Origin of the sequence: Clostridium neonatale (genome assembly GCF_900465025.1) — a bacterium.
Taxonomy (GTDB): domain Bacteria; phylum Bacillota; class Clostridia; order Clostridiales; family Clostridiaceae; genus Clostridium; species Clostridium neonatale.
The window spans coordinates 288,358-346,028 of record NZ_UICR01000003.1 but is presented as its reverse complement, the minus strand read 5'-3'; the positions used below and the strand labels follow the sequence as shown (position 1 = coordinate 346,028).

The window sequence follows — 57,671 nt, the reverse complement described above, 5'->3', positions numbered from 1 at the left end:
GAATAGTTCCATTTCTTATATATGGGAAGTATTCACCCAAAGAAGTTTTCGGTTTAGAAATACAAGAAGATATGGTTGAAATGGCTGAAAGAAGTGTTCATATGAATAACTTGGAGGAAAAGTTACATTTCATAAATCATGATTTAAAAGATATAAAGTATCTAAAAAGTTTGGAAAGATTTGATGTAGTTACAGTAAATCCTCCTTATAAGCTAAACAATTCAGGAATTTTGAATCCATTAGATAAGCTTGCTATTGCAAGGCATGAAATATTATGTAATCTAGAGGATGTTATAGTTGCATCGAGAACTTTACTAAAAGACAATGGAAGGCTTTTTATTGTTCATAGACCAGAAAGGTTAGCTGATATATTTGGTCTTATGAGGAAATATAAAATTGAGCCTAAAAGAGTTAAAATGGTACATCCGAAAGTAGGCAAAGCACCTAATATAGTTTTAGTAGAAGGCCAACGTGATGGTGGTGCGTATTTAAAATGGGATGAACCATTATATGTATATGATGAAAATGGGAAATATACTAGTGAGATAGATAAAATATATGGGAGGATTTAAGAATGGATAAAGGTATATTATATATAGTTCCAACTCCAATTGGAAATCTCAAAGATATTACATTGAGGGCTTTGGAAGTATTAAATGATGTAGACTTGATTGCAGCAGAAGATACAAGGCAAACATTAAAATTATTAAATCATTTTGAAATAAAAAAGACATTAATTAGTTATCATAAATATAATGAGAAAAATAAAAGTGAAGATATTATTAATTTGATTAATGAAGGCAAAAAAATTGCATTGGTATCTGATGCTGGTATGCCAGGTATATCAGATCCGGGGAGTGTTATTGTTAAATGTTGTATAGAGCAAGGGGTTAAGTTTGAAGTACTACCTGGAGCAACAGCATTCACTACCGCTTTGGTATATTCTGGATTGGACACGACAAAATTCTTGTTTAGAGGATTTTTACCAAGAGAAAATAAAGAACGTAAACCAATAATACAAGATATAATAAACTGTCAAGAAACAATTATATTATATGAAGCTCCACATAGATTATTAGATACATTAAGCTTTTTGCTGAGTAATTTAGGCGATAGAAAAATAGCCGTTTGCCGGGAATTAACAAAATTATATGAGGAGATTTATAGAGGATCTATTAGTGAATCAGTAAATTATTTTCAAGTTAATAAACCAAGAGGGGAATTTGTTCTTGTAATAGAAGGGAAAAGAATTGAAGACATAGAAGAAGAGAAAAAATCTATTTGGATTGATTTAAGTATAGAAGAACATATATTGTCCTATATAAATAATGGAATCAGTAAGAAAGAAGCAATTAAAATGGTGGCTAAGGATAGAAATTTACCTAAAAATGAGATATATAAATTCTCAACTGATTTATAAAATATAATTATAATACAGAAATCAAAAAAGCAGTAAAATCTTACTGCTTTTTTTATATTAAACTATATGTATTATCTACCTTGTTTGATTTCTTCTAAGCATTTAACACAGATATTTTTGCCTTTATAGTTTATAACATCTCTTGCATCTCCACAGAAGATACATGCTGGTTCATATTTCTTTAATATGATTTGTTCTCCGTCAACATAAATTTCTAATGCATCTTTCTCAGCAATATCTAAAGTTCTTCTTAATTCTATAGGAATAACTATTCTTCCTAATTCGTCTACTCTTCTAACTACACCTGTTGATTTCATAAAAAATTCCTCCTAATTACACAATTCGACATTCTACTCTGTTATATTACCAAGTATGTAATATAAAGTCAATAAATATTTCGATTTCTTTATAAAAAATTACAAATTTCAACTTTAATAACCACTATGTTTAAAATATACTACCATTTTTTAGAAAAGTCAAGATAGTTTGGTGATTTAGTTGCAAGAAATTATGTGAAATTTAAAATTTTTTATTAAAAATACCTTTTATATTAAATATATAGCATATTATAGTATATTATAGCAAAATAAAAAATTTAAATTAAAGAATTAAAAGAATTTACATAATTAAACAAAATAATGTTATAATGATATTAATCGTATATAAAATACGATTTTTCTAGTTAAATATATTTTTAATTTACAATTATTAGAGTATAATAGGAATAGTGCGTTATTATCAGATATACATATTCATGCAATTGTTATTGTGAATAGATAATAATAGAATATAAATAATATTAAGATGTTAGAATAAACTTGTAACAAGTTGATAAATACTATATAATATAGATAAAAGAATGAGAAAGGTATAGGTAACATAGTATGGATAAAAAATTTGATTCAGACTATATAAAAGAATTAGTAGAAGAAATGTCCAAAAGTAGCTCCATTTCATATGATGATCTACCAAAATATGATTTGTTTCTATCTCAAGTTATAGACTATTTAAATGATAAGTTTGTAAATGAGAAGTTTACTAACAATATAGTTCAAAATTACACCAAGAGTGAGGTAATAACTAAGCCAGAGGATGGCAAAAAAAGAGGATACACTAAGATGCACCTGGTACAATTAGTTTTACTTAGTTATATGAGACCTATATTAACAACAGAAGAAATAAAGAAAGTCTTTAGATTGGCATTTAACGAAATAAATGATAGAAGTGATGATATATTATCTTGGGAAGAAGCATATAAAGTATTTGTTTCAATCCAAAAAGATAGTATGAATGATTATTTAATTTCTTCACTAACTAATGAAGAAAAGCTTGAAACGATGGTAAAGGAATTCAATTTAAAAGATAAAGATGAAGAAAGAATAAGAATATTCTTATTAGTCTTAACATTAATAGCAGAAGCTAGTGTTATAAAAAAATTAGTCCAAAAAATAGTCAGCGAATATCATGAAGATTAAAAATATATATGTAACACTTGCTTGATTAGTACAGATATTGATACTGATTAAGCAAGTGTTTTTTGTTAATATTGATGATTATAATTTTTTAAAAATATTTAGGAGATAATATTAATACTTATATAGATAGTTATGTTTTTAAGCACTTAAGTGAGGTAAATGCATGGATAAAATTATCATAAAGGAATCAGTGCGAAATTTAGTGGAATTTTGTTTGAAAGATGGAGATATAGATAATCGATTTTCAGGAACAGCGCGAGCAGTAGAGGGGATAAAGGCACATCAAAAATTGCAAAGTGATAATGAAAAAATTTATGAAAACTTTCAAAAAGAAGTATATTTATCTCATGATTTTGAATCAAAGAATTTTTGTGTGACAATAGAAGGTAGAGCAGATGGAATTATTAAAGAAGATGATAAGATAATAATAGAAGAGATTAAATCTACATATAAAAAGTACTCATATATTGATGATTTAAATGAGCTACACTGGGCTCAGGCTAAAGTTTATGGCTTCATATATGGATGTGAAACTGATATTAACCATGTTTATATAAGATTATCTTATTTTCAACTCGAAAGTAATGAAGTAAAAAGCTTCGAGAGAAAATTTGATATGAATGAACTAAAAAAATTTACAGAAAATTTGGTTAAGGAATATGGGGAATTTATTTATTATATATATCTTCAAAAAAAAGAAAGAAATTTAACGGCTAAAAGTACTAAATTTCCATTTGAAGAATATAGAAATGGTCAAAGAAGACTAATTAACATAGTGTATAATACAATAAAAGAACAAGAGATAGTATTTGCACAAGCACCAACAGGAATAGGAAAAACAATATCTACTATTTTTCCAGCTATTAAAGCTTTAGGAGAAGGTTTAGGTGAAAGAATAGTCTATTTAACATCACGAACTATAAATAGAGAAGTTGCAAATGAAGCTATTGAGAGGCTGCGTGATAATGGATTGAATTTTAGAAGCATTACTATTACAGCTAAAGAAAAATCATGCTGTAATGAAAAGTTTGACTGTAATCCAGAAGTATGCAAGTATGCTAAAGGATACTATGGTAAGGTTAAAAAACCTATATATGAAATTTTGAGAAATGAGAGGAAAATATCAATTGAAATAATACAAGAATATGCGAAAGAATTTGAGGTATGTCCATTTGAACTATCATTAGATATTAGTATGTATTGCGATGCAATTATATGTGATTATAATTATATCTTTGATCCTAAAGTATCACTTGGGAGATTATTAGAGAGTGATGGAAATATAGTTTTAGTAGATGAAGCACATAATTTAATAGATAGATCTAGGAATATGTATTCTGCAACTATTGAAAAACAGATAATAATGGACTGTAAAAAGATTACTAAAGGGAAATTGAGCAAATTAAACTCTATATTAGGTAAAATAAATAGTTATTTTATAGGGTTAAGAAATGAATGTGAACATAGAAATATAGAATGGTTTTACGAAAAAGAATCTCCTAAAGAGCTTTCTAACCTACTAAGGATATATTTAAAGGAAAGTGAAGATATATTAATAAGAGGAAACAAGTTTGAAGGGTATGAACAAATACTACAACTATATTTTGAGATATATTCTTTCATTAATATTATGCAATTATATGATGATAACTATGTTACATTAATAAAAAAATATGGAAAAGAAATTAATATAAGCTTATTTTGTGTTAACCCTGCAAAAAATATAGAGAAATATATAGAGAAATGTTCTTCAGTTATCTTTTTTTCGGCAACATTATCACCAATTAATTATTATGTTAATATGCTTGGAGGAAATGATGAAAGTTATAGAGTAAAACTGCCTTCACCATTTAAAAAAGAAAATTTAAAAACGTATCTTTCAACTATAAATATTAGATATAAATATAGAAAACAAACATTGCCTAAAGTTTTTAATAAGATACATACTTTTATAAATGAAGAAATCGGAAATTATATTGTTTTTTGCCCATCATATGAATATATGAAGCAGCTTGCAGAGGAATGTTATAAATGTAATATGAATAATTTTGTGTTGCAGGTACAAAGTCCAAACATGACAGAAAATGAAAAGGTAGAATTTTTGGAGAAGTTTAAGGAAAACAGGAATCTTATAGTATTATGTGTCATGGGAGGTATGTTTTCAGAAGGAATAGATTTACCTGGTGAACAATTAATAGGAGCTATTATTATAGGTGTGGGTTACCCTAAAGTAGATGTTGAAAATGAAATAATAAAAGAGTTTTATGGAAAAGATGGATATGATTATGCATATATTTATCCGGGAATCAACAAAATTCAGCAAGGAGCTGGAAGAGTAATAAGAACTGAAAGTGACAAAGGTAGAGTTTTATTAATTGATGATAGATATGCTACAGATAAATATAGCTCATTAATACCTAGAGAATGGTATCCAATAAACAAATATTAATCTAAAAACAAAAGTTTATTTATCTAATTAAGTATGTTAAAATATTCATGTTAGATTTGAGTTTTGATATTTAGTTAAATATATTTAGAGAGTATTTTAGCATAGGTTATAAAAATACTATGGTTTGTAATTTGTTATATTATAGACTAATAAGTTATCCGAAGGAGCGATAAAAATGAATATTCCATTAATTGATTTAAGAGCTCAATATAATTCTATTTCTAAAGAATTAGATAAAGCTACTATAGATGTGTTGTCGTCAGCAGCATATATAATGGGGAAAAATGTAACGGAATTTGAAAAGGAATTCGCAAACTATATTGGAACTAAGCATGCTATATCAGTAGGGAATGGTACAGATGCATTAGTTATAGCGTTAAAAGCATTAGGTGTAGGAGAAGGTGATGAAGTAATAACTTCAACATTTACTTATTTTGCTTCAGCCGAATGTATTTCAGCAGTAGGCGCAACTCCTGTTTTTGTTGATGTAGAAAAAGATACGTTTAATATAGATCCTGATAAAATAGAAGAAAAAATTACAGAAAGAACAAAAGCTATTATTCCAGTACATATATTTGGTCAAAGTGCTGATATGGATAAGATCAACATAATAGCTAAAAAGCACAACTTGAAAGTTATAGAAGATGCGTGTCAAGCAGTTGGTGCCAAGTATAAAGGAAAAATGATAGGTACACTTAGTGATGTAGCTTGTTTTTCATTCTTCCCAACAAAAAATCTTTCATGCGCTGGAGATGGTGGAATGATAGTAACATCTGATGATAATGTAGCTACGATAGCAATAGCATTAAGAACGCATGGAAGTGGAGAAACAGGTCAAAAGGCATATAATTTATTGAATAATATTACTGAAGAAGTAGTTACATCTAAATCAGGTGATGATACTGTTTATAATCCATTAAAGTATTATAATTATTTAATAGGATATAATTCAAGATTAGATGCTATTCAGGCTGCGATATTAAGAGTTAAATTGCCTCATTTAGATAAATGGAATTCAAGAAGAAGAGAAATTGCTAAAATATATGATGAAGAATTGATTGATTCTAATGTTATTACACCAATAGTTAGAGAAGAAAATGATACTGTATATCACCAATATGTATTACAATCAGATAATAGGGAAGAAATGCTAGCTAAGTTAAAAGAAAAAGGTATTGCAACTGGTGTTTATTATCCAGTACCATTACATTTACAAAAAGTATATACAGACTTAGGATATAAAGAAGGTGACATGCCAGTAGCAGAGTATCTTTCTCATAGAACATTTGCCATACCAGTTTATCCAGAATTAAGTGAAGAACAGATACAATATATTGTAGATAGTATTAAGAATGTGTAGGTGATAATCTATGGAAAAAGAGTATTTTGTTCATGAGTCTAGTTATGTAGATGATAATGTTAAGATAGGCAAGGGTACTAAGATATGGCACTTTTCTCATGTGATGAGTAATTCTGAAATAGGTGAGAAGTGTAATATTGGTCAAAATGTTGTTATATCACCTGGTGTTAGAATCGGTAAAGGTGTAAAAATACAAAATAATGTATCTGTTTATACAGGGGTTATTTGTGAAGACGATGTTTTTTTAGGACCTTCATGTGTTTTTACTAACGTAGTTAATCCAAGAAGCTTTATAGAAAGAAAAACAGAATATAGAGAAACTATAATTGGAAAAGGTTCATCTATTGGAGCAAATGTTACAATAGTATGTGGTCACAATATTGGTAAATACGCATTAATTGGAGCAGGAGCTGTTGTTACTAAAGATGTTCAAGACTATGCTCTAGTGGTTGGAAATCCGGCAAGAGTATTAGGATATGTGTGTAAGTGTGGAGAAAGATTGATTTTTAACAATGAAAAAGCAACTTGCAGAGCATGTGGTGAAGAGTATATAAAGAATAATGATGAAGTGAAATCAATTAATGATTAATCAAAATGTATTAAAATTATATTATTATTAATTACCTATAAAGTAATAAAACCGTTATTAACTATGCAGTATGCATTGTTAAAGCATTAATAGCAGGAGGTTTAAAATGTCAATTTTAAAAGAACAATTGTTAGAAAAAATAAATAATAAGACTGCTAAGGTTGGGGTGGTAGGACTTGGATATGTAGGATTACCGCTAGCAGTAGAAAAAGCAAATGCAGGATATGAAACTATAGGTTTTGATGTACAAGAGAAGAAAGTTGAATCAGTAAATGCAGGCCAAAACTATATTGGGGATGTAGTTGATGAAGAACTAAAGAAATTAGTTAAAGATGGAACCCTAAGAGCAACGGCTGATTTTAGTTTTGTAAAAGATGTAGATACAATATGTATATGCGTACCTACTCCACTTGATTTATATAAGCAGCCAGATTTATCTTATGTTGTATCTTCAACTAAAAGTGTTGCACAATATTTACATAAGGGAATGCTTGTAATCCTTGAAAGTACAACATATCCAGGGACAACAGAAGAAGTACTTAAGCCTATTTTGGAAGAAAGTGGTTTAAAATGTGGTGAAGACTTTTTCTTAGCATTTTCACCAGAAAGAGTTGATCCAGGTAATAAAGAATATAATACTAAAAATACTCCAAAGGTTGTAGGTGGATGTACAGAAGAATGTACAGAAGTTGCTGCAGCATTATATAGAAATATATTAGAAGGAGATATACACACAGTATCATCACCAGCAGTAGCAGAAATGGAAAAAATATTGGAAAATACATTTAGAAATATAAACATAGGTTTAGCTAATGAAATGGCTATTTTATGTAACAGAATGGGAATAGATGTATGGGAAGTGATAGATGCAGCTAAAACAAAGCCATATGGGTTTATGCCTTTCTATCCAGGTCCAGGATTAGGTGGTCATTGTATTCCATTAGATCCTTTCTATTTAGAATGGAAAGCGAAAGAATATGACTATCATACAAGATTAATAGAAACGTCAGGAGAAATTAATGATTCTATGCCTGAATTTGTTTTAGATAATGTAATGAAGATATTAAATAAAAATAAAAAAGCATTAAATGGAGCTAAGGTTTTATTATTAGGTGTAGCATACAAGAATGATATAGATGACTATAGAGAATCTCCAGCGTTTAAAGTAATTGAATTACTTGAAAAAAATGGCGCAGATCTTATGGTAAATGATCCATATTGTCCTGTATCTAAGTATAAAAATAAAACTTATAATTCAGTTGATTGGAAAGAAGTTATTGATGAAAGTGATATAGTTATAATAACTACTAATCACAGTTGTTATGATTATGAAAGTATAGTTGCTAGGGCAAAGGCTGTATATGACACAAGAAATGCAACTAAGAATGTTGTTAACAATAGAGAAAAAATCTATAAATTATAGAGATTAACTAATTTTTATAAATACATTTAAAGATTAAGCTATACTATTAACATAGTATAGCTTAATCTTTAGAGTTGAATTATTTTAATTGCAACCATTTTATTATATAATTTTAATACATTAATCTAGATTAATATAAATATATAATTACTGTATGGATAGTATAAATATTAAGAGAGAATACATTAAGAAAATGGTGATTAAATGAGAAATTTGAAATCAGCTATAAGAAGTCAAATAAATTTTCTAATACATCTTATAGTTAAGGTTAAGAATGATGACATATTTGCATTAGCTTCTCAGTTAGCATATTATTTAGTCTTATCATTTTTTCCGTTTATGATATTTTTAGTAACCTTAGTTGGGTTTAGTAGTTTCGGTTCAGAGGATGTTTTAAATGCATTGCATGCAGTTCTTCCAGAAAGTATAGTTGAATTAACGAAGTCAATAGTATATGAAGTATTTGATAAACAATATACAGGATTATTAGGAGCATCTATTTTATTATCTGTATGGACTGCCTCATCAGGTTTTAGAGCAGTCATAAAGGGCGTAAATAAGGCTTATAATTTTAAAGAAACACGATCATTTATAAAGAGATCTATTATATCTATGTTAGGAATATTAGCATTAGCTATAATTATTTTATTAGCACTAGCTATATTAGTTTTTGGTGGAGTTATAGGAAGGTATTTGGAAACAATATTTCCGTTCTATAATATTATAGTATTTATATGGGTTGCTTTCAGATATGCACTTATGTTTTTAATTATGATATTTATTTTTGCAGCTATATATAGATTGGCACCGGCTAAAAGATTGGCATGGGGTGAAGTTATACCTGGTGCAATCTTTAGTACTATAGGATGGGGCGCATCCTCATTAGGATTTTCATACTATATCAATAACTTTAGAAATTTTTCAAGATTCTATGGAAGTTTGGGAGCAGTATTTATACTTATGACATGGTTATTTCTTGTTTCATTAATTTTTATTTTTGGAGTAGAGATCAATTGTGTTATAACACATGTTAAGAATAACAAAAAAGATTAGAATAAAATATAATTACTTCTGAATATTATATGTAAATTTGGATATAACTTTAGAAAATAAATATTCAGGAGGTTTAATATGAATAAAATAATACTTATGGGAAGACTTGTTAGAGACCCTGAACTAAGACACACAGAAAATGGAGATAAGCTTTATACGAAGTTTACTATTGCGGTTCAAAGAAATTTTAAGTTATCAGATGGGTCTAGAGAGGCGGATTTTATTCCAGTTAGAGTATGGGGGAAAAAAGCCGAGATAGTTTGCAAGTATGTTAAAAAAGGTAACTATATAACTATAAGCGGAAGATTAAGAACAGGAAGTTATGAAGATAATGAAGGAAATAAAAAATATATCACAGAAGTTGTAGCTGAAGATTTTAAATTTATTAGTGGCAAAAGAGAACAAACAGGAACAGAAGATAATTAAAGTTTTATACAATATATGTAAGTGTATGATAGTAAATGTATTTTTGGTTATTATATACTTATATATATTAAATTTGTATATAATAGAAAAAAATTCAGATTTAAATAATTTTTTGAAATACTGTTGAAGTTGAGAAAAAATGTGGTATAATAAAGATGTAAACGATATCTAAATTGTTTTTCAATTGTGGTATGGTAAAATAATATTATGGGATTATGAGATGGAAAAAGGAAGCATTTTGCTTCTTTTTTTCATATATAATGAAAATCTATAATTATATTTTATAATACAAGTTATTTATGTTTCGACAAAAATAAATACTAAATATAAATAATATTAAGTATTATATATGTTAAAAAAGAAGGTTTAAATAGTTTATTGTCAATAAAAATAAATCAAATTATTATGAGAGGGTACATGCTTTGACAACATATTATTTTTTATTATGTTAATATTTAGGTAAGAAAAAAATTAAGGGGTGTTTTGTTATGAGGATTTTAGAAGAGTATAGTGTTGTTAGACAAAATGAGGAAATTGAATTAAGATATTTTTATAGGATAACTAAGAGTCAATACTGTGGGTTTGATGCATATGGGGTAGAAGTAGAAAGAAAAGATTATAAAGGACTAACAAAGATAAAAGAAGAAAAGGATAACATAGAGCTTGTATCTACTCAAAGACATAAAGTAAAGCAGATTGTCATGAATTTATGTAAGTATGAAGTATCACCTATACACTTGGTAGATATATTAGGTGAATTTGTTGATGAACATGCATATGAATTTGATATGGAATTATCGAAAGAAGCACAATTAATATAATAATATTTATTCTCTGTGGTAATATATTACTAGAGAGGAGAAGAGTATAAATGATAATTGGTGTTGGAATAGATATTATAGAGATAGATAGAATTAAAAGGGCTGTTAGTAGAACAGATGGATTTTTAGAAAAGGCATTCACAGAAAAAGAAATAGAGTATTTTAGAACGAAAAAATTAAGTGCAAATACTATAGCAGGAAATTTTGCGGCAAAAGAAGCTGTAAGCAAAGCGTTAGGAAGTGGATTTAGGCAATTTGGTTTAAAGGATATTGAGATTTTGAGAGATAATTTGGGAAAGCCAATAGTTAATTTAAGTATAAAGATTTATGAGATTATAGGAAAAAGAAATTTTAAAATTCATGTTAGCATATCACATAGTAAAGACAACGCTATAGCATATTCAATTATGGAGGAAATGTAGATGCTTGAAATTTTATCTGTAAATAAATGTAAAGGGTTAGATGAAGAAGCTATAGAAAAAATTAATATTCCTAGTATCATACTCATGGAAAATGCGGCAATTTCAATTTTTAATGAAATAAAAAATTTAGGAAACAGTTTTCTAATAATATGTGGAAAAGGTAATAATGGAGGTGATGCATTAGCATTAGCCAGGCATTTGGTATTGGCTGGAAAGGATGTAAAAGTTTTTATAATAGCTAAAGATAAGAATTATAGTAATGATTTCATGATAAATTATGATATATTAAGAAAAATACTTGATGAACAAAAGATAACACTCATATGTAATGAATCTCAGATAGATGATGAAGTTAAGCTGAATATAAATAAGTATGATATTGTTATTGATGGATTATTTGGTGTAGGATTATCTAGGGATATAGAAGGAATCTTTCAAAAAATAATTTATACTATTAATAAAAATGCTAATAAAATAATTTCAATAGATGCTCCATCAGGATTGGATTGTGATACTGGATTAGAAAAAGGTATTGCTATAATGGCGGATTGTACATATACATTTGAAGTAATAAAAAGAGGATTTTTAAATTATAATGCCTTAAGATATATTGGTAAATTGAAAGTTTTAAACATAGGTATACCTGATATTATTAAGAAGCAAAATACTGAAGCCGTACATATTTTAGAGAAGAGCGAATACATTAAAATGCTTCCAAAGAGAAAGATATATGGACATAAAGGAAACTATGGGAGGGCACTGATATTTGCAGGAAGTGAAGGGTTTTCTGGTGCAGCGTATATAACAACAGAATGTACAGTAAGAGCAGGGGCAGGGTTAACAACGTTAATATGTGATAGAAATGTACAAGGACAAATAGCTACAAAACTAATTGAAGCTATGACTATTAATTATGAGGATGACAAATTATATGATTTAATAGGTAAAGCAGATTCCATAGCAATTGGACCAGGAATAGGAAATGGAATCAAGGTAAAAGAAATGGTTGATTATATTATTACTAATAGTAAGTGCCCGATAATAGTTGATGCGGATGGAATAGGAATAATTAAAGAAAATGAAAAACTTTTAAAGAGGTTAGAAGGAAGAGGGGTAATTACACCTCATCCAGGTGAAATGGCAAATTTTCTAGGAATGACAATTGAAGAGGTAGAAAAGGACAGAATTAGCATAGCTAAGAAAGTAGCTGAAAAATATAAAATAGTCGTTCTATTAAAGGGATATAACACTGTGATTTCGGATGGTGTAAGTACGTATATAAATACTACAGGAAACAGTAAAATGGCTTCAGGAGGAATGGGAGACTCTTTAACGGGAATAATTAATGCTTTTTTATCTCAAACATCTAAAATACTAGAATCGACTTTGATTGGAGCGTATATTCATGGATATATAGGAGATGAACTAAGTGAAAGTAATTACATAGTAAATGCGAGAGATATCATAAATAATCTACCGAGTTATATAGATAAATTGGTAAAATAATAAAAGTAGAATAAATTCCCAAGATTTTTCATAATATTACTAAGGTAATAATTAATCTTGGAGGGAATATGAAGTTAAATAAAAAAGTTATTATAAGTATTATGTTAGTAATGATTCCTATTATTATAATATGTGGAATAATATTAGGTAGAAAGATTATTACTCCATCAAATGAAGATATATTAAATGGATTGAAAAATATTAAAATGTATAGTTGTGATGTTAGTTATACATTTAAAAATATTAGAGACGAGTTTACAGAAGAAACAACACAGTATTATAGGTTTGATAAGGGATCTAGAATTGAATTTCAAGATTATTATAAAAGAATAAAAGTATATAATGGTAGTGAAATTAAAGTTGAAGAAAATGATGATGAGTATACATTAGATAAAAATCTAGATATAATTTATCCTTTAGCTTTTATAGAAAATATTATGTCAAATCAAATGAGTAGCCCTATTTCTGAATTAAAAGAAGAATGGGGAGATGGTGAATATTTAAAGGTCAACATTGAATATAATAGCAATAATAAGCATTTAAGCAAAGGAGAATTTTATATTGATAAGAAACAAAAAATTCCTGTTATGTTGAGAATATTAGATGAAAACGATGAAGAAAGAGTTGTGATAAAATATAAAAACTTTAAATATGAAAAAACTTTAGATGAAAATTTATTTTAGTACAAGTATATCTTGTTACATAGTAAATTAATACATTTTATGATATACGATAAATAATGAATTATATAAAGGGGGACATAAGTATACATTTTACTTATGTTCTCAAGATAAAATAGCCTTCATCAATATTTATATAGCCAAAATACATAAAATATAAGACAACAAAGGATAAATACTTTGACAAAATGACATAATTTGCAATATAATCGTAGTATACAGATTTTTACTACTATGGAGGCGAAAATATGTCAGCTAGCTGTTATGAAAAAATTAAAAAAAATAGTAGAGTTATGAATAATTCTTTAATATTATATAATGATGAAATCATATTAAATGATTTTGAAATAAAAATGAAAAAGGGTTATGAATATATGGCTAAATTGAACTTAGAGTATTCCGAATCAGGATGTGAATACATGTTAGATGATGTTGATGAGTATGAGGCTTGGATTTGCGGAGTGTGATTAATTATATGGCCAATATTGTAGTAAAAAGAGGAGAAATTTTTTATGCAGATTTAAGTCCTGTAATAGGATCAGAGCAGGGGGGTATACGTCCTGTGATTATAATACAAAATGATATTGGGAATAGATATAGCCCTACAGTTGTTGTAGCTGCTATAACATCTCAAATTAATAAAGCTAAATTACCTACTCATGTTGAAATTTCGTCAGAAGAATATGGTTTAAATAGAGATTCCGTTGTGCTATTGGAACAAATAAGAACTTTGGACAAGCGGAGACTAAAAGAAAAGATTGGACATATGACAGAGGGAGATATGAGAAAAGTTAATAAGGCTCTTATAATTAGTTTAGATCTTGATGATGTAAAAAAAAGCGATAAGAATAGTTAATATAAAAGACTGGTATATTATGGTTTGTAGTATGTGAAATTACTTAGAACTGAGAATATATCAGTCTTTTGATGTTTAGCTATATAATGAATATGTGATTAGTGTATATTCAATAGATGAATATGATATATTTAATGTCTGTAATGAAGAATTAGTATATCACATAAACGAATAGTGTATACAAAATTAATTTTATATGATAGAATAAAAATATTGAAAAGTAGCATAATAAAAATAATTACAATAATTATCAGGGGGTAAAGCAATGAATAATAAAATTCAGCTTGAAGAAATATCAAAGCTAATTAGAAAAGATATCGTATCAATGCTTACAGAATCAGCATCAGGACATCCGGGCGGATCATTATCTATAGCTGATATAATGTCAGTATTATTTTTTAGAGAAATGAATATAAGTTCTGAGAATCCTAAGGATCCAAATAGAGATAGATTTGTTTTATCAAAAGGCCATGCTGCACCGGCATTATATAGTGCACTAGCTAGAAAAGGATATTTTCCAGTTGAGGAATTAAAAACATTAAGGAAAACAGGAACTAGACTTCAAGGACATCCTAATATGAATGATTTACCTGGAATTGATATGTCTACAGGTTCATTAGGTCAAGGAATATCAGCAGCAGTAGGCATGGCGCTGGCAGGAAAATTAGATAAAAAAGATTATAGGGTATACACAATTTTAGGTGATGGAGAGCTTGAAGAAGGTCAAGTTTGGGAAGCTTCAATGTCAGCAGCACACTATAAGTTAGATAACTTAACGGCATTTATTGACTTTAATGGACTTCAAATAGACGGTAATACAGAAAATGTAATGAATCCATCTCCAATAGATAAAAAGTTTGAGGCATTTGGATGGAATGTAATAGTAATTGATGGACACAATTATGATGAAATAATAGATGCAATTGAAAAATCTAAGAATGCAAAGAATAAACCAACAGCTATAGTTTGTAAAACAATCAAAGGAAAAGGCGTATCATTCATGGAAAATGAAGCATCATGGCATGGTACTGCTCCTAGTAAGGAACAATGTGAAATTGCATTAAAGGAAATTGGAGGGGAAAACTAATGGAAAATAAAATAGCAACTAGAGAGGCTTATGGAAAAGCATTAGTAAAGCTTTCAAATATTAATGAAAATGTTGTTGTTTTAGATGCGGATTTATCAAAATCTACTAAAACAGCTGATTTTAAAGCTGTTGCACCGGAAAGATTTATTAATATGGGAATAGCGGAAGCAAATATGATGGGAGTTGCTGCTGGGCTTTCAACTTGTGGAAAAGTACCATATGTTAGTACATTTGCAATGTTTGCAGCTGGAAGAGCATTTGAACAAATAAGAAATTCAATATGTTACCCTAATTTAAATGTAAAAGTTTGTGCTACGCATGCAGGATTGACTGTAGGAGAAGACGGTGCTACACATCAATCTGTTGAAGATATTTCATTAATGAGAAGTATACCTAATATGACAGTTATAAATCCAGCTGATGCTGTTGAAACAGAAGCAGCAATTTTAGCAATAGCTGATTATAAAGGACCTTGCTATGTAAGATTAGGAAGATTAGCTGTTAATACAATAAACGATGAAAAAAACTATAAATTTGAAATCGGAAAAGGTGTAACGTTAGAAGATGGTAACGATGTTACAATAGTAGCTACTGGAATGATGGTAGATTTAGCTTTACAGGCTAAAAATGACTTGTCTAAAGAAGGAATAAGTGCTAGAGTAATAAATATACATACTATAAAACCTATAGATAAAGAATTGTTAGTTAAAGCAGCTAAGGAAACAGGTGCAATAGTTACAGCTGAAGAGCATAGCGTAATTGGAGGCTTAGGATCAGCAGTATCGGAAGTTATTACTGAAGAAGTTCCAGTACCAGTTTTAAAGGTAGGCATAAAAGATACTTTTGGTGAAAGTGGGAAACCAGGTGAACTATTAGAAAAGTATGGTTTGACAACTCAAGCAATAGTTGAGCATAGTAAAAAGGCTATTTCTTTAAAAAAATAGATTAGAATGAAAATCAAATAAATAAAAATACAAAACACGTAAGTAGAAATAGCTTGCGTGTTTTGTATTTTTATTTTATAGAAAAATTTATTTAAATGTATCTGTAATTAGCATAATAATAGATTAATTGAGAAAAAATAAATAATATCTTATAAACTAGGGGGTAGAAAAATGAAAAATTTAATATTAAAGGAGTATACGCTAATAACTATAGGAATAATATTGGTAGCTATTGGAGTAGAATATTTTTTCTCACCAAATAATTTAGCAGCAGGAGGAGTAACAGGAGCTGCTATAGTTATCAATGCAATTTTTCCAAAATTGTCTATAGGATTAATTACATTGGTAGTTAATTCAACTTTATTTTTAGTTGCTTTTGCATTTATTGGTGGAAATTTTGGAGGAAAAACCATATATGCCAGTTTAGGGTTATCGGTAATAATTTGGATTATAGAAAAATTTTTTAATCCTATTGCTATAACAAGTGATTTATTAATGGCAACAGTTTTTGGAACAATTATTTCAGCTATTGGAATGGCAATTGTATTTAATGAAAATGCATCAACTGGTGGAACCGATATTTTAGCTAAGATTCTAAATAAGTTTTTTCACTTAGACATTGGAAAGTCATTATTAGTTGTAGATTTTGTAATAACATTCGCTAGTATTTTAGTTTTTGGAATAGATGCTGGTTTATATGCAATGTTAAGTGTGATACTTCTAGGAATGTTGATTGACAGATTTATAGAAGGATTTAATGCTTGCAAAAGCATATTTATAATAAGTAAGAAAAATACAGAAATTAGTGAATATATAATGACTCAGTTAGATAGGGGCTGCACATTTTTGAAAAGTACAGGAGCCTATACAAAGGAAGATATGAGTGTTATTTATGCTGTATTAAATAGAAATGAGTTTATAAAATTAAAGAAGTTTATAATAGATACAGATCCAGGAGCTTTTATTACAGTTGGTGAAGTTCATGAAGTACTTGGTGAAGGATTTGGGAATATAGAACAAGAATAATTTTATATAAGAAATATAAATAATACCCATGATATATGTTAGATCATAAAGGGGTATTATTTTTTTTATCGTATTTAGTAAAAGTTCATATAATATTTAATAAATTTGTATAACATTAAAAATACTTATTATGATATAATGATTGTTGTAGATTTGCATTCAAAATGTAATATATACAAAAAACTTTGTGAATTATGTATTAAAAGGTAGAATACTTTAGTTTAGAAATTGTAGAAATCCTACATAAATAAAGGAGTGTCTAATCATGATTGAATTTAGAGGAATATCTAAAATTTATGATAATAATGTAAAAGCTTTATCTGATATTAATGTTGAAATAGAAGCAGGAGAATTCGTATTCTTAGTAGGACCAAGTGGATCAGGAAAATCAACATTTATAAAAATGATTTTAAAAGAAATTGAACCAACAAATGGAAAGGTTATTGTTAATGACAAGGACTTAACAAAGATAACAAGAAAGCAAGCACCTTACTATAGAAGAAAAATTGGTATGGTATTTCAAGACTTTAGGCTAATACCAACACTTAATGTATATGAAAATGTTGCATTTGCAATGAGAGTTGTAGAAGCATCACCAAAAGAAATAAGAAGAAGAGTTCCAATGGTGTTATCCTTAGTAGGGTTATCACATAAGTATAAAATGTTCCCAAATGAGCTGTCTGGTGGAGAACAACAAAGGGTTTCATTGGCTAGAGCATTGGTAAATAATCCGTCAGTTTTAATTGCCGATGAACCAACTGGTAATTTAGATCCAGATACAGCAATGGAAATAATGGAGCTTCTTGACGATATAAATAAATCTGGAACTACAATTTTAATGGCTACCCATGCGAAAGAAATTGTTGACTACATGAAGAAGAGAGTTATAGCTATTGAAAAAGGAGAAATCGTTAGAGACGAGAAGAGAGGTAAGTACGAAGATGAAAATTAATACTATTACATATTATATTAAAGATGCTTTTAAAAGTTTAAAGAGAAACAAAACTATCAGTATCGCTTCAGTAATTACTGTGCTTATAACATTTTTCGTTTTGGGTATATTTGTATTATTAGCTAATAATATAAATAAAGGTATAGACAGTGTACAAAATAAGATTGATCTTAAGATTGTTCTTAAAGAGGATATTAAACTTATTGATCAAAGAGAAATAGAAATTAGATTAAAAGAAATTGAAGGTGTAGATCAAGTAATATACAAATCAAAAGAAGATGAATTTAAAGAAATGAATGAAAGTATGGGAGAAAATGATGGATTAATGCAAGGATATTCATTAAAGCACAATCCTTTTACTGGTTCATTCACAGTTAAATTGAAGGGGCCTGAATATTCTGAAAATGTTACTAATGCAGTTAAAGATATGGAAGGTGTAGATCAAATTAACAATCAACAAGAGGTTGTTGATAAAATTATTAGTGTTGTTAAAGGAATAAGAGCAGTTGGATTAGGCTTATTTATTATATTAATAGGAGTTTCAGTGTTCTTAATTATGAATACAACTAAGTTAACAGTTTATTCAAGAAGAAGAGAAGTTGGAATAATGAAATTTGTAGGGGCTACTGATTGGTTTATTAGATGGCCGTTTATAATTGAAGGTATGGTAATAGGCCTTTCGGGAGCACTGTTATCATGTATTGCATTATTCTTTGCGTATAATGGAGTCTTCTCATTATTAGCAAAAGAATTAGCTTTTGTAAGTTTAGTGCCTGCATCATACGTACTTACAACAATAATATGGCAGTTCACAATTGGTGGATTATTAATTGGAGGAATTGCTAGTGGACTTTCATTAAGAAAATTCTTAGTGGTATAATATTAGTTGGTTTTGAAAATATTAATATTATATTAATTATTGATATTTAGATATTTAAGTTTAAATATCAATAATATAATAGGTATCAGCGTAGGTTATTGAAGAAAGGAAGTCTTTAAGTGTGAGTGAAGGTAATAACGATAAAATTAATAATAGTAAAAAATCAAAAAGTAAACTAATACTAATAATTGTAGCTATTTTGATTATTACTAATTGTTCATCATTATTACTGGGAAATTATTTAGCAAGTAGAGGTAGATATTTTACCAGTGTTTCAAATAAAGTTGAGAATTCTTCAGAGCTTATGAGTGATACGAAAAAATATGAATCACTATTTATGGTTAGGGATACTTTACTAAAAAAGTATGATGGAGAGATAAATGACGATGCATTGCTAGAAGGTGCAATAAAAGGAATGACGAATGCATTAGGAGATCCATATACAGTATTCTTAAATTCAGAAGAGTTTGATAAATTAATGAAAGAAAGCCAAGGTTCCCTTGATGGAATAGGTGTTCAAGTTGGAGCAATTGAAAATAAAATAGTTATAATAGCTCCAATCAAAGATTCTCCATCAGATAAGGCAGGATTGCTTTCTGGGGATATAATTGAGAAGATTGATGGTACTGTATATTCAGGAGAACAGCTAAATGAAGCTGTATCATATATAACTTCACCAGAAAGAGATCAAGTAAAATTGACTATCAAAAGAAAAGATGAAAATTCTTTTGATGTTAAAGTGAAAAAAGAAGAGATAAAAATTAAATCCTTAGAAGGTGAAATGGTTAATTCTAATATTGGGTATATAAAAATTGATACTTTTATGAATGAAAATACAGCTAGTGATTTTAAAGATAAAATTAAAGAATTAGAAGATAAAGGGATGAAAGGATTAATACTTGATTTAAGAAATAATCCAGGAGGACTTCTATCAGAAGCTATTGGAGTTGCATCCCAATTTATACCTAAAGATAATGTCATAACATATACAATAGACAAATATGAAAATAAAAACGAATCATTATCGGTAGGAGGAATTGCACAAGGAATGCCGTTAGTTGTTTTGGTTGACAATGGAAGTGCTAGTGCCTCAGAAGTGGTTACAGGAGCTTTAAGAGATTATAAGGCTGCAACTATAGTTGGAAAAACAACCTTTGGAAAAGGAATAGTTCAGCAGCCTTTCAAATTTAAAAATGGAATTGGTGGGCTAAAAGTTACAGTTTCTAAATATTATACTCCAAATGGTGAAAATATTCATAAAAAGGGCATAACCCCAGACTTTGAAGTCGAAATTACTGAAGATATTAATAAAGCAGACTATGACAAAAGCAAAGATGAGCAATTAAATTTTGCAATAGAAAAAATTAAAGAAAAAATATAAGTCGGAGGACAAATTAATGAATTTAATAATGCAAGTATTATTGAAATTATCAGAGACATTATTGACTCCTTCAACGTTATTATTATTATCAATAATTATTTTTTATTTCTATAATAAAAATAAAAAAATAATACTTATGCAAAAGATGATTTCAGGAGGTAGTGTGAATTCAGCAATTGAACTCACGCTATCTCAAATTGTATTAGGAATTATAGGTGGAGTTATAGCGAGTATATTACTTGGTTTGCTTGGAATAGTTTTTAATGCAAATTCAAGTATAATACTTATATTTTATATTTCTCTTATCCTTATGGTAATATCCCCTAGGTATATATGCTTTTCTTATTCAGGAGCAATTCTAGGAATGATATCAATAGTTATTAAATTACTTAACTATTTTGGAGTTGGTTTTAATGGACAAACTTTTTTGACGGTTAATGTGATGTATTTAATGATGTTTGTTGGAATTATGCATATAGTTGAAGGTTTTTTAGTTATGGTTGATGGTGATAGAGGGGCTATTCCTGTTTTCACAGAAAGAGATGGAAAAATATTAGGGGGGTATTCTTTTAAGAGATATTGGATTATGCCAATATCAATTTTTATTGTTCTCTCTAGTAATGGAGTAAGATTATTTAATGCAGATATAATAACAGATATGCCCATGTGGTGGCCTATTGTAAAAACACCTAGTAGTTTGATTTTTGCGGGAAGCTTAGGGATAAGTCTGCTAAGTTTATTTGGAGTAATAGGATATTCATCTGTTACTTTCACTAAAAGCAAAAGAGAAAAGGCGATTTCATCAGGAGTACATATATTGTCCTTTGGAATACTATTAACAGTAGTATGTCAGATAGCTAGATTTGGCTTGATTGGAGAAATAATAGTTGTTATTTTTGCTCCATTAGCACATGAATTTATGTTAAGAATTCAAGCAATGAAAGAAGAAAAAGGAACGCCAAAGTATGTGAGTAATAATCAAGGATTAATGATATTAGAGATTTCAGAAGAATCTAAATTTAATGACTTTGGAATAAGAACAGGAAGTACAATATTAGATGTAAATAATGAAAAATTCAATTCAGAAACAGAACTTTATAATATAATAAGAGAAAATTTATATAATGCTGATTTTAATGTAATGGACCCAAGCGGAGACTTAAAAAAAGTTAAATTTAGGCATAAAAAAGGTAACAGGCTTGGAGTAGTATTAGTACCAAAGTCTGTTAAAAAAGAAGAAATAGTAGAAATAAATGATGTTAATTTTAAAGAAGTGCTAGAAAACATAAATAAAGAAAAGAAAGAATAGTAGCTATTTTTAAAGTAGTTACTATTTTTATTTAGTATGAATTATACATAATACTTATGTGGATAACATTATCTATAATAAAAATATGTTTTATTATAAATATATAATTATAAAATTTATGACAATAATAAGAATATAATTTATTGACTTAACTAGATATGAAAAGTAAAATATATTTAGAATAGGCGAATATTTGTTCGAATGGAGGGAAACCCATGGGTGAATTTAAAATACACTCAAAATTTAAACCAACTGGAGATCAGCCACAAGCTATAGATAAGCTTGTTAATTCTATTAATGCTGACCATAGAGGGCAAACTTTGCTTGGTGTAACTGGATCGGGAAAAACATTTACCATGGCAAATATAATAGAGAGATTACAAAGACCAACTATTATTTTAGCTCATAATAAAACATTAGCAGCGCAACTATGCTCAGAATTCAAAGAGTTTTTTCCAGAAAATATAGTTGAATATTTTGTATCATATTATGATTATTATCAGCCAGAGGCATATGTACCTCAAACTGATACATTTATAGAAAAGGATGCATCTATAAATGATGAAATAGATAAACTAAGGCATTCGGCCACATCTGCTCTTTTTGAAAGAAGAGATGTAATAATTGTAGCATCAGTTTCATGTATATATGGACTTGGTAATCCGGATGAATATAAAAAGTTAACAATAAGTCTAAGAACCGGAATGGAAAAAGAAAGAGATGAAATAATTAAAAAGCTTATAGAAATACAATATGAAAGAAATGACATAGATTTTTCAAGAGGTACTTTTAGAGTAAGAGGTGATTCTTTAGATATAATTCCTGCATCGTACTCTAACAAAGGGATAAGAGTTGAATTCTTTGGAGATGAAATTGATAGAATACGAGAGTTTGATGTTTTAACTGGGACTATACTTGGGGAAAGAAATCATGTAGCAATAACACCAGCATCTCACTTTGCTACCTCAAAAGAAACTTTAGAAAGATCGATTGGAGCTATTGAAGGAGAGCTAGAGGATAGATTAAAAGAACTTAATTCACAAGATAAATTGCTGGAAGCGCAAAGGTTAAGGCAAAGAACCAACTTTGATATTGAAATGATTAGGGAGATGGGTTATTGTAGTGGAATTGAGAATTACTCTAGAATACTTGATGGAAGAGGTGCTGGAACTCCACCAAAAACACTATTAGATTACTTTCCAGAAGATTTCTTAATGTTTATAGATGAAAGTCATGTTACATTACCGCAAGTTAGAGCAATGTATGCAGGCGACAGATCTAGAAAGGATACATTGGTTGAATATGGATTTAGGCTTCCTTGTGCATATGATAATAGACCATTAAAGTTTCAAGAGTTTGAAAAGAAAATAAATCAGGTTGTATTTGTAAGTGCTACACCATCTCAATATGAAATAGATAATTCAGAAGAAATTGCTGAACAAATAATACGTCCAACAGGATTATTAGATCCACAAATTGTAATAAAACCTGTAAAAGGACAAATAGATGATTTATATGGTGAGATAAAGAATACAACTGAAAGAGGATTTAGAGTATTAATTACAACTTTAACAAAACGTATGGCTGAGGATTTAACAAAATATTTGACTGAACTTGGAGTAAAAACAACGTATATGCATTCAGATATTGAGACCATAGAAAGAATGAAGATAATAAGAGATCTAAGATTAGGAGAGTACGATGTTCTTGTAGGAATAAACCTTTTAAGAGAAGGTCTAGATATTCCAGAAGTAGCCTTAGTTGCTATACTTGATGCTGATAAAGAAGGATTTTTAAGATCAGAAACTTCTTTAATACAAACAATAGGAAGAGCAGCTAGAAATTCAGAGAGTAAAGTAATTATGTATGCAGATAATATAACTAAATCTATGGATAAGGCAATTAAAGAAACTGAAAGAAGAAGAAAAATACAGCGAGAATATAACGAACAGAATGGAATTGTTCCAAGAACAATTATAAAAGATGTAAGAGAAGTTATAGAAGCTACTAAGGTTGCAGAAGAGTCTGAAGAATATAATACTGGAGAATCAAAGAAAGAGCTTACAAAGAAGGAAAGAGATAAATTAATCAAAGAATATACAAATGAAATGATGACAGCAGCTAAAAACTTACAGTTTGAGAGAGCTGCTGAATTAAGGGATATTATAAGTTCACTAAAAGAAGGCAAATAAATATTGATTAATATACTTATAAATAACAATTGATGGTAATTATATTGAATTTAGAGAACGGTGTGTAAATCAGTTGTTTAAGAGAAATGGAGGTTTTTATGAACGATAAAATAATAATTAAAGGTGCAAAAGTTAATAATCTAAAGAATGTTAATTTAGAAATTCCAAGAGATAAGCTAGTTGTATTTACTGGACTTTCAGGCTCTGGAAAATCATCATTGGCTTTTGATACTTTATATGCGGAAGGACAAAGAAGATATGTGGAATCACTATCTTCATATGCAAGACAATTTCTTGGACAAATGGATAAACCAGATGTTGAATATATAGAGGGATTATCTCCAGCAATATCAATTGATCAAAAAACTACTAGCAAGAATCCAAGATCAACAGTAGGTACTATTACTGAAATTTATGATTATTTAAGATTGTTATATGCAAGAGTTGGAACTCCACATTGCCCTAAGTGTGGAAAAGAAATAAGCCAACAATCTGTTGATCAAATTGTGGATAAGGTTTTATCTTATGGGGAAAAAACTAAAATTCAAATACTAGCTCCTATGATAAGAGGCAGAAAAGGAATTCATGAAAAATTACTAGAAAATATAAAGAAAAATGGATATATAAGAGCTAGGATTGATGGAGAAATCTATGATCTAACCGAGGAAGAAATCAAGCTGGATAAAAACAAGAAACATAATATTGAAGCAGTGATAGATAGAATTGTTATTAAAGAAGGCATTGAAGGAAGACTAACTGAATCAATAGAGGCTTCATTAAAAATGGCAGAAGGTCTTGTAATAGTTAATGTAGTTGGAAAAGAGGATCACTTATTCAGTGAAAATTTTGCATGCCCTGATTGCGATATAAGCATAGGGGAAATAGCACCTAGAATGTTTTCTTTTAATGCTCCTTTTGGAAAATGTGATTATTGTGATGGATTAGGAACATTAATGGAAATTGATGAGGACTTGGTTATTCCTAATAAAGAATTAAGTATTATGGAAGGTGCAGTTGCTAGCTGGGGATCAGGAAGACTTAAAGAAGATTCATGGACATATGCAATTCTTCAAGCATTAAATAGAGAATATGGCTTGGATTTAAATGTGCCAATAAAGGATTTTACTACGGAACAAAAGAATCTACTTTTATATGGAACAAATGGTAAGAGGATAAAGGTTGATTATGTTAAAGATGGAGTTAAGTCAACATATAATTATGCTTACGAAGGTGAAATAAATGGACTACAACGTAGATATAGAGAGACAAATTCGGATCTTATAAAGGGTGAAATTGAACAATACATGAGTGATAATAAATGTCCGAAGTGTAAAGGTGCCAGACTAAAAAGTGAGGCCCTAGCTGTTACTGTTGGTGGAAAAAATATTTATGAATTTACTACTATGTCTATAAAAGAAGAGCTGGAGTTTATTGAAGGAATAGAATTTTCAGAAAAAAATAAAATAATAAGTGAACAAATAGTAAAGGAAATAAAAAATAGGCTGAGATTTTTACTAGATGTAGGATTAGATTATTTAAGCTTAGCAAGAAATTCAGGAACATTATCTGGTGGAGAATCTCAAAGGATAAGACTTGCAACTCAAATTGGATCTTCACTCATGGGAGTATTGTATATTTTGGATGAACCTAGTATAGGACTTCATCAAAGAGATAACGATAGATTGATAAAAACCTTAAAAAATTTAAGAGATGTAGGAAATACTGTAATTGTAGTTGAACATGATGAAGATACTATGAAAGCTGCTGATTATATAGTTGATATAGGACCAGGGGCAGGAGAACATGGTGGTGAGGTTGTAGTAGCTGGTACGCTTGATGAAATTAAGGCATGTGGTAAGTCAATCACTGGTCAATATTTAACAAATAAAAAATCAATAGAAACTCCAAAAGAAAGAAGAAAAGGTAATGGAGAAAAAATTAGGGTTATTGGAGCAAAAGAAAATAATCTTAAAAATGTAAATATATCAATTCCACTGGGAACACTAACTATGGTTACTGGAGTATCAGGATCAGGCAAGAGTACTCTTGTAAATGAGATTCTTTATAAGGGATTAAATAAGTTAGTCAACAAAAGTAAAAATCCAGTAGGAAACCATAAAGAAATAAAAGGATATGAAAATATAGATAAAATAATTGATATTAATCAAAGTCCTATTGGAAGAACACCACGTTCAAATCCAGCTACTTACACAGGAACATTTGATATAATTAGAGAACTGTTCTCTCAAACTCAGGAATCAAAAATGAGAGGATATAAACCAGGAAGATTTAGTTTTAATGTAAAAGGTGGAAGATGCGAAGCGTGTTCTGGAGATGGTATAATAAGAATTGAAATGCAATTCCTATCAGATGTTTATGTACCTTGTGAGGTATGTAAAGGAAAGAGATACAATCGTGAGACTTTAGAAGTAAAATATAAAGGAAAAAATATTGATGATGTTTTAAATATGACTGTTGAAGAAGCATTAAAATTCTTTGAGAATATTCCAAGGATAGAAAATAAGTTAAAGACTTTGAATGATGTAGGACTTGGATATATAAGATTAGGTCAGCCATCAACTCAATTATCAGGTGGAGAGGCTCAAAGAATAAAATTAGCATATGAACTTTCAAAGAGGAGTACAGGAAAGACATTATATATTTTAGATGAACCAACAACAGGGTTGCATATTGATGATGTAAGTAGATTGATATACATATTACAAAGATTAGTTGAAGCAGGTAATACTGTTGTTGTAATAGAACATAATTTAGATATGATAAAATGTGCTGATTACATAATAGATTTAGGACCAGAGGGTGGAGACAAAGGTGGCACAATAATAAAATGTGGTACTCCGGAAGAAATTTGTAAAGAAAAGAAATCTTATACAGGAAAATATTTATCAATGTATATGAAATAAATTATTTACTTATACAAGTACCAATTTTAGGCTACTTGTATAAGTGAGTTTTTAGTATATAATTATATATAAACTTCAATAGAATTTATTTATAATTGAATTATATGTTTATAATGATAAGTTATACTGTATGGAAAATAAGATATAAGTGAGAGTTATTGTAATCAAAAAGTAATATTTCAGTATGTCATATTTTTAAATTTATTGTATAATCATTATTATATATACGAAAAATATATAGAGGTGGAATATATGGATTTTACTAAAGCAATGGCTGGAATATTTGGCTTGTTTTTCATAGTAATATTGTACGTAATAATATACTATGCATTAAAAATAATGTATAAAGATGTTAAGAATGGTGGTAAGAAAAGAAGACCATCAAATTCAAATAAGTATTATGGATTAGAAGTAATAAGTGCTGGTGACAACTTAGATCTAAAAGGGGGATCAATTATTCCAATTAGATCAGATTTAACAATAGGGAGAAAAGATGGGAATTCTATTGTACTTTTAGATCAACATGTATCTGGAAATCATGCAGAAATAATTGTAAGAAATAATAAAGTATATTTAGAAGATTTACATAGTACAAATGGAACATTTCTGAATGGAAAAAGGATAAGTGGAAAAGTGCAATTATCAAATAAAGATGAAATAACAATAGGAAAATCAATATTTAAGATAGTACTATAAATTTAATAATGCACAATGCACAATATTATAGAGCAGATAAGGGGATTCTTATGTATAATCAAAAGATTATTTTCATTAATTATGTTTTGATTATTTTCTCTTAAGTGTTGTTGTGCATTGTGCATTGTAATTTTAAAAATAAAGAGGTGAGTATTTTGAAGGTTAAGATAAAGAAGGATGAAGTGATATTGCTGCTTTTGACTTATATTTTATGTCTGGCGTTATTTACTAATTTGGCCATATTAAAAGATCCAATTGATGCTGGCGCTATAAAAATGGGATTTATAGTGTGTGGACTTATAACAATTAGTCAAATATTGATTAGGAAGTTTTATCCTGAAGGAGATAAATTCTTAATAACATTTGCAGGAATATTATCTGTAATCGGAATAGCTATACTATATAGGCTAGATAACGGCGTAGCTATTAAGCAGTTAATATGGTATGGATTAGGAAGTATTATTTTTATTATATCAGTAGTAGCCATACCTGATTTTAGAGATTTTCAGAAATATAAAAAGATATTTCTTATTCTTACAATAATACTTATGCCTATGGCCTTAATATTAGGTACAGAACTTAATGGAGCAACGAACTGGGTTATGATTGGAGGTATAGGATTCCAACCATCAGAGTTTGGTAAGATAACATTTGTATTATATTTAGCAGCTGCATTAAAAGAATATGAAGATAAAAATAATATAAAAGAAGATTTTTATCAGTTATGGCAGCCAGCATTAGTTGTTATGTTTTCACTTGGATGTCTTGTTATGCAAAAAGATTTAGGCTCAGCTTTAATATTCTTTGGAATCGCAATAACAATGTTATATGTATCAACAGGAAAGAAAAAATATGTTGTTATATGTTTTATTTTATTTATAATAGGATCCTTCTTAGCATATAAATTGTTTCCTCATATAAGAAAAAGAATATTAATTTGGAGGCACCCATGGGATTATACTAAAAATGAGAGCTATCAGTTGGTGCAAGGGCTTTATGCTATTGCGTCAGGAGGGATGTTTGGATCTGGATTAGGTCAAGGATATCCTGGATTTGTTCCAATCAATACGACAGACTTTATTTTTGCAGCTATATGTGAAGAATTAGGAATGGTATTTGGTCTAGGTATTATGATAATATATTTCTTGTTTTTTTATAGAGGAATGAGAGCCGCTTTTAGAGTTAAGAATAGATTTTCACAATTGACTACAATTGGACTAAGTGCGATGATAGCGTGCCAGGTATTAGTTATTACAGGTGGGGTATTTGCAGTAATACCTTTAACAGGAATAACATTACCACTTATAAGCTATGGTGGTTCATCAATGATAACAATGTTTTTTGCATTAGCTATACTTCAAAAGATATCAGAGGAGGGCTAATAAATGAAGGATAATTCGAATAGCATAAAACAAGTAATGATAGTTTTTTTATTTTGCTTTGTAGCTCTTATCTCTTATATAGCGTATTTTCAAGTTTTTTCTGCACCAGAAATTGCAGAAAATCAGGAAAATAAACGTCTTTGGGCACAAAGAAATGAGGTGCTGAGAGGTACAATATATGATAGGGATGGCAATGCATTAACTACCAGTGAAAGAGTTGATGCGTTGACGCAAAAAAGAACATATATAAATGGAGATTTATATGTTCATGCATTAGGATATGTTAGTCCTATATATGGATTAACAGGTTTGGAATCAGCTTATGATAGTGAGCTTACAACATATAGTGCTCTTAAAACTAACATTAATAATTTATTAAAAGATTTTAATATGGAAAATCTAAAAAACATGTTTAAAAATAGGTCAGAATCTGAAAACAAGATTGGAAATAGTGTTGTTACAACTTTAGATCCTACTTTACAGAAAGTAGCATATGATGCATTAGGTAATAATAAGGGGGCCGTTGTTGCACTTAATCCTAAAACAGGAGAAGTACTTGCAATGGTTTCAAAACCAACATATAATCCAAATGATTTGGAAGCAGCTATAACAGCAGCTAATTCTGGTAGCGGAGAAGATAGTCCATTAATTAACAGAGCTACATATGGATTATATCCACCAGGTTCAACATTTAAAACTGTTACGCTAGCAAGTTCATTAGAAAATATATCTGGTGTTACAACTAGAATTTTTGAGGATAATGGAAAAATAGTATTTAATGATCAATATTCGTTAAGTAATGCTAACAATGCAGTTTATGGCAATCTTGATTTAAAAGATGCATTTAAAGTTTCAAGTAATGTAGTCTTTGGTACATTAGCAATGGAATTAGGAAATGATAAATTAAAATCAACAGCAGAAGATTTTGGTTTTAATAATACTATAAAAGCTAATGGGTTTACTATAGCTAAAAGTCAATTTCCTACATTAAAATCATATGAAGTTGGAAGTATAGCTCAAACTGGAATTGGCCAAAGTAGTATATTGGCTACACCTATGCAAATGGCACTTGTTTCAAGTACTATAGCTAATAATGGTAATATGGTTGAACCTACACTTGTTAACAAAGTTATAGATAAGGATGGAAATCTAGTTAAAAATATTACTACAAAAGTAAATAAAGAGGTAATAAGCTCATCAAATGCTTCAATTATTAAGGAATATATGAAAAACTTAGTTGACTCTAAGGTTGATAGCAGTTGGAGTTATTTTCAAGGTACAAATGCAGCTGGTAAGACAGGAACAGCAGATTATATTCTTCCAAATGGGCAAAATGCCGTTCCTCATTCATGGTTCATTGGATTTGCACCATATGATAATCCAGAAATTGCAGTTGCTGTAATTGTAGAAAATGGAGGATATGGATCTGTAGCAGCAGCAGGAGTTGCAGGGCAGGTTATTAGAAATCAAGTATTTAGATAATTCACAGTTCAAAATTCATAATTCACAATTTAGGTTGAAATCCCCTGGAGGGGATTTCTTTGATTGTAGTATTGCATATATTTTTTAATAGAACAATAATTTGCTCTTTTTTTATAGTTGTGTGCATCGCGAATTATTTATTAATATAATTTTGATTAGTTAACCCAAATTGTGAATTGTGCATTGTGAATTATGAATTGAAAGAGGGGTGTGTTATGTTTGATTTTAAAGCACAATTAAAGATTCTTCCGGATAAACCTGGTGTGTATTTGATGAAGAATTCTCTTGGCGAAATTATTTATGTAGGTAAAGCTAAGATATTAAAAAATAGAGTAAGGCAATATTTCCAAAATTCTAAAAATCATTCTGAAAAAGTTAAAGCTATGGTTAAGAATATTGCTGAATTTGAATATATAGTTACTGATTCTGAAATGGAAGCTTTAATATTGGAGTGTAATTTAATAAAAAAATATAGTCCTAAATATAACATTTCTTTAAAAGATGATAAATTTTATCCTTTTATTAAAATAACACTTAATGAAGATTTTCCTAGAGTTTTTATAACAAGAAATTATAGTAAAGATGGTAACAAGTATTTTGGACCATATCCTAATGCAGGAGCAGTTCATGAAACTATAAATTTGATACGAAAGATTTTTCCATTAAGAACATGTAAATTATTGATTCAAGAAGGCGGAAAGCATACAAGACCATGTCTTAATTATCACATAAAAAAATGTACAGCACCATGTGAAGGCCATATATCTAAAGCTGAATATAGAATAATGATAGATGAAATAATGGATGTATTAAGTGGTAAAGATAAGACTCTTATACATAAGCTTAAAGAACAAATGCAGGTAGCATCAGCTAATTTAGAGTTTGAAAAAGCTGCTTCATATAGGGATAAGATATTAGCAATAGAAGTTATTGCAGAGAAACAGAAGGTATTTAAATCTCAAGAAGGTGATGAAGATTTCATAAATCTATATAAAGATGAGACAGATTGCTGCATTCAAGTATTCTTCCTAAGAGATGGGAAAATTACAGGAAGAGAACATTTTATGATAAAAAATAGTGCTTATGAAGAAGATGAAATAATAATATCACAATTTATAACTTCATTCTATGGAGGAACCCCAAAAGTTCCGAAGACAGTTTATATTCCAATTGGGGAAGAAAATGATGTACTAGAGCAGTTTTTAACTGTTAAAAGAGGATCGAAAGTATATGTTAAAGTTCCAATAAAGGGTGAAAAGAAAGAAATGATGGAACTTGTAAAAAATAATGCTAAGGCTACATTAGAGCAATTTAAAGATAAAATAATGAAGGAATCAGAAATAAATAGAATTTGCTTAAATGAAATACAAGAATTACTTGGATTAGAAAGTTTTCCGCATAGAATAGAGGCTTATGATATATCTAATATACAGGGTGTAGATTCTGTTGGATCAATGATTGTATTTGAAGATGGAAAAGCTAAAAATAGTGACTATAGAAGATTTCGTATAAAAACTGTAAAAAATGCCAATGATTATGATAGTATGAGAGAAATATTAGAACGTAGATTCACACATGGATTGAACGAGATTAAAGAAATTCAGGAAAGAAAACTTAATTTTTCTGGAGGAAAATTTTCGAATTTTCCAGATCTAATTATGATGGATGGTGGAAAAGGACAAATAAATATAGCTTTGGAAGTATTAAAAAAATTAGGTATAAATATACCTGTGTGTGGTTTAGTAAAAGATGATAAGCATTCAACAAGAGGTATTATATATGGCAATGAAGAACTTATAATAAATAGAAGCTCTAATTTAATGCAGTTAATAAGACGAATACAGGATGAAGTTCATAGATTTGCAATAACATATCACAGGAACCTAAGAGATAAACGAACATTACATTCAATATTAGAGGATATTCCGAACATAGGTCAAAAAAGGCGAATGGAACTTCTAATGAAGTTTGGAAGTATTGAGAATATTAAGAAGGCTACATTAGAAGAACTTATGGAAACAAATTCAATAGATAGGAAGGCTGCTGAGAGTATATGTTCATATTTTAAAAAAAATGAACAAAATAACTAAACTATGCTATAATAATACGGATAAACAATTTACTTGCAATTATTTATATAATAACTTATTCTATATGTTGTGAATAAATGTGATTAAATCATGATTTTGAGGAGTTTTTGGCATGAATCAATTTGGAAAATATAAGGATTTATTTTACGGAATATATAAAGATAAAGAAATACAATTAGATGCAAAAATGAGTGAACATATATATTTTAAGGTTGGAGGACCTGTAGATATACTTTTGACTCCTAGTAATGCTGAACAAGTTAAAAAATCTATATCAATATGTAAAGAAAATAATATTCCGTTTTATGTTATTGGAAATGGATCTAATATTTTGGTTAGAGATGGTGGTATTAGAGGTGTTGTAATAGAATTAAGTAATATTAATGATATTGTAGTTAAAGAAAATAAAATAACAGCTGAATGTGGTGCACTACTTAAAGATGTTTCAAGTACAGCAGCAAAAGAATCTTTAACTGGATTTGAATTTGCATGTGGGATTCCTGGAAGTGTTGGTGGAGCTGTATTTATGAATGCTGGAGCTTATGATGGAGAAGTTTCGTTTGTAATTGAGAGTGCTGAAGTGATAAATGAAAATCAAGAAATAATAACATTAAATAAAGATGAACTTGACTTAGGATATAGACAATCGGTTGTTATGCAAAAAGGATATATAGTAATAAGTGCTACATTTGCGTTAAAAAAAGGTGATAAAGAAAAAATTGATAATAGAATAAACGAGTTAACAACAAGAAGAGAAGACAGGCAGCCACTTGAATATCCTTCGGCAGGAAGTACGTTTAAAAGGCCAGAAGGACATTTTGCAGGAAAATTAATACAAGATGCAGGGCTGAAGGGATTTACAGTAGGAGGCGCATGTGTTTCTGAAAAACATGCAGGTTTTGTTATAAATAAAAATAACGGTACAGCAAAGGATGTATTAGCTGTAATAAAACATGTTCAGGAAGAAGTTAAGAAACAATTTGGTGTTGACTTACATCCTGAAGTAAGAATTTTAGGTGAAGACTAAATAAATATAAATAAAACTCAAGAGGGATATACTTTTGAGTTTTATTTTATTTTATAGTATTTATTTATGGATATAATTTTAAAATAATATTATGATATAATTATTAAGCAATAAATATCTTTGCAAAGGGAGTGTGCATTATGAGATTTGTTATAGTCACAGGATTATCAGGAGCAGGAAAAACTCAAGCAACTAGAAGTTTAGAAGATTTGGGATACTTTTGTGTGGATAATCTTCCACCTACACTAATATCTAAATTTGCAGAAGCATGTATGCAAAGTGGTGGAAATATTGAAAAAGTAGCATTAGTTATTGACATCAGAGGGGGAGTATTCTTTGATGATTTCTTTGATACATTAAATTATTTAAAACGTAATGAATTTAAATATGAGATACTATTTTTAGATGCTAGTGATGAAGTTTTAATAAAGAGATTTAAAGAAACAAGAAGAAGTCATCCACTATCTCCAGATGGAAGAGTACTTACAGGTATAACTCAAGAAAGAGAGAAGCTAAGAGAAATAAAAAATATTGCAGATATTATTATAGATACATCTAAATATGAAATAAGACATTTAAGAGAAAAAATTAATGAGACATATGGTGACAATAAGAATCCAGAAAGACAGTTATCTATTACAGTTTTAAGTTTTGGGTTTAAGTATGGTATACCAGTAGATTCAGATTTAGTATTTGATGTAAGATTTATACCAAATCCGTTTTATATACCAGAATTAAAAGAGTATTCTGGAAATGATGCACCTGTAAAAGAATATGTATTAAAACAATCTGAAACAGTTACTTTTATAGATAAATTGATAGATATGTTAAAGTATCTAATTCCTAACTATAGAAAAGAAGGAAAGAGACAATTAATTATATCTATAGGATGTACAGGTGGAAGACATCGTTCAGTAGCCATAGCAAATGAAATTCATAGAAGATTAAATGAAGAAAATTATAACGCTAAAATAGAGCATAGAGATGTTGCAGAAGATCTTCATAAAGGAGAAAAGAAGCTATGAAGATACGAGACTGGCTTAAGGTAGGAATTAAGGTGAAAAGATGGCTCGCATTTGGTGTATTTGGAATATTATTAATTGCATTTGGATTTACAGAATTAGTTACACATAGAGTTTATGATCTATATTATAAGATATTTTATATCTTCTTAAATATAACTGGGGTTTTTGTTTTATATATATCAGTTACTGAAGTGATGAAATCTATAATAGCTTTAGTTAATAAAGGATATATAAAAGTATCATTGGATAGCAGAAAAATAGAAAGTTTAATTTATGAAAAAAGATTGCTAGTTAAAGGTCCTAAGATTGTTGTAATTGGCGGGGGAACTGGATTATCAACAATGCTTAGAGGACTCAAGTACTATACATCTAATATCACTGCTATTGTAACTGTAGGAGATGATGGTGGTGGCTCAGGAGTGTTAAGAGAAGATTTAGGAATGCTTCCACCAGGTGATATAAGAAACTGTATATTAGCATTAGCAGATACAGAACCAATAATGGAAGATTTACTTCAATATAGGTTTAAAGATGGAAGATTAAAGGATCAAAGTTTTGGCAATTTGTTTTTAGCTGCTATGGCTGGAATATCTGATAACTTTGAAGAAGCTGTTCAAAAAATGAGTTCAGTACTTGCTGTTACAGGAAAAGTAATACCTGTAACTTTGGATAATATGCAGTTAATCGCTAAATTTCAAAATGGTAATGTTGTAGAAGGTGAGTCACAAATTCCAGAAGAAGCAATTAAACAAAATTCAAGAATTGAAGAATTAAGGATTAATCCAGAGGATGCTAAACCGTTAAAAGAAGCGTTAGAAGCTATTAGAGAAGCAGATGCAATAGTCATGGGACCAGGTAGTTTATATACAAGTATAACTCCTAATTTATTAGTAAAAGATATAGCTAAGGAAGTACGAAAAAGTGATGCCATAAAAATATATATATCTAATATAATGACACAGCCAGGAGAAACTACTGACTTTAAAGTATCAGACCATTTAAAAGTTCTTATTAAATATGGTGGGAAAAATATAGTTGATTATGCCATTGTAAATACTGGAGAAATAGCAGAAGAATTAAAAGAAAAGTATAAGCAAGAAAATTCTAAATTAGTAAAAGTGGATGAAGAAGAAATAAATAGTTTGGGTATAAAAATAGTTGGAGAGGATTTAGTAAAAGTTCAAAAGGGATATATAAAACATGATCCAGATAAGCTTGCTGAGGTATTGGTTGATACCATCATGGAAAAGAAACTTTTATTTGATAAAAAGAAGATAATTGAGTATATGTATTTATCTCAACGTATTAAAGAAAGAGTTAGGGGAGAAAAAGGTGACTCTAGCTTTTAAATAAATTTATATGTAAGGAATGAAGGTAATGTCATTTTCAGCTAAAGTTAAAAGAGAAATATGTAGATATGTTGAAATGTCTAGTGAAGAAGCCTTGGCGGAATTATCTGCTATAATGAAAGTAAGTGGAACATTGGCTTTTAGTGGAAGTGGATTAAGTTTTAAAATGACTACAGAAAATCCAGCTAGTGCAAGATTAGTGTTTACACTTTTAAAGGAACATTTTAATATTCATTCTAAGTTGATGGTCAAAAAAAGCAACTCATTAAAAAAGAACAACATCTATATGGTTGTAATTACAGAAGAAATGGGAGTTAGAGATTTATTAGATAAGACAGGGATACTTAAAGATATCGATGGAATAATGAGTTTAAACTATAGAATAGGCAATGAAATCTGTAGTAATGAAGAAGAAAAGAAAGCATACATTAGAGGTGCTTTTATTGGCGGAGGAAGCATAAGCAATCCGGAAAAGACATATCATTTGGAATTTGTGACTCATAGCGAAGAATATGCTAATGATTTACGTGATCTAATTAATACATTTTCTTTAAACTCTAAAGTTATACAAAGAAAGAATAGTTTTATTATTTATATAAAAGAAGGAGAGCAGATAGTTGATTTGTTAAACATAATAGGTGCTCATACATCATTATTAGAAGTAGAGAATATAAGAATAATGAAAGAAATGAGAAACAATGTTAATAGATTGGTTAATTGTGAAACAGCAAACCTTTCAAAAACAGTTAATGCAGCTGTGAGGCAGGTAGAAAGTATAAAATTAATTCAAGAAAAGATCGGATTAAAAAGATTGCCACAAAATCTTAGAGAGATTGCTGAACTTAGGCTTAATTATCCAGACGAATCACTAAAAGAACTAGGAGAGATGTTGGATCCTCCTGTTGGGAAATCTGGAATTAATCATAGACTTAGAAAAATTGAAAAAATAGCTGAGGAACTTAGGACTGGAAATTAATTTGATTGACAGTGAAATGGTGACAGTTTAAAGTTAATAAAGAAATAGTAGATAATTTTATGAACTATGTTTAAATCAAGAGGAGGAATATTATGTTTACACATATTGTATTATTTAAAGCAAAAGAACCCACAAAAGAAAATCTTGAGTTTCTAAAAAACACATTCTTATCTATGAATGGAAATATAAAAGAATTAAAAGAACTTGAAGTTGGAGTAGATGTTGTAAGAAGTGATAGAAGCTTTGATATAGGAATTATAACAAGATTTGATTCTAAAGAAGATTATTTAGCTTATGATGTAGATGAATTCCATGTAGAAAAAGTTAAAAAGGTTATTGGATCTTATATTGAATGTAGCAAAACATTGGATTTTTAATATAAACTTAATAGTGTTATATGCAGTATATGATAATACATAAAAAATCATATGCTGCTTTTTTGGTTTGAGAAATTTATATTATTAAAAATTTAATATGTAGATTTTTATTTTTTATATGTCATAACTTTGAAATGTTAATGAGATTTTATAAAAATATATTATGGAAATTCGCAAGAAAATGTTTACAAAACGAGTGGTTAGATGATATAATAATCTCATAAGATGATTGATATATGGTAGTCAATCAAAACATATATGGGCAAGAGAATTATGAGAAAAGAACTTGGAGATGGGTACTCCAAGTTCTTTTGCTTTTTTATTCTTTAAGAAATTATATTCAGGGCGATCTGTGTATAAACTGTTTTGAAAAGTATTTCAATAAACTAATGTCATTTAACCTAAAGAATAAAAAATAAAATATATGCGCCTGGTCTTTTCTTTGGCAAGCTCAGAAAATCCAGAATACGCTGAAAAAAAATCGACGGCTAAAGGATTTTCTTGAATTTAAGTTACTGTATTCTATTGGATTTATATTTTATATGGGATTATATCATAGTCGCCTTGGCGATTTTTTTATTGATAAATTTGGATATAATTTCAATGTATAAATCTGAAATATCATAAATGACAATATTCTTTTAGATTGTTATAATTATTAAGAAAACTAAATTACAATTAACAGTTAATAATAATTAAAATATATTTGAAGAAATTTAATAAACAACTGTCAATTATAAATAATATATTAAAAGAAGGGAGGATTAGTATGGAGAATAAAAAGGATTTTGTACATCTTCATCTTCACACTGAATATAGTTTATTGGATGGATCAGGGAAAATAAAAAAACTAATGAGCCAGGCAAAAGATTTGGGGATGAAGAGTATAGCTATAACTGATCATGGTGTAATGTATGGTCTCGTTGATTTTTTTAAGGCTGCTGAGGAAAATGGAATTAAAGCTATATTAGGTTGTGAAGTATATGTTGTAGCAAAATCTAGACATATAAAGCAACCAGATAAGGAAAATGCAACTCATCACTTAGTTTTGCTAGTTAAAAATGAAATAGGATATGAGAACTTAATGAAAATAGTATCAGTTGCATCTATAGAAGGATTTTATTATAAGCCTAGGATAGATCATGATTACTTAAGAGAACATAGTGAGGGGTTAATTGCATTAAGTGCATGTCTTGGAGGAGAAGTTCAGTCTTATTTACTTAAAGAAAATTATGAGAAAGCAAAAGATGTTGCATTACTATACAAGGACATTTTTAAAGATGGCTTTTATATAGAGCTACAAAATCATGGTATGGAAGAGCAACAGAAGGTAAATGAATTAAATATAAAATTGTCAGAAGAAACAGGTATACCGCTTGTTGCTACTAATGATGTCCATTACATAAAAAGAGAAGATTCAAAGTCTCATGATGTTCTTATGTGTATTCAAACAGCTAAAACTATAGATGATCCAAATAGAAGAAGATATCCATCAGATCAATTTTACTTAAAATCAGCAGAAGAAATGTGGGATATGTTTTCGTATATACCAGAGGCATTAGAGAATACAGTTAAAATTGCTGAAGAATGTAATTTTGAATATAAGTTCCATGAATCAAAACTTCCAAGGTTTCCTTTAGAAGAAGGGCAGGATCCATATGAATACCTTAAAGATACATGTTATAAAGGGCTTATAGAAAGATATGACGTATTTGACAGTCTTAGAGAAAAGGAATTAAACTATGAAGAAGTTAATAAAATTGTGGATAATTCCAAAGAGGCAAAAGAATATGTGGATAGATTGGAATATGAACTTGGCGTAATTAATCAAATGGGATATGTTGATTACTTCCTAATCGTATGGGATTTTATTAAATTTTCTTATGATAATGGAATACCAACGGGTCCGGGTAGAGGATCGGCAGCTGGTTCTATAGTTGCATATACCTTAGGTATAACTAAGATTGATCCTATTAAGTATAGTTTGATATTTGAGCGTTTCTTAAATCCAGAAAGAGTAAGCATGCCGGATATAGATTCGGATTTTTGTTACGAAAGAAGACAGGAAGTAATAGATTATGTTGTTGATAAGTATGGAAAAGAGTGTGTATCCCAAATAATAACATTTGGTACAATGGCCGCTAGACTATGTATAAGGGATGTAGGAAGGGCTATGAATTACAGCTATACTGAAGTAGATAAAATAGCTAAGATGATTCCTACAATGCTTGGAATCACTATAGAGAAGGCTCTAGACATTAATCCAGAGTTAAAAGCTGCTTATGATGGTGATGAAAGAGTTAAAAATCTAATAGATGTTTCGATGGATCTAGAAGGATTGCCAAGACATTCTTCTACCCATGCAGCAGGTGTAGTTATAGCATCAAAGCCTTTAGTTGAGTATGTACCACTTCAAAAAAATGATGAAATGATAGTGACTCAATTTGGAATGACAACACTAGAAGAACTTGGGCTATTAAAAATGGACTTCTTAGGATTAAGAACTCTTACTGTAATGAATGATGCTATAAATATGGTGAAAGAAAATAGAGGAATTGATATTGATCTTGATAAGATTGATATGGAGGATCAAGAAGTATATAAGATGATTGGTGAAGGAAATACAGCAGGAGTATTCCAGTTGGAATCAGCGGGTATGACTTCATTTATGAAAGAATTGAAACCAGATTCATTAGAAGATATTATTGCAGGTATTTCTTTATATAGACCGGGACCAATGGCAGAGATACCGAGATATATAGAGTGTAAAAGAAATCCCGATAAAGTAAAGTATGAAACCCCAGAGTTAGAAGAAATACTTAATGTTACATATGGAGTAATGGTTTATCAGGAACAAGTAATGGAGATTGTTAGAAAACTTGCTGGATATTCAATGGGACGAAGTGATATGGTTAGAAGAGCCATGTCTAAAAAGAAGCATAAGGTCATGGAGGAAGAACGTAAAAACTTTATTCATGGAATAGTAGAAAATGGTGAAGTTGTGGTTCCAGGATGTATTAGAAATGGAATTTCAGAAGAAATTGCAAATAAGATATTTGATAACATGATGGATTTTGCTTCATATGCTTTCAATAAATCTCATGCAGCTGCATATGCGGTTGTAGGTTATCAAACAGCATACTTAATGAAATACTATCCAGTAGAGATGCTTGCTGCTATGATGAATTCTATAATGGGCATAAGTGAGAAGGTGGCACATTATATTGGAATAGCTGAAAGCTTAGGTATTCAAGTATTACCACCCGATATAAATGAAAGTTACTCAAAGTTTACTGTTAATGGTGACAAGATTAGATTTGGATTATCAGCAGTAAGGAATGTTGGCTCAAATGTAGTAGAGGGAATAGTAAAAGCAAGAAAAAATAGAGGGAAATTTGAATCTTTAGTTGATTTTATTAATAAGATGGAACCATCATCATTAAATAAGAGAGCTGTGGAATGCTTAATAAAGGCAGGAGCAATGGATGGATTTAAAGTTTTCAGATCTAAAATGCTTGCTGTGCACGAAAAACTTATAGAAAATATTTCAAGTGATAAGAGAAGAAACATTGATGGCCAAATTAGTTTATTTGGTGCCACAGAAGAGCTAAAAAATCCGGAGGTAAGATACCCAGAAATAAAAGAATTTGATAAGAGAAATCTTTTAGCAATGGAAAAAGAAATGACAGGTCTTTATATTACGGGGCATCCTCTAGATGATTATGTAAAAAGCTTAAAGGTTCAGACTACTAATGAAATTTCAGAGGTATATTCTTCATCTGAGACTTTAGATACTAATGAAACAGATGAAATTATAACGGGAATTGAAATTTTTAATAAGGGAAATTCACTTCATGACAATGATAGAGTAATATTTGGAGGAATACTTTCAAGTGTTAATCAGAAAATCACAAGAAATAATGCTATAATGGCATTTCTCACACTGGAAGATTTAACGGGGAGTATTGAGGTTATTGTTTTTCCAAAAACATTAGAAAGCGTAAAACCATTGTGCGTTACTGATAGTCTTGTGGTGGTAAAAGGAAGACTTAGCATAAAAGAAGATGAAGCTCCTAAATTAATTTGCGAAAGTATAGAACCTTTAGAAAAAATAAATAGCTCAAAGTTATATTTACGATTAGAGGATTCTGAAAAAGCAAAACAATTTAATTTCTATTTAAAAGAATTACTAACAGAAGATCGAAAAGGTGATACTCCTATATACTTTTATGCAAGCAAAGAAAATAAAAAATTCAGAGCACCAAGAGATAGATGGATTTCATTAGAAAGTGATATAAAAGAAATCTTAATTGAAAAACTTGGTGAAGAAAATGTAAAAATAGTTGACGGATAAAATTGAATTTTATGATTAAAGGTGATAGTTAATATATTGGCTATCACCTTTTTTTATGTGATATACTTAATAAAATTGTAAAATTAACAAAAAAATACTTAAGATTATAAGTTATATTATAAATATTATAGTAAAATAGATTGATTATACTTTAAATTATTATTTTTTTGTTATTAAATATAGGGATTTATAAATGCAATTTTATGAATTGATTAAATGAAATATATTACAAAAATTAAAATTATAAAATTTATTTTAAATCATATTATTTTTCGTGAGTTTGGTTATAATAGAGTAGAATAAATATTTTCATATTAATTAAAGTTATTAATGTGGCTTAATATGAAGATTATATGTAATTTTATCTATGCAGGTTTAAATTGTTAATGTGTAATACCTATCTTAAAGTTTACTAAAAAGTATACAATATTATATTAGTTGAGTACTCTAATTAATAATGTTTCACAATAAAAAAATTATTATTGTAAAAATGAATGATTTCTTTTGGAATAATAGTAAAAGTTGGTGAAATATCATTGATAATTAGCAGAAAGTTATGTACAATAATTCTTGATTGATAAATTATGGTTATAAAGTGTACATACGGGGCTTTAATAGTCCCATACATTTAAGGAGGAAATATATATTATGAAAAAGATAGCTGTGTTAACAAGTGGTGGAGATGCACCAGGAATGAATGCTGCAATTAGAGCTGTAGTAAGAACTGCTATTCATAATGGAATAGAAGTTATGGGAGTACAAAGAGGATATAGTGGATTAATAAATGGAGAATTATTCACTATGGATAGAACTTCTGTTTCTGATATAATTCAAAGAGGTGGAACTATACTAAGAACAGCTAGATGTCCTGAATTTAAAAATGAGGAAGTCAGAAAAAAAGCTGCTAAAATATTACAAGCATATGGAGTTGAAGCTTTAGTAGTTATTGGTGGTGATGGATCATTTACAGGAGCAAAATTATTATCAAAACTTGGAATAAAGACAATAGGTATTCCAGGAACTATAGATAATGACTTAGCTTACACTGACTTTACATTAGGTTTTGATACAGCATTAAATACTGTTGTAGATGCAATAAATAAAATAAGGGACACTTCAACTTCTCATGAAAGAGTTTCAATAGTAGAAGTAATGGGAAGAAATTGTGGAGATTTATCTCTTTATGCTGGTATTTGTGGTGGAGCAGAAGCAATAATAGTTCCAGAAGTAGAAGCTTTTGATAGAGATGAGCTTTGCAAAACTATTTTAGAAGGCAAAAATAAAGGAAAAATGCACAACTTAGTAATCCTTGCAGAAGGAATTGGAGGCGCATTTGAACTAGCAGAATATGTTGAAAATATAACAGGAATTGAAACTAGAGCAACTGTTTTAGGGCATATTCAAAGAGGTGGAAGTCCAAGTGCTTCAGATAGAGTTTTAGCATCAAGAATGGGTGCAAAGGCTGTTGAAGTATTATTAGAAGGAAAGACATCAAGAGTTATAGGAATAAGAGATAATAAGATAATAGATCAAGATATCGACGAAGCTTTAGATATGGAAAGCAAGTTTGATACTGAATTATATGAAATTGCAAAAGTATTATCATAATTAATTAGCTTATAGTTTATTTATATAAATTTTATAAATTTAATCCAAAAAAGAGGAGTGTTAGTTTAATGAGAAAAACTAAAATGATTTGTACTATTGGACCAGCTAGTGAAGATATGGAAACATTAGAAAAAGTAATGCTTGCAGGTATGAATGCTTCAAGACATAACTTTTCACATGGTGACCATGAAGAACACAAAGGTAGAATCTTAAAAGTTAGAGAAGTAGCTAAGAAATTAGGAAGAGAAGTAGCTGTTATTCTTGATACTAAAGGACCAGAAATAAGAACTGGTAAATTCGAACCAAAGAAAATTGAATTACAAAAAGGTACTGAATTTACAGTATATGCAGGAGATATGGAATTAGTTGGTGATGCAACTAAATGTGGTGTTACATATGCAGGATTAGCAAATGATGTTGTTCCAGGAAACACTATATTAATAGATGATGGTTTAGTAGGATTAACTGTTAAATCAATAGATGGAAATGCAATCAAATGTGAAGTTCAAAATACAGGATTTGTAGGAACTTATAAAGGTGTTAATGTTCCAAATGTATCAATTAAATTACCAGCATTAACTGAAAAAGATAAATCAGATTTAATATTTGGTTGTGAAATGGGCGTTAACATGATTGCTGCTTCTTTCATTAGAAAAGCAGATGATGTTAAAGCTATCAGAAAAGTTTTAGATGAAAATGGCGGAGAAAGAATATTAATCTGCTCAAAGATCGAAAACCAAGAAGGTGTTGATAACATCGATTCAATTATAGCAGAATCAGATTTAATCATGGTTGCTAGAGGAGATCTAGGTGTTGAAATTCCAGTACAAAACGTACCAGCTGTACAAAAAATGATCATCAAGAAATGTAATGAAGCTGGTAAACCAGTTGTAACTGCAACTCAAATGTTAGACTCAATGATTAGAAACCCAAGACCAACAAGAGCAGAAGTTTCAGACGTTGCTAATGCTATATTAGATGGTACTGATTGTATAATGTTATCAGGTGAAAGTGCTAATGGAGACTATCCAGTAGAAGCAGTTTCAACTATGGCTAAGATTGCTGAAGAAACTGAAAAGACTTTAGAATATAGAGTTGCTGTTTCTCAAGCTAAATCTCATATACCAGCTGTAGCAGGAGTTATTTCAAGAGCTGCTGCTAATGCAGCTAATGAATTAGAAGCATCAGCTATAATTTCTTCAACTCAAACTGGTGCTACTGCTAAGAGAATTTCTCAATGCAGACCAGAATGTCCAATAATAGCTGTTACTCCAGATGTAATAGTTGCAAGACAATTAGCATTTTCTTGGGGAGTATATCCAGTAGTTGCTGATAAGATGACATCTACTGATGAAATGTTAGAAAAATCAGTTGAAATCGCTAAGAATAACGAATTCGTTGCAGCAGGAGATACAGTTGTATTAGCAGCAGGAGTTCCTGTAAATGAAGTTGGAGCTACTAACTTATTAAAAGTTGGCGTTGTTAAATAATTTTAAAAGTTAACATAAGATAAAGACCTTTGTATTTACAGAGGTCTTTATTTTTATCTAAGTAATAGAATATTTTAAGAGTAAATAATCAAATTTTTCATATTTTGTCATAAAAAATTGAATGAAATATTAAAAAAAATAAAAGTTAACAAAAAGTTTACAATTATTTATGGTATACTTAATATATAATGTATATTATCGCATCAAGTGAGATATACTTATAAATATGTATGGAATTAAATGGCAACTGATTCTGTATTAGCACCGAAAGGTGCTCTTTTTTTATCTTCAATATAATTATATTATGAAAAAGCAATGTTAGTAATTTATTTTGAAAATAGTTTGGTATCTTTGAGACTGTATGATTACTTAACTATAATGTATAATAAAATTATTATTTAATATAGATAGGACGTGTGAATTTGCTAGAAATAAATAAAGAATATATAGTTACTATTGAAACCTTAGGTTATGAAGGTGAAGGTGTTGCAAGAATAAATGGTTATCCGGTTTTTATTCAAGGGGCATTAACCGGTGAAAGAATAAAAATAAAAATAATAAAATCTAAAAAAAAATTTGCATTTGGAGAAATATTAGAAATAATAGATAAATCAGATGGCAGAAAAATACCTGATTGTATTTATTTTGAAAAATGTGGTGGATGTACATTAGAACATCTTAAATATGATTGTCAGTTAGAATTTAAGACGAACAGGGTTAAAGAATGTATAAGAAAAATAGGTGGATTAAATGATGATATTGTTCTACCTACTTTAGGAATGAAAGATGGATATAGATATAGAAATAAAGGACAGTTTCAGGTAGACTTAGTCGATAATGAAGTCAAGATCGGATTCTATAGTGAAAAAAGTCATAAAATAATTGATATAGACAGCTGTTTAATACAAGATGAAGAATCAGAAATTATAATAAGAATAATAAAAAAATGGATGAAAAAACATTCTATTATGCCGGCTAAAAAGAACGGTGCTTTTTTTGGTGATGGGATTCTTAGAAATATAGTGATTAGAAAAGCATTTAAGACGAATGAAATAATGGTGATTTTAGTAACGTTACATAAAGAAATATCATATATAGAGGAGCTTATAAAAGAATTAAATAGTAACGTTACAGGTATTAAGAGCATAATTCAAAATATAAATGATAAGGATACAAATTGGGTAATGGGAGAAGAATGTATTACTTTAGCTGGTCAAAATTATATAACAGATTATATTGGTGATTTCAAATTTAATATATCTGCATTATCATTTTTCCAAGTGAATCCTTATCAGACAGAAGTATTATATAATAAGGCTTTAGAATATGCTGATTTAAGCGGAAGTGAAGTTGTATTTGATGCTTATTGTGGTACAGGAACTATAACTTTATTTTTATCGCAAAAAGCCAAGAAAGTATATGGAGTTGAAATTATAGAACAAGCAATAGAAAATGCAAAAGTTAATGCAACCCTTAATAATGTAGCTAATGCAGAGTTCTTTGTTGGTAAATCAGAAGAAGTTATACCTAATTTAATAGGTAAGGGAATAAGGCCAAATGTTATTGTGGTTGATCCACCAAGAAAAGGGTGTGATATTAAGCTGCTAGATTCCATAGGAGAAGCTAAGCCGGATAGAGTTGTATATGTATCTTGTGATCCAAGTACCTTAGCGAGAGATCTTAAATGCTTAAAAGAAAAGGGATATAGGACTGTAAAAGTTCAACCAGTAGATATGTTTCCTATGACAAAGCATGTTGAGAGTGTAGTTTTGCTGACACGTTGCTGTTTGGATAAGAAAAACAATGGATAGAGCCAAAGATATTTTGGCTCTAAAGTAAAAAATGATTAGAAATTATGTTATAAAAGACTTAAATTCAACCATTATTTTTATCATGGTTATGTGGCAGACTATACCATTGTGTTTAATGTATTATATAAAATAAAAAAGAAAGGAAAATGTATAATGAATTTTTTTATGATTCATTATACCGGTAATAGTATGAATAGAATGCCAGCAGTATTTATTGGACATGGTTCTCCAATGAATGCGATAGAAGAAAATCAATTTGTTAAGGAATGGAAGGAGCTTGGAAATAAAATTCCTAAACCAGAAGCAATACTATCTGTATCTGCACATTGGTTTACAGATGGTACTAGGGTTATGACATCTGAGACAGCAGAAACAATTTACGATATGTATGGTTTTCCAGAGGAACTTTATAAAATAGTATATGGAGCGAAGGGATCACCGCATTTTGCAGAAGAAGTAAAATCTTTGATTAGAAGAGAAGTTATCACAGATAATTCTTGGGGATTTGACCATGGAACATGGTCTGTTCTTCATAGAATTTATCCAGAAGCTGATATTCCAGTATTTCAGCTTAGTGTGGATAGAAATGCATCTGCTGACCAACATTATAAAATTGGACAAGAAGTTTATAAGCTTAGAGAACAAGGTGTATTAATATTAGGGAGTGGAAATGTTGTCCATAATTTAGCAAGAATCAATTGGAATATGGAAGATGAGGGTTACTCCTGGGCAGAAGAATTTGATAATTATATTTGCAAAAATGTCTTGGAGCGAAAGGACGAAAATGTTATAAATTATCAAAAAGCAGGAAATCCTGCATCTATGGCATTTACAACTATAGATCATTATGCACCACTATTATATGTATTAGGAGCAGCAAATAATCAAGATAAAATCACTGTGTTTAACAAAGCTTGCACAATGGGTTCTCTTTCGATGACTAGTTATTTATTTGAATAAATGTAGGTAAATTGATATTTTGTTATTAATCATATGCCAATAAAGGATTTGTATTAATATTAAAAAAAGCAGAATAATTAAAATGGATTACTAATAAAAATGTTAGTAAAATTATATATATGTTGCAATTACTTTTATACATTTTGTATGCTGGTATTTACTTAGCCTGTGAACATCTTAAATGAAATTTCATTATTGCAACATATTATTATAAAGAAATTAAATACAAATACTTAGGAGAAAAGAAAATGAAAATAAGCAATTTTACTAAGAGCATGCAATTTGGAATTATAATTACAATCATTGGGGCATCATGTTGGGGAATATCCGGTTGCTTTGGGCAATATTTATTTCAAGAAAAGGCTGTTACGGCAGAATGGCTTGTAGCAATAAGGTTGGTAGCAGCAGGCAGTTTACTACTTTTGATTGGATTTTTTAAAGATGGTAAAAATAATTTAAGTATATTTAAGGAAAAAAGAGATATACTGAAGTTAATTATATTTTCATTCTTAGGAATGTTAGTATGCCAATATACATATTTTGCTGCAATTCAGTATTCTAATGCTGGTACAGCAACAGTACTTCAATCTACATCACCAATTATTATTTTAATAATATTATGTATTAAACAAAAGAGGCTACCTAATAAAATTGAATTTATTGCTATATTAGGAGCATCAATAGGGGTGTTCCTGTTAGCTACACATGGAAATATTAACAACATAATTATTACTAAATATGCATTAATATATGGAATAGGTGCGGCGATTGGAGCTGTACTTTATAATATACTTGCTACAGATATATTAATTAAATATGGAGTATATCAAGTTGTTGGATATGGAATGTTAATTAGCGGTATTGCATTAAATATAATTGTAAAGCCATGGAAATATGATGTAGTATATGATTTAGGAATGATAAATGCACTTATAGGAGTAATTGTTATTGGAACAGCAATTGCATTTTCTTGCTATTTAAAGGGGGTCAGCATTATAGGTCCATTAAAAGGATCACTAATTGGAAGCATGGAGCCTGTTGTTGCGATTATATCAACAGTTGTGTTTTTAGGATCACCATTTGAATTTATGGATATATTAGGTTTTATATTTATATTAGTGACAGTGACACTTTTATCCTTTAAGAAAGAAAATTAAAATTAGAAGTAAAGAAACTATTTAGTTTGCTAACTTATGTAGTTTTAAGATATTTATAAATGAATGTACAATCAGTAATATAGATTAGATAGTAGTCTATATTTTACTGATTTTTTTTTATTACCATGATAAAATATATATGTAATAAAATGTTTACAAAAATATATTTAGTGAATAAAGGTAAAGCGGAGAGCATTATGTATAAAATTTTAATTGTAGATGACGAAAAAATTGAAAGAAGAGGAATAAAATCTTTACTTAAAAAACTTAATATAGAATTAGAGATTCATGAGACATCGAATGGTAAGGAAGCGTTGGAATATTTATTAGAAAATGAAATAGATATTTTATTTACAGATATAAAGATGCCATTTATGGATGGAATTGAACTTATAGAAAATGTTAAGAATAATAATCTTGACATAAAAATAGTCATATTTAGTGGATATGAAGAATTTGAATATGCAAAGTTTGCAACAAAGATGGGGGTACAAGACTACATATTGAAACCAGTTAATCCAAAAGAATTTGAAGCAACAGTGCTTAAAATTATAAATAATTTGAATTTAGAAGTAGATGAAAGAAATAAAAAGAATAAGAACTTAAAGTTTATGAAGGAGCAGCTTTTAAAATCATTACTAGATGGGATGCCGTTAGATATTGTTGAAAATAAAGCATCTGAACTTATAGATTTATCTGTTGTTAAGAAAAGTAATAGATTAATACTGTTAGATTTTAATGATCAAATTACAGATAATCAATATGAAAGAATAAAAGATGTAATTGAAGAAAATATAAAAAGTTCTTTTGACTATTTAAAATTAAATCCTAAACAAATTTTATTAATATTTAGTTTTAATGAAAATACTTTAATTTATGATCTTGTAAATAGAATTCATAATAGCATTATAGACAAATTAAATATTAAGTTATATATTTCTATTAGTAATAGATTTGAAACTATTGAGAAAATTTCAGAATGCTATAAAAAGATTCAACTCTTAATAGAAAAAAAGTTTTATAATACTGATAAAAATATTTTTTTTGAAGATGAAATAATAAGTAATAGCGATATGGTAATTAAATTAGATGATGATGCTATTTTAAAACAAATTAGACAAGATATTAAATTAAAAAATATTTATTCAATAAAAAAGCAGTTTAATTATCTATGTGAAAAGTATAGTAGTGATGAAAATTTTTCCCCTGTATACGTTAAATTTATATTCTCCAGCTTATTAAAGGAATTTTTTAAAAGTATACCAGAAATTAATGAAAATAAGTTAAAAGAAGATATAGATAAGATATATAAATGTGATGATTTCTTTGGTGTGATGGAAATAATAAATATGTACTTAAAACGAATAGAAAAACTATTTTTAGATAATCCGGTAATGATGCATAGGGAGATAGAATCTATTAAGCAATATATCTATGAAAATTATAACAAGGATATAAGTGTTGAACAACTAGCAGAGAGGGTATGTTTAGCACCAAATTATTTAAGTTCTGTCTTTAAAAAAGAGACAGGGGAAAATTTAAGTAAATTCATTAAATCCTATAGAATGAATAAAGCAAAAGAAATGTTAGATAATACTTATGAAAAAATTGTTAATATTAGTAATGCTGTTGGTTATCCAAATGTATCTTATTTTTGCCAAATCTTCAGAGAGTATTTTGGAGTAACTCCTCAAAAATATAGGGATAAAGGTGAAATTCATGAAGAGAATGATTAAATTCTTTCGTAATATGAAATTTAGATACAAATTAATAACAACTTATATATTACTTGGCATTATTCCCATGACTATAATGGGATTGGTTTGGTACAATCAGACACGAACTATATTGATGAAGCAAGAAAAGAGTAGTATAGAGAACTATTTAACTCAAGCGGTTTCGAATATGGATAACCAATTGAGAATTTATAATAATTTATCAGATTATATAGCATTTAACCAGCAGATATCTCATGTTGTTAGTCATGAATATGATAGCTACTATGATATGTATAATCAATTTTCTAATGTGCTTGACCCGATGCTTGCTTCACTAAAATACTTCCATAGTGATATAAATCAAATCACAATATACACAAAAAATAATGTTGTAAAACATAATACAACTCTTGCACCAATTACAGAAATAGAGAATGAAGATTGGTACAAGATTATTAAAGGAAATAATGATATTCATTGGTTTGTATCTCAAGATGAAAAGAAAGTATTTTGTGCAAGAAATATACCCACATTAGAAAATAATTATGAAGTGGGAGTACTTTATGTACAAGTAGATTATGAGAAACTATTTGAATCATTTAAGCAAATGAATGATTCTAATTATGGAATATTTATAATGGACGAGTTAGGAAATAATATATTTAATTTTGATCAATTTGAAGATCCTAATAAGAGCAGGAAAATGACATTTGATGAGTTCAATAAAGGTATAGGAAAAGAAAATATATATACAATAGTAACAGCTCATTCTGTGAATAATAATTGGACAGTAAGCTTATATAAACCACAAAAATTAATTTATGAATCAACTAATTTTATGATCACAGGTAATGTAATAGCAATTATGTTACTTATAGTATTTTCAATAATAATAACATCAGTTTTATCTAAAGTAATGGTGAGCGGACTTGAAAAGCTAAGAGCAAATATGGAAGAAGTAGAAAAAGGAAATATGGAGATAACAGTTAAAAGCAATAATGAAGATGAGGTTGGTGCTTTAATACGGGGGTTTGAAAAAATGATTTTACAGATAAAAGCACTAATTGAAGATGTTTATGAGAGTAGGTTAATTCAAAAAGATTATGAGATGAAAGCATTGCAGGCACAAATTAACCCACATTTTTTATATAACAGTTTATCTCTTATAAACTGGATGGCTTTAGAAACTGATCAAGAAGATATAAGCAAAATCACTTTGAGTTTATCAACATTTTATCGTACAGCATTAAATAAAGGAAAAAATATATTGAGAGTCAGAGATGAAATAAAAAATATGAGATCATATTTAGATATACAGTTAATGATGCATGATTATGAATTCGATGTTGATGTACAGGTAGAAGAAGATATTTTAGATTACAATATACTTAATCTTATTCTTCAGCCTTTAATTGAAAATGCTATTAATCATGGAATAGATTTAAAGACAAATGGACGTGGATGTATAAAAATAATAGGAGAAAAACAAAATGATGAAATAGTACTAATAGTTTCAGATAATGGAGTTGGAATGTCTAATGAACAGGCTGAAAGCATTTTGACCAATAAATCCAATGGATATGGAGTTAAAAATGTTAATGAAAGAATTAAACTATATTATGGTGAACAGTATCAGCTTAAAATAGAAAGTGACATAGGCATTGGAACAAAAGTTAAAGTGACAATTCCAATACGTAAATAAATGAAATTAATATATAAAATATAGAGTTCAGTATGCTGATAGAGATGAATCTAAGTAATTTTAGATTCATCTCTATTTTTTATGTAGATTTATAAAAGAACAAAGAAAAGTGATATGTTTCTTAAATTATTTATATTTACCCTTTAAAGTGAAAAATTTAAAATTAAAGAGTAAAGAGAATACGGTTTCAAGAATACGATTTTATAAAGATATATGGAGGGAAAATTATGAAGATTAAAAAAATGCTATCACTTGTTTTAACAGCATCAATGTTATCTGCAACTATGATAGGTTGTGGTAGTTCTAATGCTGAAGGAGATGGACAAGCAGCATCTAATTCAGCATCTGGTGATCCGATTACATTAAAAGTATGGGCACCACAAGAAGATCAGAAAGCAGCAGAAGGATATCCCAATGGTGTTATTCCTTATTTATGTGAAAAATTTAAAGAACAACATCCAGAGTGGAATCTTAAGTTTGAATATGGAGTTATGTCAGAAGCTGATGCAGCAACAAGTTTAATGAAGGATTTAGATGCTGGAGCAGATGTATTTATGTATGCAAATGATCAAATACCTAAGTTAGTTGAAGCTGGATCTATTGCAAAATTAGGCGGCAAAACTGTTGATGATATAAAAGCTAATAATAGTGAGTCTATGTTAGGCTCAGTTACTTATAATGATGGAGTATATGGTGTTCCATATACATCTAATACTTATTTCATGTTCTATGATAAGAGTAAATACACAGAGGATGAAGTAAAGAATTTAGATACTATGATGGCTAAAGATTTAGGAAATGGTGTTTACAATTTCGCATATCAATTAGGTAACAGCTGGTATTTAGCACCATTCTTCTATGCAGCTGGTGGTGAATTATTTGGACTAGATGGTACTGATGCAGACGCAGGTACAACTTTTGGAGATCATCCAGAAGCTACAGAATATTTAGTTGACTTAAAGAGCAATCCTAAATTCTTCTCTGATCCAGATGGTGCAGCATCTGTTACAAAGATAAAAGAAGGTACTTTAGGTGCATTTGTATCAGGCTCATGGGATGCAGCAGCAGTAAAAGAAGCTTTAGGCGATAATTTTGGAGTGACAAAATTACCTACTATAACCTTGAACGGAAAAGAAAGTCAATTGCTTTCTTTTGCTGGTAGTAAAGCAGTTGGTGTTAATCCAAAATGCAAAAACATGGAGCAAGCAGTAGCTTTAGCAGCTTACTTAGGTGGAGAAGAATCCCAAAAAGCTCACTTTGAAGTTAGAGGTTATGCTCCAACATGGAAATCAGTTGCTGATCTTGAAAATGTTAAATCAGATCCAGTAGTTTCAGCACAAATTACAGAAATTAATGAAGCATCAAAAACACAACCAATGGTTAAGAAGATGGATGATTACTGGACACCTGCTGAATCATTAGGAAAATCTATACATCAAGGAGACGTAACAAAAGCTAATGCAGCAGAAGCTACAAAGCAATTTGGTGATAGTGTTAATAAGTAAAAGTAAGTAGGCTAATAGGCAAAGGAGGGGAAAAAGTGGATATAGCAAAAGTTAAGAAATCTAAAGTTAATGATTTCTATACAGAATATACTGTTCAAAATGCAATAAAAAAAGGAGATATATTTACAAGGCTTTCAATGATTATTCTTGGAGCAGGTAACTTTGCTAGAAAAGAATTTATAAAAGGTATCCTATTTTTATTATCAGAATTTACATTTATAGGAATTATGGTATCAGAAGGATTTCATGCATTATACATGATGATTTCTTTAGGAGAAAAAGTAACAGGTGAAGTATTTAATGAAAAAACTCAAGTTTATGAATATGCTATGGGGGATAACTCCATGCTTATTTTGCTTTATGGAGTAATTACTTTTTTTGCTATTTTTGGATTTATAATTATATGGAGAGCAGGTGTTAAATCTGCATACAAGGCACAGGTTAAAAAAGAACAAAGCAAACATATTCCTACTTTTTTAGAAGAAATGAAAACTTACTCAGATAGCTGTATACATAAGACATTGCTGTTTTTCCCTATAATGGGAGTTATTATATTCACAGTTATGCCTTTAGTATTTATGATGAGTATGGCATTTACAAATTATGATCGTGATCATCAACCACCAGGAAACCTATTCCATTGGGTTGGATTAGTAAACTTCGGAAGAACTTTAAGTTTTACAGGAGATTTAGGAAAGACATTCTGGCCAGTGCTTGGATGGACAATAGTTTGGGCAATTTTTGCTACAGGGCTTAATTATATATTAGGAATGATTTTAGCAATTATTATTAATCGTAAGGATACAAAGTTTAAATCATTTTGGAGGTTTGGATTTATATTATCTATTGCAGTTCCTCAATTTGTAAGTTTATTAGTTGTGAGAACAATGCTACAGCCAGAAGGGGCTGTTAATATTCTATTGAGGAATATAGGAGTTTTAGCAGCAGGACAATCACTTCCATTTCTTACAAATGTAACATGGGCACGTGTTACTGTAATTATAATTAACTTATGGGTTGGTATTCCATATACTATTTTGACTATGACTGGTATACTTCAAAATATTCCAACAGAGTTATATGAAGCAGCTAGAATAGATGGTGCAAGCTCAGTTACTATATTCTTTAAAATAACATTACCATATATGTTATTCATCACTGGACCATCATTAATAACAACATTTGTTGGTAATATTAATAACTTCAATGTAATTTATCTTCTAACAGCAGGATTACCAGCAACTATGGATTATTATAAGATGACTGCAGGTAAGACAGATTTATTAGTTACTTGGTTATATAAATTAACAATAGATAATAAGGACTATAACTTAGGAGCTGTTATTGGTATTTTAGTATTTATAATTACAGCAACAGCATCAATTATAACATATAGAAGAACTAATGCTTATAAGAATGAGGAGGGATTCCAATAATGAATAAAAAGAAATTAATCAATATATTTGTTCATTTATTTCTAGCATTATTAGTTATTGTGTGGGTTCTGCCAATTATATGGATAATTTTAATTTCATTTAGAGGCGAACAAGGAGCTTATACAAGTACAGTTTTACCTAAAACATATACAATTAATAATTACGTTCGTTTATTTACAGAAACTGATATGTTTAATTTTCCACTATGGTTTAGGAATACATTTATCGTTGCTTGTTTTAGTTGTGTAATATCTACATTCTATACATTATCTGTATCATATGTTATGTCTAGAATTAGATTTAAGATGAGAAAGAAATTAATGAATATAGCTTTAGTATTAGGAATGTTCCCAGGATTCATGGCTATGATAGCTGTATACTATATATTAAAGGGAGTTGGACTTACTACAGGAGCATTAAAGTTAGTGGCATTAGTGCTTGTATATTCAGGAGGAGCTGGGCTTACATTTTATGTTGCCAAAGGATTCTTTGATACAATTTCAAAATCAATTGATGAGGCAGCATATATTGATGGATGTACAAAATGGCAGGTTTTCACTAAGATAACTATTCCATTATCAAAGCCTATTATTGTACAAACAATCTTGTCTGCATTTATAGCTCCGTGGATGGATTTCATTTTTGCTAAAGTAATAGCAGGTTCTGAATCTAAATACTACACTGTTGCAATAGGGCTTTGGAATATGCTTGAGAAGGAAAATATAACGAATTATTATACTAGATTTGCGGCTGGAGCAGTACTTGTATCAATTCCAATTGCTATTTTATTCTGTTCTATGCAGAAATATTATATGGAAGGTAGTACTGGTGCAGTAAAAGGATAAATTCTAATATGTGTAATTCAGCAAATTAAAAAAAGCCTTCGGGCTTTTTTTTAAGCTTTCCATATTTGGATTATTAAATAAAAAATTATAAATATTGCTAGAAGATGTAGTTTAGTCTATTATGAAAATAGTAAAGACTATGAATTCTGGAGGGAGAAAGATGAGAAAAAAATTTAGCTTAGTGATTATTATTTTCTATATTATGTCTGGTATTAATGGATGCTTTAGTACAAGTAATGCGGAAAAGAAAGTCGCTGATAAAACAAAACAGTATGAAGAAGCATGTAGTACTCCCTTTGGAAGATATCCAGAAACTATTACTTATACTTTAGGTAAAATGACTGGTGTAAATAATTCAAATATGCCTGCTGGTGATACTTATGAAAATAATGCATACACAAGATATTTAAAAGAAAAATTAAATGTTCAAAATATAGATGCTTTTGAGGCTACGGATAATGATTATAATAACATGATAACCATGGCTATATCTTCTAAAAATATTCCAGATGTTATGTTAATTGATGATTATGAATACTTAAAATTGTTAGTTAAGAATGATATGATAGAAGACTTAACTGAAGTATATAAAGAATGTGCTAGTGATAGAATTAAAGCAATTTATTCAGGTTATGGAGATACTGTTTTTAATAATATAACTTTTAATGGTAAATTGATGGCATTACCTGAAACTAATATAGAATATGGACCTAACTTACTATGGCTTAGAAAGGATTGGATGGACAAGCTTGGACTAGAGCCACCAAAGACATTAACTGACGCTGAAAATATAATTAGACAGTTTATAGAAAAAGATCCAGGAGAAAATGGATCGGGTAAAACAATTGGATTAGTATGTTCTCCTGAAATAACAAGTAAGAATGGGTATAGCTATATGACACAAGCAGATATTATATTTGCTAATTTTAATTCTTATCCAAAACAATGGATTGAAGATGAGAATGGAAATGCTGTATATGGATCGGTACAACCAGCAGCAAAAGATGCTTTAGCACATATGAATAAATTATATAATGAAGGAATTTTAGATAAACAATTTCTATTGCGTGCACAAAATAATATTGAAGAATTAATTATAAATGGGTAATGTGGTTCTTTTTTTGGATTATGGTGGGCACCAAACAATCCGTTAATTGAATCAAAGAGAGTAAATGAAAAAGCAGATTGGCAGCCATATCTTATTTCAACTAATGCAGATGGAAGTACAAGTTTTTGTACACAAAACCCTAGCAGCAAATATTTAGTTGTTAGAAAGGGCTATAAACATCCTGAAATTGTAATGAAGATAAATAGTGTGCTTTTTGATTATTTAAGATGTACAGATGAATCTTTAAAAGAAATTGGAGATTATTATAAGGAAAATGTGGACCCGACAGCTAGACCATTAGGAATAAATGTAGATTATCAAGATGCATTAATACGAGGTTATGAAAATATAACAAATGCATTAAATGATAAAATAGAGCCATACAGCTTACAGCTAAT

47 protein-coding genes (2 of these 47 only partly in view) are annotated in these 57,671 nt (G+C 29.0%); 46 read left to right on the top strand and 1 reads right to left on the bottom strand.

Annotated features, from left to right (window positions below):
• Window positions 1–572, top strand: partial view of a tRNA1(Val) (adenine(37)-N6)-methyltransferase gene (locus CNEONATNEC86_RS19750; protein WP_125147832.1) — the 3' portion only. The gene continues 181 nt to the left of window position 1, outside the view; 572 of the gene's 753 nt are visible here — the last part of the coding sequence; the start codon falls outside the window, past its left edge; the stop codon is at window positions 570–572.
• 2 nt (window positions 573–574) lie between these two features.
• Window positions 575–1,420 (top strand): 16S rRNA (cytidine(1402)-2'-O)-methyltransferase, encoded by an 846-nt coding sequence (rsmI, locus tag CNEONATNEC86_RS19745; protein ID WP_058296851.1) that lies wholly within the window; start codon window positions 575–577, stop codon window positions 1,418–1,420.
• A gap of 71 nt (window positions 1,421–1,491) precedes the next feature.
• Here the strand turns inward: rsmI and CNEONATNEC86_RS19740 are convergent, their stop codons facing one another.
• Window positions 1,492–1,737: an AbrB/MazE/SpoVT family DNA-binding domain-containing protein gene (locus tag CNEONATNEC86_RS19740; protein ID WP_058296850.1), complete on the bottom strand. Its 246-nt coding sequence runs from the start codon at window positions 1,735–1,737 to the stop codon at window positions 1,492–1,494.
• Window positions 1,738–2,304: 567 nt separating this feature from the next.
• Between CNEONATNEC86_RS19740 and CNEONATNEC86_RS19735 the strand changes: the two genes are divergently transcribed.
• The 44 genes from CNEONATNEC86_RS19735 to CNEONATNEC86_RS21690 form a co-directional block, all read left to right on the top strand.
• Window positions 2,305–2,895 carry a DUF1836 domain-containing protein gene (locus CNEONATNEC86_RS19735; protein WP_058296849.1) on the top strand — a complete coding sequence of 197 codons (591 nt, stop codon included), beginning with the start codon at window positions 2,305–2,307 and terminating at the stop codon, window positions 2,893–2,895.
• Window positions 2,896–3,058: 163 nt separating this feature from the next.
• Window positions 3,059–5,344 (top strand): ATP-dependent DNA helicase, encoded by a 2,286-nt coding sequence (locus CNEONATNEC86_RS19730; RefSeq protein ID WP_159136720.1) that lies wholly within the window; start codon window positions 3,059–3,061, stop codon window positions 5,342–5,344.
• Between the two features lie 175 nt (window positions 5,345–5,519).
• Window positions 5,520–6,704 (top strand): DegT/DnrJ/EryC1/StrS family aminotransferase, encoded by a 1,185-nt coding sequence (locus CNEONATNEC86_RS19725; protein WP_159136719.1) that lies wholly within the window; start codon window positions 5,520–5,522, stop codon window positions 6,702–6,704.
• Window positions 6,705–6,714: 10 nt separating this feature from the next.
• Window positions 6,715–7,293, top strand: a complete 579-nt coding sequence (locus CNEONATNEC86_RS19720; RefSeq protein ID WP_058296846.1) for an acyltransferase — start codon at window positions 6,715–6,717, stop codon at window positions 7,291–7,293.
• Between the two features lie 106 nt (window positions 7,294–7,399).
• Window positions 7,400–8,716, top strand: a complete 1,317-nt coding sequence (locus CNEONATNEC86_RS19715; protein ID WP_058296845.1) for a nucleotide sugar dehydrogenase — start codon at window positions 7,400–7,402, stop codon at window positions 8,714–8,716.
• A 204-nt stretch (window positions 8,717–8,920) separates the two neighbouring features.
• Window positions 8,921–9,769 (top strand): YihY/virulence factor BrkB family protein, encoded by an 849-nt coding sequence (locus CNEONATNEC86_RS19710; protein ID WP_159117099.1) that lies wholly within the window; start codon window positions 8,921–8,923, stop codon window positions 9,767–9,769.
• Between the two features lie 78 nt (window positions 9,770–9,847).
• Entirely contained in the window at window positions 9,848–10,195 is a 348-nt protein-coding gene (locus tag CNEONATNEC86_RS19705; protein WP_125147828.1) for a single-stranded DNA-binding protein, read from the top strand.
• A gap of 488 nt (window positions 10,196–10,683) precedes the next feature.
• Complete coding sequence (locus CNEONATNEC86_RS19700) at window positions 10,684–11,016, top strand: DUF6514 family protein (protein WP_058296842.1); 333 nt, start codon at window positions 10,684–10,686, stop codon at window positions 11,014–11,016.
• A 50-nt stretch (window positions 11,017–11,066) separates the two neighbouring features.
• Window positions 11,067–11,438, top strand: a complete 372-nt coding sequence (acpS, locus tag CNEONATNEC86_RS19695) for a holo-ACP synthase (RefSeq protein WP_058296841.1) — start codon at window positions 11,067–11,069, stop codon at window positions 11,436–11,438.
• Window positions 11,439–12,944: a bifunctional ADP-dependent NAD(P)H-hydrate dehydratase/NAD(P)H-hydrate epimerase gene (locus CNEONATNEC86_RS19690; RefSeq protein WP_058296840.1), complete on the top strand. Its 1,506-nt coding sequence runs from the start codon at window positions 11,439–11,441 to the stop codon at window positions 12,942–12,944.
• A gap of 68 nt (window positions 12,945–13,012) precedes the next feature.
• Window positions 13,013–13,627, top strand: coding sequence for a germination lipoprotein GerS-related protein (locus CNEONATNEC86_RS19685; RefSeq protein WP_058296839.1), 615 nt, complete (start codon window positions 13,013–13,015; stop codon window positions 13,625–13,627).
• Window positions 13,628–13,872: 245 nt separating this feature from the next.
• On the top strand, window positions 13,873–14,091 hold the full coding sequence (locus CNEONATNEC86_RS19680) for a hypothetical protein (protein WP_058296838.1): 219 nt from the start codon (window positions 13,873–13,875) through the stop codon (window positions 14,089–14,091).
• Between the two features lie 8 nt (window positions 14,092–14,099).
• Window positions 14,100–14,480, top strand: a complete 381-nt coding sequence (locus tag CNEONATNEC86_RS19675) for a type II toxin-antitoxin system PemK/MazF family toxin (RefSeq protein ID WP_058296837.1) — start codon at window positions 14,100–14,102, stop codon at window positions 14,478–14,480.
• A 265-nt stretch (window positions 14,481–14,745) separates the two neighbouring features.
• Window positions 14,746–15,567, top strand: coding sequence for a transketolase (locus tag CNEONATNEC86_RS19670; RefSeq protein ID WP_058296836.1), 822 nt, complete (start codon window positions 14,746–14,748; stop codon window positions 15,565–15,567).
• Window positions 15,567–16,511 (top strand): transketolase family protein, encoded by a 945-nt coding sequence (locus CNEONATNEC86_RS19665; RefSeq protein WP_159136718.1) that lies wholly within the window; start codon window positions 15,567–15,569, stop codon window positions 16,509–16,511. Before CNEONATNEC86_RS19670 ends, CNEONATNEC86_RS19665 begins: the two co-directional genes overlap by 1 nt.
• 171 nt (window positions 16,512–16,682) lie before the next feature.
• Window positions 16,683–17,537 carry a YitT family protein gene (locus CNEONATNEC86_RS19660; RefSeq protein WP_058296834.1) on the top strand — a complete coding sequence of 285 codons (855 nt, stop codon included), beginning with the start codon at window positions 16,683–16,685 and terminating at the stop codon, window positions 17,535–17,537.
• A gap of 265 nt (window positions 17,538–17,802) precedes the next feature.
• Window positions 17,803–18,489 carry a cell division ATP-binding protein FtsE gene (gene ftsE, locus CNEONATNEC86_RS19655; RefSeq protein ID WP_058296833.1) on the top strand — a complete coding sequence of 229 codons (687 nt, stop codon included), beginning with the start codon at window positions 17,803–17,805 and terminating at the stop codon, window positions 18,487–18,489.
• On the top strand, window positions 18,479–19,369 hold the full coding sequence (ftsX, locus tag CNEONATNEC86_RS19650; protein ID WP_058296832.1) for a permease-like cell division protein FtsX: 891 nt from the start codon (window positions 18,479–18,481) through the stop codon (window positions 19,367–19,369). Before ftsE ends, ftsX begins: the two co-directional genes overlap by 11 nt.
• 121 nt (window positions 19,370–19,490) lie before the next feature.
• Window positions 19,491–20,750 carry a S41 family peptidase gene (locus tag CNEONATNEC86_RS19645; RefSeq protein WP_058296831.1) on the top strand — a complete coding sequence of 420 codons (1,260 nt, stop codon included), beginning with the start codon at window positions 19,491–19,493 and terminating at the stop codon, window positions 20,748–20,750.
• A gap of 16 nt (window positions 20,751–20,766) precedes the next feature.
• Window positions 20,767–22,059 carry a signal protein PDZ gene (locus CNEONATNEC86_RS19640; RefSeq protein WP_159136717.1) on the top strand — a complete coding sequence of 431 codons (1,293 nt, stop codon included), beginning with the start codon at window positions 20,767–20,769 and terminating at the stop codon, window positions 22,057–22,059.
• 215 nt (window positions 22,060–22,274) lie between these two features.
• Window positions 22,275–24,251: an excinuclease ABC subunit UvrB gene (uvrB, locus tag CNEONATNEC86_RS19635; RefSeq protein WP_125147824.1), complete on the top strand. Its 1,977-nt coding sequence runs from the start codon at window positions 22,275–22,277 to the stop codon at window positions 24,249–24,251.
• A gap of 98 nt (window positions 24,252–24,349) precedes the next feature.
• Complete coding sequence (gene uvrA, locus CNEONATNEC86_RS19630) at window positions 24,350–27,175, top strand: excinuclease ABC subunit UvrA (RefSeq protein WP_058296828.1); 2,826 nt, start codon at window positions 24,350–24,352, stop codon at window positions 27,173–27,175.
• 252 nt (window positions 27,176–27,427) lie between these two features.
• The gene (locus CNEONATNEC86_RS19625) at window positions 27,428–27,871 is read left to right on the top strand and encodes an FHA domain-containing protein (RefSeq protein ID WP_058296827.1); all 444 of its coding nucleotides are present in this window, start codon (window positions 27,428–27,430) and stop codon (window positions 27,869–27,871) included.
• A gap of 155 nt (window positions 27,872–28,026) precedes the next feature.
• Window positions 28,027–29,253 carry an FtsW/RodA/SpoVE family cell cycle protein gene (locus CNEONATNEC86_RS19620; RefSeq protein ID WP_243145370.1) on the top strand — a complete coding sequence of 409 codons (1,227 nt, stop codon included), beginning with the start codon at window positions 28,027–28,029 and terminating at the stop codon, window positions 29,251–29,253.
• A gap of 3 nt (window positions 29,254–29,256) precedes the next feature.
• A complete protein-coding gene (locus CNEONATNEC86_RS19615; protein ID WP_159136716.1) occupies window positions 29,257–30,735 on the top strand; it encodes a peptidoglycan D,D-transpeptidase FtsI family protein in 1,479 nt (492 codons plus the stop codon).
• 215 nt (window positions 30,736–30,950) lie between these two features.
• Entirely contained in the window at window positions 30,951–32,825 is a 1,875-nt protein-coding gene (gene uvrC, locus CNEONATNEC86_RS19610; protein WP_058296825.1) for an excinuclease ABC subunit UvrC, read from the top strand.
• A gap of 112 nt (window positions 32,826–32,937) precedes the next feature.
• Window positions 32,938–33,852, top strand: a complete 915-nt coding sequence (gene murB / locus CNEONATNEC86_RS19605; RefSeq protein WP_058296824.1) for a UDP-N-acetylmuramate dehydrogenase — start codon at window positions 32,938–32,940, stop codon at window positions 33,850–33,852.
• Window positions 33,853–33,992: 140 nt separating this feature from the next.
• The gene (rapZ, locus tag CNEONATNEC86_RS19600; protein ID WP_058296823.1) at window positions 33,993–34,877 is read left to right on the top strand and encodes an RNase adapter RapZ; all 885 of its coding nucleotides are present in this window, start codon (window positions 33,993–33,995) and stop codon (window positions 34,875–34,877) included.
• On the top strand, window positions 34,874–36,226 hold the full coding sequence (locus CNEONATNEC86_RS19595) for a gluconeogenesis factor YvcK family protein (RefSeq protein ID WP_159136715.1): 1,353 nt from the start codon (window positions 34,874–34,876) through the stop codon (window positions 36,224–36,226). The genes rapZ and CNEONATNEC86_RS19595 overlap by 4 nt, the downstream gene beginning before the upstream one ends.
• A gap of 28 nt (window positions 36,227–36,254) precedes the next feature.
• Window positions 36,255–37,202 (top strand): DNA-binding protein WhiA, encoded by a 948-nt coding sequence (gene whiA, locus CNEONATNEC86_RS19590; RefSeq protein ID WP_058296821.1) that lies wholly within the window; start codon window positions 36,255–36,257, stop codon window positions 37,200–37,202.
• Window positions 37,203–37,294: 92 nt separating this feature from the next.
• Entirely contained in the window at window positions 37,295–37,579 is a 285-nt protein-coding gene (locus CNEONATNEC86_RS19585) for a Dabb family protein (protein ID WP_125147820.1), read from the top strand.
• A 769-nt stretch (window positions 37,580–38,348) separates the two neighbouring features.
• Window positions 38,349–41,933, top strand: a complete 3,585-nt coding sequence (locus CNEONATNEC86_RS19580; protein ID WP_159136714.1) for a DNA polymerase III subunit alpha — start codon at window positions 38,349–38,351, stop codon at window positions 41,931–41,933.
• A 648-nt stretch (window positions 41,934–42,581) separates the two neighbouring features.
• Window positions 42,582–43,541: a 6-phosphofructokinase gene (gene pfkA / locus CNEONATNEC86_RS19575; protein ID WP_058296818.1), complete on the top strand. Its 960-nt coding sequence runs from the start codon at window positions 42,582–42,584 to the stop codon at window positions 43,539–43,541.
• Window positions 43,542–43,609: 68 nt separating this feature from the next.
• On the top strand, window positions 43,610–45,031 hold the full coding sequence (gene pyk / locus CNEONATNEC86_RS19570; RefSeq protein WP_125147817.1) for a pyruvate kinase: 1,422 nt from the start codon (window positions 43,610–43,612) through the stop codon (window positions 45,029–45,031).
• A gap of 422 nt (window positions 45,032–45,453) precedes the next feature.
• The gene (gene rlmD, locus CNEONATNEC86_RS19565; protein ID WP_159136713.1) at window positions 45,454–46,842 is read left to right on the top strand and encodes a 23S rRNA (uracil(1939)-C(5))-methyltransferase RlmD; all 1,389 of its coding nucleotides are present in this window, start codon (window positions 45,454–45,456) and stop codon (window positions 46,840–46,842) included.
• A 153-nt stretch (window positions 46,843–46,995) separates the two neighbouring features.
• A complete protein-coding gene (gene ygiD, locus CNEONATNEC86_RS19560) occupies window positions 46,996–47,802 on the top strand; it encodes a 4,5-DOPA-extradiol-dioxygenase (RefSeq protein WP_243145369.1) in 807 nt (268 codons plus the stop codon).
• Between the two features lie 248 nt (window positions 47,803–48,050).
• Complete coding sequence (locus CNEONATNEC86_RS19555) at window positions 48,051–48,959, top strand: DMT family transporter (RefSeq protein ID WP_230140719.1); 909 nt, start codon at window positions 48,051–48,053, stop codon at window positions 48,957–48,959.
• Window positions 48,960–49,156: 197 nt separating this feature from the next.
• A complete protein-coding gene (locus CNEONATNEC86_RS19550; protein WP_058296815.1) occupies window positions 49,157–50,695 on the top strand; it encodes a response regulator transcription factor in 1,539 nt (512 codons plus the stop codon).
• Window positions 50,679–52,379 carry a sensor histidine kinase gene (locus CNEONATNEC86_RS19545; protein WP_159136712.1) on the top strand — a complete coding sequence of 567 codons (1,701 nt, stop codon included), beginning with the start codon at window positions 50,679–50,681 and terminating at the stop codon, window positions 52,377–52,379. The genes CNEONATNEC86_RS19550 and CNEONATNEC86_RS19545 overlap by 17 nt, the downstream gene beginning before the upstream one ends.
• 227 nt (window positions 52,380–52,606) lie before the next feature.
• The gene (locus CNEONATNEC86_RS19540) at window positions 52,607–53,884 is read left to right on the top strand and encodes an extracellular solute-binding protein (protein WP_159136711.1); all 1,278 of its coding nucleotides are present in this window, start codon (window positions 52,607–52,609) and stop codon (window positions 53,882–53,884) included.
• Window positions 53,885–53,919: 35 nt separating this feature from the next.
• Window positions 53,920–55,320 carry a carbohydrate ABC transporter permease gene (locus CNEONATNEC86_RS19535; RefSeq protein WP_338132751.1) on the top strand — a complete coding sequence of 467 codons (1,401 nt, stop codon included), beginning with the start codon at window positions 53,920–53,922 and terminating at the stop codon, window positions 55,318–55,320.
• Window positions 55,320–56,165 (top strand): sugar ABC transporter permease, encoded by an 846-nt coding sequence (locus tag CNEONATNEC86_RS19530; RefSeq protein WP_058296812.1) that lies wholly within the window; start codon window positions 55,320–55,322, stop codon window positions 56,163–56,165. The genes CNEONATNEC86_RS19535 and CNEONATNEC86_RS19530 overlap by 1 nt, the downstream gene beginning before the upstream one ends.
• A gap of 160 nt (window positions 56,166–56,325) precedes the next feature.
• A complete protein-coding gene (locus CNEONATNEC86_RS21695) occupies window positions 56,326–57,273 on the top strand; it encodes an extracellular solute-binding protein (RefSeq protein WP_243145368.1) in 948 nt (315 codons plus the stop codon).
• A 207-nt stretch (window positions 57,274–57,480) separates the two neighbouring features.
• Window positions 57,481–57,671, top strand: partial view of a type 2 periplasmic-binding domain-containing protein gene (locus CNEONATNEC86_RS21690; protein ID WP_243145367.1) — the start only. Its footprint extends 355 nt past the window's final position; 191 of the gene's 546 nt are visible here — the first part of the coding sequence; the start codon lies at window positions 57,481–57,483; the stop codon falls past the right edge of the window.

Excerpts from the sequence above, each read along its gene's own strand:
- rsmI (WP_058296851.1), top strand. The coding sequence starts at position 575 with ATGGATAAAGGTATATTATATATAGTTCCAACTCCAATTGGAAATCTC.
- CNEONATNEC86_RS19740 (WP_058296850.1), bottom strand. The coding sequence starts at position 1,737 with ATGAAATCAACAGGTGTAGTTAGAAGAGTAGACGAATTAGGAAGAATA.
- CNEONATNEC86_RS19735 (WP_058296849.1), top strand. The coding sequence starts at position 2,305 with ATGGATAAAAAATTTGATTCAGACTATATAAAAGAATTAGTAGAAGAA.
- CNEONATNEC86_RS19730 (WP_159136720.1), top strand. The coding sequence starts at position 3,059 with ATGGATAAAATTATCATAAAGGAATCAGTGCGAAATTTAGTGGAATTT.
- CNEONATNEC86_RS19725 (WP_159136719.1), top strand. The coding sequence starts at position 5,520 with ATGAATATTCCATTAATTGATTTAAGAGCTCAATATAATTCTATTTCT.
- CNEONATNEC86_RS19720 (WP_058296846.1), top strand. The coding sequence starts at position 6,715 with ATGGAAAAAGAGTATTTTGTTCATGAGTCTAGTTATGTAGATGATAAT.
- CNEONATNEC86_RS19715 (WP_058296845.1), top strand. The coding sequence starts at position 7,400 with ATGTCAATTTTAAAAGAACAATTGTTAGAAAAAATAAATAATAAGACT.
- CNEONATNEC86_RS19710 (WP_159117099.1), top strand. The coding sequence starts at position 8,921 with ATGAGAAATTTGAAATCAGCTATAAGAAGTCAAATAAATTTTCTAATA.
- CNEONATNEC86_RS19705 (WP_125147828.1), top strand. The coding sequence starts at position 9,848 with ATGAATAAAATAATACTTATGGGAAGACTTGTTAGAGACCCTGAACTA.
- CNEONATNEC86_RS19700 (WP_058296842.1), top strand. The coding sequence starts at position 10,684 with ATGAGGATTTTAGAAGAGTATAGTGTTGTTAGACAAAATGAGGAAATT.
- acpS (WP_058296841.1), top strand. The coding sequence starts at position 11,067 with ATGATAATTGGTGTTGGAATAGATATTATAGAGATAGATAGAATTAAA.
- CNEONATNEC86_RS19690 (WP_058296840.1), top strand. The coding sequence starts at position 11,439 with ATGCTTGAAATTTTATCTGTAAATAAATGTAAAGGGTTAGATGAAGAA.
- CNEONATNEC86_RS19685 (WP_058296839.1), top strand. The coding sequence starts at position 13,013 with ATGAAGTTAAATAAAAAAGTTATTATAAGTATTATGTTAGTAATGATT.
- CNEONATNEC86_RS19680 (WP_058296838.1), top strand. The coding sequence starts at position 13,873 with ATGTCAGCTAGCTGTTATGAAAAAATTAAAAAAAATAGTAGAGTTATG.
- CNEONATNEC86_RS19675 (WP_058296837.1), top strand. The coding sequence starts at position 14,100 with ATGGCCAATATTGTAGTAAAAAGAGGAGAAATTTTTTATGCAGATTTA.
- CNEONATNEC86_RS19670 (WP_058296836.1), top strand. The coding sequence starts at position 14,746 with ATGAATAATAAAATTCAGCTTGAAGAAATATCAAAGCTAATTAGAAAA.
- CNEONATNEC86_RS19665 (WP_159136718.1), top strand. The coding sequence starts at position 15,567 with ATGGAAAATAAAATAGCAACTAGAGAGGCTTATGGAAAAGCATTAGTA.
- CNEONATNEC86_RS19660 (WP_058296834.1), top strand. The coding sequence starts at position 16,683 with ATGAAAAATTTAATATTAAAGGAGTATACGCTAATAACTATAGGAATA.
- ftsE (WP_058296833.1), top strand. The coding sequence starts at position 17,803 with ATGATTGAATTTAGAGGAATATCTAAAATTTATGATAATAATGTAAAA.
- ftsX (WP_058296832.1), top strand. The coding sequence starts at position 18,479 with ATGAAAATTAATACTATTACATATTATATTAAAGATGCTTTTAAAAGT.
- CNEONATNEC86_RS19640 (WP_159136717.1), top strand. The coding sequence starts at position 20,767 with ATGAATTTAATAATGCAAGTATTATTGAAATTATCAGAGACATTATTG.
- uvrB (WP_125147824.1), top strand. The coding sequence starts at position 22,275 with ATGGGTGAATTTAAAATACACTCAAAATTTAAACCAACTGGAGATCAG.
- uvrA (WP_058296828.1), top strand. The coding sequence starts at position 24,350 with ATGAACGATAAAATAATAATTAAAGGTGCAAAAGTTAATAATCTAAAG.
- CNEONATNEC86_RS19625 (WP_058296827.1), top strand. The coding sequence starts at position 27,428 with ATGGATTTTACTAAAGCAATGGCTGGAATATTTGGCTTGTTTTTCATA.
- CNEONATNEC86_RS19615 (WP_159136716.1), top strand. The coding sequence starts at position 29,257 with ATGAAGGATAATTCGAATAGCATAAAACAAGTAATGATAGTTTTTTTA.
- uvrC (WP_058296825.1), top strand. The coding sequence starts at position 30,951 with ATGTTTGATTTTAAAGCACAATTAAAGATTCTTCCGGATAAACCTGGT.
- murB (WP_058296824.1), top strand. The coding sequence starts at position 32,938 with ATGAATCAATTTGGAAAATATAAGGATTTATTTTACGGAATATATAAA.
- rapZ (WP_058296823.1), top strand. The coding sequence starts at position 33,993 with ATGAGATTTGTTATAGTCACAGGATTATCAGGAGCAGGAAAAACTCAA.
- CNEONATNEC86_RS19595 (WP_159136715.1), top strand. The coding sequence starts at position 34,874 with ATGAAGATACGAGACTGGCTTAAGGTAGGAATTAAGGTGAAAAGATGG.
- whiA (WP_058296821.1), top strand. The coding sequence starts at position 36,255 with ATGTCATTTTCAGCTAAAGTTAAAAGAGAAATATGTAGATATGTTGAA.
- CNEONATNEC86_RS19585 (WP_125147820.1), top strand. The coding sequence starts at position 37,295 with ATGTTTACACATATTGTATTATTTAAAGCAAAAGAACCCACAAAAGAA.
- CNEONATNEC86_RS19580 (WP_159136714.1), top strand. The coding sequence starts at position 38,349 with ATGGAGAATAAAAAGGATTTTGTACATCTTCATCTTCACACTGAATAT.
- pfkA (WP_058296818.1), top strand. The coding sequence starts at position 42,582 with ATGAAAAAGATAGCTGTGTTAACAAGTGGTGGAGATGCACCAGGAATG.
- pyk (WP_125147817.1), top strand. The coding sequence starts at position 43,610 with ATGAGAAAAACTAAAATGATTTGTACTATTGGACCAGCTAGTGAAGAT.
- ygiD (WP_243145369.1), top strand. The coding sequence starts at position 46,996 with ATGAATTTTTTTATGATTCATTATACCGGTAATAGTATGAATAGAATG.
- CNEONATNEC86_RS19555 (WP_230140719.1), top strand. The coding sequence starts at position 48,051 with ATGAAAATAAGCAATTTTACTAAGAGCATGCAATTTGGAATTATAATT.
- CNEONATNEC86_RS19550 (WP_058296815.1), top strand. The coding sequence starts at position 49,157 with ATGTATAAAATTTTAATTGTAGATGACGAAAAAATTGAAAGAAGAGGA.
- CNEONATNEC86_RS19545 (WP_159136712.1), top strand. The coding sequence starts at position 50,679 with ATGAAGAGAATGATTAAATTCTTTCGTAATATGAAATTTAGATACAAA.
- CNEONATNEC86_RS19540 (WP_159136711.1), top strand. The coding sequence starts at position 52,607 with ATGAAGATTAAAAAAATGCTATCACTTGTTTTAACAGCATCAATGTTA.
- CNEONATNEC86_RS19530 (WP_058296812.1), top strand. The coding sequence starts at position 55,320 with ATGAATAAAAAGAAATTAATCAATATATTTGTTCATTTATTTCTAGCA.
- CNEONATNEC86_RS21695 (WP_243145368.1), top strand. The coding sequence starts at position 56,326 with ATGAGAAAAAAATTTAGCTTAGTGATTATTATTTTCTATATTATGTCT.